Source organism: Streptomyces sennicomposti (assembly GCF_019890635.1).
Lineage (GTDB): Bacteria > Actinomycetota > Actinomycetes > Streptomycetales > Streptomycetaceae > Streptomyces > Streptomyces sennicomposti.
The window spans coordinates 1-44,464 of sequence record NZ_JAIOAB010000062.1 but is presented as its reverse complement, the minus strand read 5'-3'; the positions used below and the strand labels follow the sequence as shown (position 1 = coordinate 44,464).

Here is a 44,464-nt window from a genome sequence, read left to right as displayed (position 1 = left end):
CCGGCGGATCGGCCTCACCGGCGCGGACGCCGCCGAGGGCCGCGCGCGTCGTCTCGGCGTCCGTGCGGCGCGGTGCTCGTCTGTTCCTGCGCATGCGTGCCTCCGTGAGGGGTGGTCAGGCGGCTCCGTGCAGGCCGCGGGCGGTCGCGGAGGCGACGTGGTCGCGGGTGACGCGGCCCACCTCGTGCCAGAACGGCTTGGCGGTCAGATAGGCGCCCAGCACGGACATCACGCCCAGCGAGACATCGACGCTGAGCCGTCCCTGCTTGGCCCAGTACACGTCCTGGAGGTCCAGGAGCAGGGCGAACTCGTCGCAGATCAGCGCGGTTCCGCAGCCGTAGGCGACCGCCACGCCGGGGTGTCCCACGGCCCGCCCGTCACCGCGTACGGCGATCAGGCCCACCGCCGCGAGCGTGGCGATGCCGAGGTTGTAGTGGTGCAGGTGCCGGCCGCCCGCGGAGATGTCGCCCCAGGGCAGCCAGCCGCCCCGGATGCCGTGCGTGATGACGCGTACGGTGCCGAAGGTCGTGCCGAAGGAGATCCAGGTGACGATCAGCGAGCGCTGCACCGGGGTGAGCCGGCGCTCCGCCGCCTCGTGCCACCGGTCCACGAGCCGTGGCCGGGCGGGGTCGCGGCGACGCGGCTTGCTGAGTCTCATCGTCGGCCGGCCTCCTGCGCCGCGGACGCGCCCGGGGACGTGCGGACGCCGTCCGGGCCGCCCGGCTCGGTCCCCCTGCTGGTGTGCGGTTTCGACCGTAAGCGGGCCGCCACCGCCCCGCATCCGCGGTTCACCCGAACGGCTGTGCCACCGTCCGCGGTCCGAAGGAGCCGGGGCCGGATGCGTCAATGAGGTGCGACCAATCCGCGACCGCCGCGGCCTCGGATCACACGGGGACGTCCCGCCAACCGCACCTGGAGAGAGAACCGTCGTGAGAGAAGCCGTGTACATCGGCACGAAACCGGCGCCCGAGCCCGATCTGCAGCGGCTGCTGCACGAGGTGGCCCTCGGCGACCAGGAGGCGTTCGCCGCGGTCTACGACGCCGTGGTGCGCTCCGTGCTCGGGGTGGTCCGGGCGGTGCTGCGCGACCAGGCGCAGTCCGAGGAGGTGGCGCAGGAGGTGCTGGTGGAGGTGTGGCGCACCGCGCCGCGCTACCGGCCCGAGCGGGGCACTGCCCTCAACTGGATCCTGACCCTGGCCCACCGGCGCGCGGTGGACCGGGTCCGGTCGGCGGAGGCCGCCGCCGCCCGCGACCACCGGGCCGCGCTGCTGGACCGGACGCCCGAGTACGACCAGGTGACCGAGCAGGTGGAGACCCGGCTGGAGCAGGAGCAGGTACGGCGCTGTCTGCGCACCCTGACCGATCTGCAGCGCCAGTCGGTCACCCTGGCCTACTACCGCGGCCTGACCTACCGGCAGGTCGCCGAGGCGCTCGCGCTGCCGCTCGGCACCGTCAAGACCCGGCTGCGCGACGGTCTCATCCGGCTCCGTGACTGCCTGGGGGTGACCGCGTGACCACCACCGACCTGCACGCCCTGACCGGCGCGTACGCGCTGCACGCGCTGCCCGACGACGAGCGGGCCGCCTTCGAGCGCCATCTGGCGGGCTGTTCGTCGTGCGCGCGGGAGGTCGCGGAGTTCACGGCCACGGCGGCCCGGCTGGCGCTGGCCGCCTCCGTGCCGCCCCGGCCCGCGCTGCGGGAGCGGGTGCTGCACCGCATCGGAACCGTCCGTCAGCTGCCGCCGGGCGCCGCGCCGCTGCACCGGGTACGGCGCGCCGCGCCGCGCGGGCGTGGCGCGGCCCGGTGGGCGCTGGCCGCGTGCCTGGCCGCGGCGGTGGGCCTCGGCGGTACGGCGGTGTGGCAGTACGAGCGGGCGCGGGACGCCCGGCACGACGCGGCCCGGGCGGAGCGGCAGGCCGAGGAGGTGGCCGGTGTGCTGGCCGCGCCGGACGCGCGCAGCCGCTCGGTCCGGGTGGCCGGCGGCGCGGGGACCCTGGTCGTCTCGGCGAGCCGCGACCGGGCGGTGTTCATGGCCTCGGGGATGGTGCGGCCGCCGAGCGGCAGGGTCTACCAGCTGTGGTTCGACGACGGCGGGACGATGCGCTCGGCGGGCCTGATGGACCCCGGCCGCACCACCCAGGCGGTGCTGATGCGGGGGGCGGTGGACGGCGCTTCCGGTGTCGGGATCACCGTGGAGCCGGCGGGCGGGTCGCGGCAGCCGACGACCACGCCCGTCGCCCTGCTGGGGATGCCCGCCTGACGGCGGACCGGAAGGAGGAGGGGCCCGCCGTCGTCGCGGCGGGCTCCTCCTGTCATGCGCAGTCGTCATGTCCTGCGCAGTCGCCGGTCATTCGACGGTGACGACGACGGAGTGCCATCCGCTCGCGCCGTCGGGGAGGGTGCGGGCGCGTTCCTCGGTCTGGACCCGGCCGGTGCGGTCGGTGGCCCGGACGGTGAGGGTGTGACCGCCCTCGGTCGCCCGCCAGGGCAGCGACCACTGGCGCCAGGTGTCCCGGGTGTCCTCGGCGGCCAGGTGCGCCTGCTGCCAGGGGCCGTCGTCGACCCGTACCTCGACCTTGTCGATGCCCCGGTGCTGCGCCCAGGCGACGCCGGCCACCATCACCGTGCCCGCCCGGGGCCGGGCGAAGGGCTTGGGGGTGTCGATGCGCGACCCGGTCTTGACCGGCGCCCGCCGGGCCCAGCCGCGCTCGACCCAGTAGGGGTCGTAGGAGTCGAAGGTGGTGAGTTCGATGTCCTCGATCCACTTGCAGGCGGAGACGTAGCCGTACAGGCCGGGGACCACCATGCGGACGGGGAAGCCGTGCGCGAAGGGCAGCGGCTCGCCGTTCATGCCGAGCGCGAGCATCGCGTCGCGGCCGTCCAGCACCTCCTCGACCGGGGTGCCGAGGGTCATGCCGTCCACCGAGCGGGCCACCAGCTGGTCGGCCGGTCCGCCCCGGGACGGCGGCCGCACCCCGCACTCGGCGAGCAGTTCGGCCAGCCGTACGCCGGTCCAGCGGGCATTGCCCGCATAGGGGCCGCCGACCTCGTTCGAGACGCACGTCAGGGTGATGTCCCGTTCGATCAGGTCCCGGTGGAGCAGGTCGTCGTAGGAGTAGACGGCCGGGCGGCGCACGCCCTCGCCGTGGATGCGCAGCCGCCACCGGGTCGCGTCGATCTCCGGTACGACCAGTGCGGTGTCGACCCGGTAGAAGTCGCGGTTCGGGGTCGTGAAGGGGCTGAGGCCCGCGATGCGGAGTCCGGCCCGCGCGCGGACCGGGCGGGCCGGGGAGCCGGGGCGCGGGAGGACGACACGGTCGCGGGAGGCGGCCGCGTCCCGGCCGCGCGCGCCGCTCAGCGACCGGCCCGCCAGCCCGACGGCCGCGGAGGCCGCCGCCGCGGTGGTGGCCTTGAGGACGAAGGCCCGGCGGTCCCAGTCCCGGCTGCCTGCGAGATCTCGGTCCCGGTTCCCGGAGCTGCCGCGGTCCCGGGTGCGGGGGCTGCCGTAGTCCCGGGTGCGGGGACTGCCGTGGTCCCGGCTAAGGGGGTCCGGCCAGCGGGGCGCCTTCGGCGGGCCGAGTGGGCCGGTCAGGGCGTACAGGAGCAGCGCACCGGCCAGTGCGCCGGTCAGGGACGGCAGGGCGTCGGCGGGGCCGGGCGAGTCGGGGCGGCCGGTGGCGGCCAGCGCTCCGACGAGTCCGAAGAGGAGGACTCCGGCGGACCCCGCCCGCCGGTACCGCGTCGCCAGCAGGCCCAGGGCCACCGCCAGCAGGGTCAGCACGGCGAGGATGCCGAGCCGCAGGACGAGCTTGTCGTCCGTGCCGAACTGACGGATCGCCCAGTCCTTCACCGCGGCGGGGGTGCGGTCGATGGCCGCGCCGCCCACCGCGACGACCGGCCCGGACTGCGGGCGCACTGCGGCGGCCGCCAGTTCGGCCACCGCCAGCGCGGCGCACCCGGCCAGTACCCCGCTGAACGCGCCCAGTGCCAGGCGCAGCGGGGTTCCTGGTGCGCGCCGGTCCTTCTCCTGATTCCTCACGCGGGGAATCCGGTCCCGCCGCCGGGGCGGATTGGTGGCGCACCCGGTGTTCCTCCGTTCGGGCCGGGCGTGCCCGCTGTTCCTCGCACGGACGCACGGGCGCACGGGTCCGGCGTGGCCGGTGCTCCCCCGCGCGGGCTGGGCGCGTCCGCTGTTCCCCGCACGGGCGCACGGGTCCGGTCCGGCCGGCGTTCCGCCGCGCGGGCCGGGCGCGCCCGGTGTTCTCCGCGGGTCAGGCGTGGCCGGCGCGCGGGCGGACGCCGACCATCCGCCAGATCCTGATCTCGCGCACGATGCCGGGCAGTTCCTTGACCAGCAGGGCGAGCGCCAGCCCGCCGATCACGGCGGCCTCCGCCGTCAGCACCTGTTTGGCTTTCATCCCCGTTCCTTCCTCTGCCTGTTCGCGGACGCCTGTTGCCCGGACGTCTGTCGCCCGGACTCCTGTTGCCCGGGCCTCTGTTCCCGGGACGCCTCTCCCCCGGCCGGATGTCCGTTCCCCGGCCGGGGCGTGTGCGGGCCGTCGGGCCGGGCGGTCAGCCGGGTGAGATGTTCGGCATCGTCTTCGAGATCGCGTTGTGCTTCTTCCAGTGGATGCCGGTGGACCGGCGGGCGTCGGACGTGCCGTCCTCGTGATGCCCCTGCTGCCGGTGGTGGGGGCCCTTGTTGCCCTCGTGCAGTCCCGTGACGTGCCGGGGGGTGTCGGGCTTCACGTCGGGGCGGCCGACTCTGATGCTGCCCATGATCCGCTCCTCGCGCTCGGTGGGTGGGGGAAGGTCCTGTCGTCGCCCGAGCGGCCCACGGTCGGCTCCGGAAGCCGGGGCCGGGGTCGCAGCGGGGGCCGGGGCCGGGGTCAGCGCACCCCGCTCTCCCTCCCGGCGCGCCAGTGCGGGTCGTAACCGCTGGTCAGCTCGTCCCGGTTGTGGCGCCACCTGGGTTCCTTGTTGACGGCCATGCTGGTGATGCCGCGCATCCGCCGGATGAAGGCGCCGTAGGGCCGGATGAGGACCGAGGACAGGCTGCCGCCGGTGGGCTCGTCCATGAACGGCATGAACGCGTCGGGGAAGCCGGGCATGGTGCAGCCGATGCAGATGCCGCCGACGTTGGGGCAGCCGCCGATGCCCGCCATCCAGCCGCGCTTGGGCACGTTGCAGTTGACCACCGGCCCCCAACAGCCGATCTTCACCTGGCACTTGGGCGAGTTGTAGTCGCGGCTGAAGTCGCCCTGCTCGTAGTAGGCGGCCCGGTCGCAGCCCTCGTGCACGGTCCTGCCGAACAGCCACTGCGGGCGCAGCATGTGGTCCAGCGGCGGGGGCGGCGCCGAACCCGCGGCGTGGTAGAGCACCCAGGTGAGGGTCTCCATGAAGTTCTCGGGCTGGATCGGGCAGCCGGGCACGTTCACGATGGGCAGCGCGCCCTGCGAGCGGAAGTCCCAGCCGAGGTAGTCCGCGAGGCCCATCGAGCCGGTGGGGTTGCCGGCCATCGCGTGGATGCCCCCGTACGTCGCGCAGGTGCCGACGGCGACGACGGCCCAGGCCCGGGGGGCGAGCTGGTCGATCCACCAGTTGAGGGTGAGGGGCTCGCCGGTCTCCGGGTCGTTGCCGAAGGAGGTCCAGTAGCCGTCGCCCTCGATGATGTTCTGGTTGGGGACCGAGCCCTCGATGACCAGGATGAAGGGACCCAGGTCGCCGCGGGCCGCAGCGCGGAACGGGACGAGGTAGTCCTCCCCGCCCAGGCTCGGCGAGAGCACCTTGTTGTACAGGTTGACCTTCGGCAGTCCGGGGATCAGCCCGAGCACGACGTCCTCGATCGACGGCTGGTCCGAGGCGGTCATGGAGACGGTGTCGCCGTCGCAGCTCATGCCCTCGGAGATCCACAGGATCGAGATCTCGTCGAAGCCGGGCCGCTCCCCGGCCGCTTCGGGCTCCTGGCTGACGCGGCTGGTTCCGCTGTCGATGGTCATGTGCTCGGCCTTCCCTGGAGACGGTCGCGGAATCGGTCGTAGGCGGCGGCCACCGGGCCGAGCACCGTCAGCGCCGGGGGGTGGTCGGGTGCGTTCGGGTGGGGCCGGGTCGGGGCGCCGCGCCTGGCCCGGTCGATGCGCCGGCCCAGCTCGGCCAGGTGCTGCGGGGTCAGGCGTGCGCGCAGCTCGGGCAGCAGCTCGCCCTCCTGTTCGCGCACGTGCTCCTCGAACTCGCGCCGCAGCTGGGTCATCAGCTCGCCCTCGCGGTCGTCGCCGGGCGGCAGCCGGTCGAGGGCGAGCAGCAGCTTCTTGACGGCCATGTCGTCGCTCAGGCACTCCTCGATCCGGCGCGGGCCGTCCGCGAGGACCTTCCGGGCCGGCGGGTAGAGCGCCATCTCCTCCAGCGCGGCGTGCCGGGACAGTTCGCGGACGGTCAGTTCGACCACCGCGCGCCGCTGGGTCACGGAGGCCGCGGCGCGGTGGTCGCGGAACAGTTGCTCCACTCTGCGGTGGTCGTGCTGCAACAGCTCGATGGCGTCCATCGCACCTTCCTCGTGCGGGGCGGCGGCCGTACGGGTCGGCGACGGGCGCCGTCCGGCGCGGGGCGGGTCGTCCGTCCCGCACCAGGCTCGCACCGCTCGCCGGGCTCCGCGCGCTGTACGGGGTCAGCGGAGTGAGCGGCCCGCCGGAGCGGACTGGGCAGCCCGCCGTGTGCGGGCGCGGTCGCACACCCGCCGCGCCGCCGGGCCGCGGCCGGCACTGCGCCTCTCACGGCACACGCGCCCGCCCCGGGGCACACGTGTGCCCGGACGAGCCGGGGTGCGGAGCCCCGCGGCGCGGTCTCACACCTCGGTGTCCGGCCAGCCGAGCAGGCGGGCGCCGATCACCGCGGTCTGGAGCGTGTAGCGGTGCACGGGGTCGGCCGGGTCCGCGCCGGTCAGCTTGTGGATGCGTTCCAGGCGGTAGGTGAAGGCGCGCACGCTGAGGCTGAGGCGGCGCGCCGCCTCCGCGGCCGTGCAGCCGGCGTCGAAGTACGCGGTGAGGGTGTCCAGGAGCGGCTGCGGCCCGCCGCGGGCGGCCTTCAGCGGGCCGAGGGTGTCCCGTACGAGGTCGGCCATGGCCTGCCGGTCGCGGGTGAGCACGGGGTACACCAGGAGGTCGGCCGCGCGCAGCACGGGTTCCCGGAGGTCGAGGCGGTCGGCGAGTTCGAGGGCGTTGAGCGCTTCCTCGTAGGAGTGGACCACCCCGCCGGCGCCCGGGTGGGGGCGTCCGACGGCGACGCGGCCGCCGTCGGTGGCGGCGTAGGCGTGCTTGGCGAAGAAGGCGAGGACGTCGTCCTGGTCGCCGGGGGCGACGCAGACGAGCCGGCCGTCCTTGGTGGTGAGCAGGATGCGGCGGTCGCCGAACCGGCCGAGCAGCGAGGTCTCGACGTGCCGGGTGGCCGGGTGGGTGTCGTCGACGGGGCGCGTGCCCTCGGCGACCGCGACGGCGTGGGCGCGGGAGAAGAGCAGGCCGTAGCGTTCCGCGCGCTCGGCGAGCCGGCCGAGGTCGCTGCGGCCGTAGAGGAGGTCGTCGATGAACTCCCGGCGGTCGGCCTCCTCCTGGCGCATGGCGAACTTCTGCGCCCTTTCGTGGCCCTCGGCGAAGGCGTCGACGGCCTGTTCGACGGCGGCGAGGACCAGGTCGAGGCCGGCGGCGGCGAGGCTGGGCGCGAACGCGCGGGTCTCGGCCAGGTGGCGGCGGACGAGGGTGCGCAGCCCGTGACCGGCCTCGGCCGCGCGTTCGCCCTGGCCGCGCAGCGCCTCCAGTTCGTCCCGGGTGAGCCGGCGGCCGGTGGCGCACACGTCGGCCAGGATGCGGGTGTAGCCCTCCAGATACGCGTCGGGCCCCTCCGGCCGTGTCACAGCCACTCCCCCAAAGCCTTGATCGGTCGCTGGCGTCTTCTTAACCCACGGCACGGCGCCGTGCCAAACCCCCGGCCGGGCCGCGCCGCGTGCCCGGCCGGGCCGTGCCGGGCGCCCGGCCGGGAAGAGCGGGTCCGGGGCGGCCCGGCTGCGCGCCGGGGGCGTGACTCCGGTCACCGACAGCCCCCGGTGTGATGATCGACTTGTCAGGGCGTTAGCATATGAGCGCTGCCTAGCTCGAAAGAGAAACCTGTGACTGTCAACGACGACTCGTTCACCAACTGGAAGCACCGCGAGGAGATCGCGGAGTCGATGATCCCGATGATCGGGAAGCTGCACCGCGAGCGGGACGTCACCGTCCTGCTGCACAGCCGCTCGCTGGTGAACAAGTCGGTGGTGAGCATCCTCAAGACCCACCGGTTCGCCCGGCAGATCGCCGGCGCGGAACTGTCGGTCACCGAGACGCTGCCGTTCCTCGAGACCCTCACGACGCTCGACCTCGGCCCGTCCCAGATCGACATCGGCATGCTGGCGGCCACCTACAAGGCCGACGACCGCGGCCTGTCGGTGGCGGAGTTCACCGCCGAGGCCGTCGCCGGGGCCACCGGCGGCGACAAGATCGAGCGGCGCGAGGGCCGCGACGTCGTCCTCTACGGCTTCGGCCGCATCGGCCGCCTGGTCGCCCGGCTGCTGATCGAGAAGGCCGGCTCGGGCAACGGTCTGCGGCTGCGCGCGATCGTGGTGCGCGGCGGCGGCGACCAGGACATCGTCAAGCGGGCCTCGCTGCTGCGCCGCGACTCCATCCACGGCCAGTTCCAGGGCACGATCACCATCGACGAGGACAGCAGCACGATCGTCGCCAACGGCAACGCGATCAAGGTGATCTACGCCGACGACCCGGCCTCGGTGGACTACACGGCGTACGGCATCAAGGACGCCATCCTCATCGACAACACCGGCAAGTGGCGCGACCGCGAGGGTCTGTCCAAGCACCTGCGCCCCGGCATCGACAAGGTCGTGCTGACCGCCCCCGGCAAGGGCGACGTGCCGAACATCGTGCACGGCGTCAACCACGACACGATCAAGCCGGACGAGCGGATCCTGTCCTGCGCCTCGTGCACCACCAACGCGATCGTCCCGCCGCTGAAGGCGATGGACGACGAGTTCGGCGTGCGGCGCGGCCACGTGGAGACCGTCCACTCGTTCACCAACGACCAGAACCTGCTGGACAACTACCACAAGTCCGAGCGCCGGGGCCGCTCCGCGCCGCTCAACATGGTGATCACCGAGACCGGCGCCGCCTCCGCCGTCGCCAAGGCGCTGCCCGACCTGAAGGCGCGGATCACCGGCAGCTCCATCCGGGTGCCGGTGCCGGACGTCTCGATCGCGATCCTCAACCTCCAGATGGCCCGCGAGACCACCCGCGAGGAGGTCCTGGACCACCTGCGCGAGGTGTCGCTGACCTCGCCGCTCAAGCGCCAGATCGACTTCACCACCGCCCCCGACGCGGTCTCCAGCGACTTCATCGGCTCGCGGCACGCCTCGATCGTCGACGCCGGCGCGACCAAGGTGGAGGGCGACAACGCGATCCTCTACCTCTGGTACGACAACGAGTTCGGCTACTCCTGCCAGGTCATCCGGGTCGTGCAGCACGTCTCCGGGGTGGAGTACCCGACGTACCCGGCCCCGGCGGTCTGATCCCCGCGGCGGCCCGGTCCGCCGAGCGGCCCGGCGTCCCCCGCGAGGGGCGCCGGGCCGCCGCCGTACCACCGCACCCTCCCCGGGGCCGGCGGGCCGGGCTGTGTGAGACTCGGCGCATGATCCGTACCGCGATCCCCGCCGACGTCCCCGTCATCCACGCCCTGATCCGCGAGCTGGCCGAGTACGAGAAGGCCCTCGACGAGGCCAGGGCGACGCCGGAGCAGCTGACCGAGGCCCTGTTCGGCGAGCGCCCGGCCGCCTACGCGCACGAGGCCGAGGACGCCGGCGGCGAGGTCGTCGGCTTCGCGCTGTGGTTCCTCAACTTCTCCACCTGGCGCGGGGTGCACGGCATCTACCTGGAGGACCTGTACGTCCGCCCGGAGGCGCGCGGCGGCGGCCACGGCAGGGCGCTGCTGACCGAGCTGGCCCGGCTCTGCGTCGAGCGCGGCTACGAGCGCCTGGAGTGGTCGGTCCTGAACTGGAACCGCCCGGCGATCGGCTTCTACGAGGCCCTGGGCGCCCGCCCGCAGGACGAGTGGACGGTGTACCGGCTCACGGACGGGGCGCTGAAGGCCCTGGGCGGCGGGGCCTGAGCCGCCTCTTCGGACCCGTGCACGCGCCGGGCGGCCCGGCCCCTGTCCGGTGAGGGGCCGGGCCGCCCGGACGCTCGGCGTCCGCCGTCAGCCCTGGCGGGCCTTGAAGCGGGGGTCCTTCTTGTTCAGGACGAAGACCACGCCCCGGCGGCGCACCACCTGCGCGCCCGGCCGGGCCTTCAGCGAGCGCAGGGACTTGCGTACCTTCATGGTCAGCGCTCCTCACGGAACAGGACGTGCCGGCCGGCCGCCGGGTCGTACTTGCGCAGGACGAGCCGGTCGGGGTCGTTGAGACGGTTCTTGCGGGTCACATAGGTGACTCCGGTGCCGGCGGTGGACTTCAGCCGGACTACGGGGCGCACGGTGCTGCGTGCCATGGGGGTCCTCCTTTCGGCCGCTCCCGGGATTGACCCAGGCATGCCAGCCGTGGTCGTCAACAGCCGGACGGTCCGGCGCATTCCCCCAGGAAGCGGCAGCCGGAGAAGGGGACGGACCGGGCATACCGGTCGCCCGCCGGTCGAGCCCGGTGTTAGAACTGGGAACATGGTCGGACGTTCCCGCCGGGCCGCTGCCGAAGCGGCGCCGCCGTCCAGCGACCGGCGGGCAGGCGATGCGTCCCGCCGTCCCCGGTCCCGGCACTCTCCGGGACGCCGCTTCTCGCCGTCCTCCTGGAACCTCGGCACGGTGGCCGCACAGGTCTTCCTGCTCCAGGTGATCGTCGTCCTGGTGCTGGTCGCCGCGGCGGCCGGCGCCCTGGTGCTCCAGGGCCGCTACGACGGCGAGGACACCGCCCGGGTGCGCTCGCTGGCGACGGCGGAGGCGTTCGCCCACGCGCCCGGCACGCTGCGCGCGCTCCAGTCGCCCGACCCGACGGCCATGCTCCAGCCCGCGACCGTGCAGGCGCAGGCGGGCTCGGGGGTGGACTTCATCTCGGTGCTGGACAAGGCGGGCATCCGGGTCAGCGACACCGAGCCGCGGCTGATCGGCACGTACGCGCAGGGCGTGGAGCGGGCCGCCGCCGGCGAGACCTTCACCGAGCGGTTCCACGGCGAGCCGTCGGACGCCGTGCGCGCGGTGGTGCCGGTGCTGGACGGCAGCCGGCGCGTGGTCGGCGTGGTCAGCGCCGGAATCCAGGTGGAGAACCTGGGGCATCTGCTGGACCAGCAGGTGCCCATGGTGCTCGGCTCGGCCGCGCTGGCGCTGGTGCTGGCGACGGCGGGCACCGCCCTGGTCACCCGGCGGCTGCGCCGCCAGACCCACGGCCTCGGCCCGGCCGAGATGACCCGGATGTACGAACACCACGACGCGGTGCTGCACGCCGTGCGCGAGGGCGTGCTGATCCTCGACGGCGACGGGCGGCTCCTGCTCGCCAACGACGAGGCGCGCCGGCTGCTGAACCTCCCGGAGGACGCTGACCAGCGGCACGTCACGGAGCTGGGGCTGGGTCCGGAGCTGACCGGGCTGCTGGCCTCGGGCGAGGCCGTCTCCGACGCGGTGTACCCGGTCGGGGACCGGCTGCTCGCGGTCAACTCCCGGCGCACCGCGCCCTACGGCGGCGCGCCGGGCCTGGTGGCCAGCTTCCGCGACACCACGGAGCTGCGCGCGCTGACCGGCCGGGCCGAGGTGGCCCGGGGCCGGCTGACGCTGCTGTACGAGGCGGGCGTGCGGATCGGCACCACGCTCGACGTACGGCGCACCGCGCAGGAGCTGGCCGAGGTGGCGGTCCCGGGACTCGCGGACGTGGTGACGGTGGAGCTGCTGGAGGCGGTGCTGCACGGGGAGGAGCCGACGGGCGCCCTGAACCGGATGCGGCGCACCGCGCTGCGCGGCACGGGGGCCGGGCAGCCGTTGCAGCCGGTGGGCGATCTGATCCAGTTCGTCGTCGCCGACACGCCCATGGTGGCGGCGCTCAGCCAGGGCAAGGCGGTGCTGGTGCCGGACCTGCACGCGGCCCAGGACTGGCGGGCGCAGGACCCCGAGGGCGCCCGGCAGGTGCTGGACTCGGGCGTCCACTCGCTGATCACCGTGCCGCTGCGGGCGCGCGGCGTGGTGCTGGGGATGGTCAACTTCTGGCGCGGGGCCGGCTCGCCCCGGTTCGAGGACGAGGACGTGTCGGTCGCCGAGGAGCTGGGGGCGCGGGCGGCCGTGGCGATCGACAACGCGCGCCGGTACACGCGCGAGCACGCGATGGCCGTGACCCTGCAGCGCAGTCTGCTGCCCCGGGACCTGCCGGAGCAGGACGCGCTGGAGGTGGCGTGGCGCTATCTGCCGGCGCAGTCGGGGGTGGGCGGCGACTGGTTCGACGTGATCCCGCTGCCGGGGTTCCGGGTGGCGCTCGTGGTCGGGGACGTGGTGGGCCACGGGCTGCACGCGGCGGTGACGATGGGCCGGCTGCGGACGGCGGTGCTGAACTTCTCCTCGCTCGACCTGCCCCCGGAGGAGCTGCTGGGCCATCTCGACGAGATGGTGATGCGGCTGGACACCCAGACGGAGAGCGGGGACGGCGAGGGCGCCCAGGTGACCGGGGCCACCTGCCTGTACGCCATCTACGACCCGGTGGGCGGGCGCTGCACCCTCTCGCGCGCCGGGCACGGCGTCCCGGCCGTGGTGGACCCGGGCGGCCGGGTGACCTTCCCGGAGCTGCCGCTGTCGCCGCCGCTGGGCGTGGGCGGCCATCCGTTCGAGTCGGGCGAGCTGGACCTCCCGGAGGGCAGCCGCCTCGTGCTGTTCACCGACGGCCTGGTGGAGGACCGCAGACGGGACATCGACGAGGGGCTGCGGCTGCTGGCGGCGGCCGTCGGGCATCCCGGCCTGACGCCGGAGGACACCTGCCGGTCCCTGATGCGGGCGATGCTGCCGGAGCACCCGAGCGACGACGTCGCCGTGCTGGTCGCCCGGACCCGGCTGCTGGACCCGTCGCGGGTGGCGGTGTGGGAGGTGCCGTTCGACGCGATGGCGGTCTCCCGGGTGCGCACCGAGGTGAGCGAACGGCTGCGCGAGTGGGGCGTCGAGGACGCGTCGTTCGCCATGGAGCTGATCCTGAGCGAGCTGCTGACCAACGCGATCCGCTACGGCGCGCCGCCGGTCCGGGTCAGGATGCTGCTGGGCCGCACCCTGGTCTGCGAGGTCTCCGACGGCAGCAACACCTCGCCCCGGCTGCGTCGCGCCGCCACCACCGACGAGGGCGGGCGCGGTCTGTTCCTGGTCTCGCAGTTCGCCGAGCGGTGGGGCACGCGGTACGTGGCCCGGGGCAAGGTGATCTGGGCCGAGCAGTCCCTGGGACCCCTCCCGGAGCCGGACCCGATGCTGTTGCTGGACGAGATGGCCTGGTGACGGCGGGGACGCCCGGCGGCGGGCGGGAACGGGCGGGGACGGGCCGATGTCCCCGGGGCCGGGGCGACTCCGGGCCCGGGCGCGGGCGCGTTCGGCGGCGGACCGGCTGACGCGCGGTGACGGGAACGGACGCCTTATTAGACGTTGAGTCAAATTACTGAACCGTAACCTGCCGCGAGCTACCGCCGGTAACACACCGCTGGGTAACTTCTCGTCAGCTCACTCCCCGATGACGCGAGGGGGCCGGTGGGACGACCGCGCCGCCTTGCATTGACATGTTCTCGTCCAGGGTGTCCGGTCGTCGGCCGCCGCCCGGGACGAGGCCGCCTCTCCTGCCCGGCCGCATCCCAGGAGGTTCCCCATGCCCCCACGCAGACACCTGATCGCCGCCGCGGTGGCCGCGGCCTCGTGCCTCGGCGTCCAGGCGCTGCCGGCCGCCGCCGCGACGGACTCCGCCCCGGTCGTCTCCCGCGGCGTCACGATCCCCGCGTTCTACACCCCGCCCGCCGAACTGCCCGCCGCCGACGGCGCCCTGATCCGCAGCGAGCCGCTTCCGCTCGCCCTCAGCCTGTCCGGCCTCGACGGCCCGCTGCCCGGCCGGGCCACCCGGCTGATGTACAAGTCGACCGACGCGAACGGCCTCCCGGTGGCCGTCACCGGCGCCTACATCGAGCCGACCGCGCGCTGGAAGGGCGACGGGCCCCGCCCGCTGGTCGTCGTCGCGCCGGGCACCATGGGCCAGGGCGACCAGTGCGCGGCCTCGCTGGGCCTGGAACACCCGATCACGCTCAACGGGCAGACGATGTCGGTCGGTTACGAGGATCTGTCGGTCTACCGGCTGCTGGCCGCGGGCGCCGCGGTCGTGGTCACCGACTACGCGGGCCTGGGCGCCACGGACCGGCTGCACACCTACGTCAACCGGATCGACGAGGCGCACGCCGTCCTGGACGCGGCCCGCGCCGCCCGCTCCGTCGAGGGCGCCTCGATCACCGCCGCCTCCCGCGTCGGCCTGTACGGCTACAGCCAGGGCGGCGGCGCCACCGCCGCCGCCGCCGAACTCCAGCCCGCGTACGCCCCCGACGTCGCCCTCGCCGGCACCTACGCCGGCGCGCCGCCCGCGAACCTGACCGAGGTCACCAAGGGCATCGACGGCACCGAGCTGGCCGGTGCGCTGGGCTGGTCGCTCAACGGGTTCCTGCAGACCGACCCGGAGCTGCGGCCGATCGCCGAGGCGCACCTCAACGCGGCCGGAAAGGCGGCGCTCGCCGATCTGTCCACCATGTGCGTGGGCGACGCGCTCCTCCACTACGGCTACGCGCGCAGCACCAAGTGGACCACCGACGGCACGTCGCTCAGCGACATCATCGCCGCGACTCCCGCCCTCCAGGACTTCCTGGACACCCAGCGCATCGGCCGGCTCAAGCCGGCCGGCCCGGTGCGGGTGGCCACCGGCACCAGTGACAACCTCGTCCCGCACGGCCAGGCCCGGCAGCTCGCCGTGGACTGGTGCCGCAAGGGCGCCGACGTCACGTACAAGCCGGTGGTCCTGCCGAACGTCATCAGTCCGCTGCTCAACCACTTCGGACCGCTGCTCACCGACCAGGGCGCGGCCGTGTCCTGGCTGACCGACCGGCTGGCGGGCAAGCCCGCCGCGTCGAACTGCGCGACGCTGCCGCTCCAGCTCTGATCCGCTTACCCGCGGCACCGCGGGCACGGCGAGGCCGCCCCGTCGGTGACGGGGCGGCCTCTTCGCTCGCACCCGGTCAGGCGGCGGCCCGGCGGCCCCTGCGGCGCAGGCCGAGGTACGCGCCGGCGCCGACGGCGGCCGACAGGGCGGCGGCGACGGTCGGCAGGACCGGCCACCGCGAGGCCGTGGTCGCCGCCGCCGTGTTCTCGAGGGCGGGTCCGGGCGTGATCCGGGTGGCGACCGGCGCCACCTGCCGGATCGGGCCGACCGACTTCACCGACCCGTCGCCGTTCAGCAGCACCTGCCGGTCGTCGGGATGCCGGAAGTCGAACATGCCGGCGAGGGAGCCCGCGCGGGCGTCGAAGGAATGGTCGCCGATGCGGCCGGTGTGCCAGTTGTCCTCGATGAACCGGATGATCGACGTCTGCTCGGTCGGCGTGTGGTCCACCGCGTTGACCCTGGCGTACGGGGAGATCACCAGCAGCGGCTGGCGGGGGCCGGGCCCGCAGCGGTCCTGGTAGCCGCCGGCCGCCCGGGGACCGGCCTGGCAGGCCGGGCTGTCGGTGGGCCTGCCGTTGGATCCGGTCTCGGTGTCGGTGGAGCCGTTGCGCAGCGGCGCGTAGGCGTGGTCGTACCAGCCGTCGGAGTCGTCGTAGGCGATGACGACGGCGGTCGAGCGCCACTGCGGGGCGCTCTGGATCGCGTTGATCTGCTCGATCAGGAAGTGCTGTTCGTCCAGCGGGTCGGAGTATCCGGCGTGGCCGTCCTGGTAGGCGGCGGCCTTGACGAAGCTGACCGCCGGGAGCCGGCCCGCCTTCAGCGCGGCGGAGAAGTCGGTCAGGTCGTAGTTGTGGTTGGCGCGCCCGGCGTGGCCGATCTCGGCGACGCTCGCGGGCGGCAGGTGGTGCGGGTTGGCCGTGGAGCGGTAGTAGGCGAACGGGTTGTGGTGCGGGCTGTAGTCGACCACCTCGGCGCCGCCGACGTTGGCGTGGGCGGCGTCGCAGCGGGCGTACGCGCCCTGCTCGCCGCTCCACGCGGTGGTCGGCCGGAAGCCGCCCTGGAACCAGCCCCAGCTGACGTTCCGGGCGGTCAGCAGGTCGCCGATGGTGCGGCCCTTCATCACGGCCAGGGCGCTGGAGCTGGTGTGGTTCCGGTTGGAGCAGTCGTCGAAGGCCGGGTCCGGGTCGTTGATCATCGTGCCGACGCCGTGCGCGTCGGGCGACTTCACGGTGGCCGGGTCGGGCGTCGGCGTCTGCCGGGGGTGCTCGGTGCCGGAGGCGGGGTCCACGGAGATGACGCCGTGCGTCTGGCCGGAGACCAGGTTGACGGCGCCGGGCGTGGAGGGGCCGTAGGCGGAGCTGAAGGAGCGGTCGCTCAGGGCGTAGTGCTGGGCGTAGTTCCACAGCGCGGTGACGGTGTTGCCGTCGTAGTAGTCCATGACCAGGCCCGGCTCGCCGAACAGGCCGCCGCTGCACTTGCCGACCTCGGTGTTCTCCACGTACCGGTCGGCCCGGCCGCCGTTCGCGGCGTACTGCTCGGGCCCGTAGGAGTGGTTCTGGTCGCAGGTCACGGCCTGGGCGGGGGTGAGCCGCTCGGGCGCGTACTGGTTGGGGTTGTGCGTGAGCAGCCCGGCGTGGGCGAGGGTGTCGATGTCCTTCGGGGTCCCCTTCGCCGCGGTGAACCGGGTGCCGTCGGTGTTGGCGGCCTTCGGGTAGGTGGCGAAGTAGTGGTCGAAGGAGATGTTCTCGTCGAAGAGGACGACGACGTGCTCGATGGGCGTGGCCGGGGGTGCGGGCCGGCCGGCGGCCCGGCCGGGGGCGGCGGGGCCGAGGACGGTGAGGGCGACGGCGCCGGTGAGCGCGCCGAGGCTGCGTAGGGTTGCTCGTCTTCCCCTGCCGGCCATGCTGCTGCCTCGCTTTCCGGGCGGATGCGCGCGCGGGATCGTTTCCGCGCATGCGGCGCGGAAGGCGCCGCCGGGTGGGCGGCGCGGTGGCGGAGCCATGATGACGCCGGGGCCGGGGCGGGTCAGGAAGGCCGGGCCCGAACCGGACGGCGCGCCGGCCGTCCGGGTGAACCGCACGCCGGGCGCGGCGGGTACGGCGAACCGTCAGGTCAGCAGGGCGCGGCCGTACCAGTCGGTCTCGTCCCGGACGCCGGGCAGGGCGTAGAAGTAGCCGCCGCCGAACGGCTTGATGTAGTCGGTCAGCGGCTCGCCGGCCAGGCGTTTCTGGATGGCTTCGAACTGGCGGGCGAGGTCTTGCTGGTAGCAGCAGAAGAGCAGGCCCATGTCGAGGTTGCCGTTGGCGTCCACGCCCCGGTCGTAGTTGTAGGCGCGGCGCAGGATGCGCCGGCCGGCGGTGCCGGCGGTGCGCGGGTCGGCCAGGCGGATGTGGGCGTCCAGCGGGATGACGTCGCCGGTGGGGTCGGCCGCGTAGTGGGGCTCGTCCTGCTCGGCGTCGCCGTCCAGCGGGGCGCCGGACTCGCGGACCCTGCCGATCATGCGTTCCTGCTCGGCGAGGGAGACGCGGTCCCAGAACTCGACCAGCATGCGGATCAGCCGGACGACCTGGTAGCTGCCGCCGGTCGCCCACTCCGGTTCGCCGCTCCCCCGCCCCACCCACACCAGCCGGTCCATCTCCCGGGGGTCGGTGGCGTCCGGGTTGGCGGTGCCGTCCTTGAAGCCGAAGAGGTTGCGCGGGGCGCCGGACGGGCGGGGCGGGCTGGTGAAGCCGTCCATGCGCCAGCGGATCTGGAGTCCGCCGCGGGTGTGCCGGGCGATGTCGCGCAGCGCGTGCAGGACGGTGTCCGGTTCGTCGGCGTGCAGATGCAGGCTGAGGTCGCCGTGGCACCAGTCGGGGCGCAGGTCGTCGTCGGGGAAGGACGGCATGGCCGTCAGCCGGCGCGGGCGCAGCGCGCTCAGCCCGAACCGGTCGTCGAAGAGGGCCGCGCCGACGGCGACGGTCACCGAGAGCGCGCCGGCCGGGAGTTCGCCGCCGAGGACGCCCGAGTCGGCGGGCGGGCCGGTGATGCCGACCGGCTCGGGGGCGCCGCCGGAGGTGAGGAAGCGGGCGCGGGCGGTGAGGGTGCGCAGCAGCTCGGTCAGTCCGGCCCGGTCGTCGGCGGTGACGTCGAAGGCGACGAACGCGGTGGAGCGGCGGGGGGCCGCGAGCAGGGACCGCTGGTGGGGGCCGTGGAAGGGCGGCACCACCGAGACGGCGGCGCGGCCGGGACCGGTGAGATCACCGACGGGGGCGCTGTCACCGACGTCGGTGCTGTCACCGAGGTCGGCGCTGTCGCCCACGGTCGCGGCGGTGGCCGCCCCGGCGGCGGCGAACCCGGCCCCGGCGAGGGCGGCGCCCCGCAGGAAGCGACGGCGCGGGAGGGGAGCGGGGGCGGCGGGGGGTGCGGGCGGTGGAGCGGCGAGCGTGGCGGGGGGGGGGGGGGGGGGGGGGGGGGGGGGGGGCGGGGGGGGGGGGGGGGGGGGGGGGGGGCGGGGGGGGGGGGGGGGGGGGGGTGGCGGCGGGGGGGGGCGAGGTGCCGGGTGGGGGTGAGCCCGCCCGGGGGATCGCGGGAGGGACGAGGCGGACGGTGCCCCCCGGGCGGGGGGCGTGCCCGCCCCGTAGGTCACAGCAGGGACGGGACCTCCGTCGCCGACACCTCCCGTGCCGCCCGCTCCAGCGCGCTGGCCAGCAGGGCCAGGTCCGTCGGCCCGTTGCCCAGCTCCCGCACCGGGCGGCGGGCCGGCGGGTCGCCCATGCGCTGCCACTCCAGCGGGACGACCGTGGGCCGCTGGGTCGCCGTGCGCGGGATGCGGCCCGTGACCCGGCCGCCCTGGAACGGCGTCACCCGGCCGTCCGGCCCGGTCAGCCGGCCGCGCCCGGGCGCCGGCTCGCCCCTCAGCTCCCGGTCCCGGTCCAGCGGGGCGGCGGCGCCGCGCCCGCCGGCCGGGGCGTCCAGCACCACCCGCAGCGTGGCCCGGCGGGCCGGTTCCGTCTCCGCCGTACGGCCGCCGGGCGCGGTCGCCGCCACCAGGTGGACGCCGAGCCGCTCGCCGTCCCGGGCCACCGCCTCCAGCGCGCGTATCACCGAGCCGGCCGCGGGCCGCCCGGGCGAGCCGAGCGCCGGGGACACCAGGAGGTCCAGATCGTCCACGACCACGACCAGCCGGGGCAGCGGCGGCACCACCGCGGCGCGCGCACGGGCGGCGGCGGGCCGCAGCCGCAGGGTGGAACTGGGCGGGGCGTCGAGATCGCCCGCACCGGCGGGCGCCCCCAGATCGGCCGCGCCGGACGGACCGCCGCCCGCCGTCGCACCGCCCGCCGTCGCACCGCCTGCCGTCGCACCGCCCGCCGCCGGGTCCGCCGGCCTCGCCCGGTCCGGGGTGCGGCCCGGCGCCGTACGGCCGGGCGCGGTGCGCTGGGCGACGATCCGGCCGGACACCTCGCGCCGGGTGTGCCACTCGGCGAAGTCGGACAGCCCCAGCAGCTCGGCCCGCCGCTTCAGCTCGGCGCTCAGCGACTGCGCGAACTCCCGCATCCGCACCGGGTCGTTGGCGGTGAGATGCGTCGTGACATGCGGTACGTCCGTACAGACGCGCAGCCCGTCGCCGTGGCCGCCGCCCGCCTCGACGCCGTCCCGGCCGTCCACCAGGACGATGCCGAGCCGGTCCGGGCGCTCCGCCGAGGCCAGCGAGGCGACGGCGGCGCGCAGCAGCTCCGTACGGCCGCTCCCGGCGGGGCCCTCGATCAGCAGGTGGGGCCCGTCGGCCACGAGGTCCGCGCAGACCGGCCCGCGCGGACCGGCCCCGAGTATCAGCACGGCCCGCCCGCCCAGGGCCCGGGTGTCGTCGGCAGCGTCCGCCCAGCGCGCCAGCAGCGAGGCGGGGGTGGCGCGGGCGAGCCCCAGTTCGTCCAGCAGCCGCGCCGACAGCGGCAGCGGCGCGGACACCCGCGCGGGCCGGTCGCCGCCGGCCGCGTCCGCCGTCCGCAGCGGGGCCAGCGCCCGCGCGAACCGCTCCGCCCACGCCGGGGACACGGCGTCCACGACACCGACCGTGCCGGGGGAGACGGGGGTGGGTGACTCCGGGTGCTGGTGCTGGTGCTGGTGCAGGTGCTCTTGCGGGTGCGGGGCCGGGGCCGTACCCGCGCGGTACGCCTCCGTCCCCGTGCGCGCCACGCGCATCAGCCGCAGCGCCGTCGCCACGTCGCCGCTGAGCAGCGCCACGGCGCCGCACTCGCGGAACACCGGCGACACCGCGCACGCCGCGTCGTACGTCTCCGTCACCGGCGACGCGGGCGAGGCGGGGGCCGCCTCGGCCAGGCACAGCACGTGGATCCCGGCCCGCGGCCCCTCGTGCGCCAGCCGCGCCACCGCCTCGCGCACGGAGGCCCCGCCCGGGTCGCCGTCCACGACGACCACGGTGTACGGCCCCGGGAAGTCCGCGGCGGCCGGGTCCTCGTCCCGCACCCAGGAGGGCCGCCTGCCCTCGGCCCGCTCCTGCGGGGCGGCCGGGTCCGGTCCGGGGCGGTGGACGCCGGACAGGTGGTCGTCCAGGCGGCGCAGCAGTTCGTCGGTGCGGGCCGCGGCCTGGTCGCGGTCGTGGGCCAGCAGCAGCCGGCAGTCCTGGCCGTGCCCCGGCCGTACGTGCGGGAGCCAGCCGAGCCACGCCCACTCGGCGGTGCGCTCCTGCGGCGTGCGGGCGCGGTCGGCGCTGATCAGGACGATTTCGAGGGTCTCGGGTGAGTGCAGCGCGGCGAGCTGGGCCAGCACCGCGCGGGCCAGCCCGGACAGCCGCTCGCGCGGCCCGGCCAGCCCCAGCGCGCCCACCTCGCGCAGCCCCACGGTCACCGGCACCGCCGGCAGCAGCCGCCCCGAACCGTCGGGGGCCGGACGGTCGGCCGTGCCCAGCCGGACCGCCAGCGCCTCCGGGTGCCCCGGGCCGCGCTCCCACAGCCGGGGGCCGGGACCCAGCGCGGTCAGCAGCAGCGCCGCCGGGTCCGGCCAGGTATCCGGCAGCTGCGGACCCGCGTACACCGCGGGCGCCTCGCCCCGCGCGGGCGGCGCGGCGTCGTCGTACGTCCCGCCGCGAGCCGCCGCGCTCTCGCCGCGCCCGCCGGTCAGCCGCCGCGCCCACGCCCCGATCCCGCCGCGCCGGCGCAGGCCCTGCGGCACCTCCGTGCCCCGCAGGGGCGTGCCCTTGCGGCCCCGCTCCTCGACGCCCGCCTCGCCTCCGGCGGGGGCGTGCGGGTGGCCGGCGAAGGCGTCGGCCCGGCCGCCGGCGCCGAAGCGGCCCGCGTGGGTGTCGCCGCCGTGGCTCTCGATCCGGGGCGCGCGGCCCTGCGCGGGCAGCGCGGGGGACCCGGCGAAGCCGTGCTCCCGCCCGTCCGCCGAGCCTGTCGTACCCGCCGGGCCCGGTACGCCCGCGCCCGGTGCGCCCCACGCGCCCGCCGCACCCGTCGTCCGGGCCGTGTCCGCGGCGCCGTGGCCGCCGGGCGCCGCTCCCGTACCCGCGGTGAGACCCGGCGCCGTACCGGTGCCCGCGGTCGTCGCCGCGCCCGCGCCGGGACCCGTACCCCCGGCTCCCGCGCCGCCGCCACCGCCCGGCACGCGCGCGTACACGTCACCGGACGCACCCGGAGCCCCGGCGTACGCCCCACCGGACGCACCGGACGCACCGGACGCACCGGACGCACCGGACCCACCGGCCCCCACCGGACCATCGGCACCCATCGGACCACCGGCACCCACCGCGCCCCGAACACCACCGGCACCGGAAGAACCCCCAGCACCCACCGCACCCGAGGAGCCCGCGAAGCCCGCACCCCCCGGAGAACCAGCGGCGCCCGCCGCGCTCCCCGCACCCCCGGAGCCCCCGGCGCCGCTCCCCGCGACCCGCACATGCCCCTCGCCGTCCGGCGCCGTCGCGACGCGCGCCGCCGGGCCCGCCGCCGGGGTCAGCCGCAGGGCCGACTCGCCGAGGCGCAGCAGCGCGCCCGGCGCGAAGCGGACCGGGCGGTCGCCGATCGGGCGGCCGTCCAGCACCGTGCCGTTGGTGGAGCCGAGGTCGGCGACCGAGACCCGGCCGTCCGGGGCGACCGTGACCGCGCAGTGCAGCCGGGACACGTCCGGGTCGTCCAGCGGCACGTCGGCGTCGGCGGAGCGGCCGACGGTGATCCGGCCGCCGTGCAGCAGATGGACCCCGCCCGCGTCCGGGCCCGCGACCACGTGCAGCTGGGTGGGGGCCTCGTCCAGCTCGGGGTGCGGCTCGGCCTCGGCGGGCGCGCCCAGGGACAGCACCGCGCCGTCCAGCAGCGGCGGCTCGCCGAGCGTGCAGCGCTGCGCGTCCAGCCGCTCCGCCCCGGCGTACAGCACGACCGCGCCCGCGCCGGGCTCCCGGCCGCCGCGCTCCGCGCCCGCGCGCTGGCCGCCCCGCTCGGCCGCCGTACCGCTCTCGCCGCCCACCACGGCGGCCAGCGCCGAGGCCACCGCGGCCAGGGCGGTGCCCGCGGGGGCGGTGACCAGGACGTCGCAGCTCGCGGCGCGGCCCAGGGCCGTGGGCGGGCCCAGCGGGTCTACGACGGTCAGCCGGATCTGCATCGCCGTCAGCGGTCCCTTCTGCGCGGGCGCCCGGCGAACGGGGAGGGCGAAGCCGCCCTGCGGTCCCCCCACCGCGGGCCACCCCCCACCGCCGCACGAGCACGTCGGCCAGTAACTGGCAGCATCCTCGCACCTGCCACTGACACCGCGCCCGCCGCCCGCCGCCAAGTGATCTTGATTGGTCGGCTCTGACCCCAAAAGTGCCTGACCCGTGCCCGGCGAATGTCTGCTTGATACCGCCTTGAGATCGCTCACGTTCGCGTGCGGGCAACCAACGGCCCCGAGTAGGGCGTCTTTCCTTCGAACATGTACGGCGTCCCCCGCGTACGTCGTCCACAAGAGCCTGAGCGATGACGAGGAGCGGCACTACAGTGGGGCGGAAACCCGCGGGGCCCCACCGGGCGCGGGGGACAGGCAAGCAAGCAGCAGGGAGCACATGACGTGCGGCCGGTAGGCAGCAAGTACCTCCTGGAGGAACCGCTCGGACGCGGCGCCACCGGGACCGTCTGGCGGGCCCGCCAGCGTGAGACCGCGGGCGCCGAGGCGGCGGTGCCCGGCCAGCCCGGCGAGACCGTCGCGATCAAGGTCCTCAAGGAGGAGCTGGCGAACGACGCCGATGTCGTGATGCGGTTCCTGCGGGAGCGCTCCGTGCTGCTCCGGCTCACCCATCCCAACATCGTCCGGGTCCGCGACCTGGTCGTCGAGGGCGATCTGCTGGCGCTGGTCATGGACCTCGTCGACGGCCCCGACCTCCACCGCCACCTGCGCGAGAACGGCCCCTTCACCCCCGTCGCCGCCGCCCTGCTCACCGCCCAGATCTGCGACGCGCTGGCCGCCAGCCACGCCGACGGGGTGGTCCACCGGGATCTGAAACCGGCCAACGTGCTGCTGAAGCAGGACGGCGGGCAGCTGCACCCGATGCTGACCGACTTCGGCATCGCCCGCCTCGCCGACTCGCCCGGCCTCACCCGCACCCACGAGTTCGTCGGCACGCCCGCGTACGTCGCCCCCGAGTCCGCCGAGGGCCGCCCGCAGACGTCCGCCGTCGACGTCTACGGCGCCGGCATCCTGCTGTACGAGCTGGTCACCGGCCGGCCGCCGTTCGCCGGCGGTTCCGCCCTGGAGGTGCTGCACCAGCACCTGAGCGCCGAGCCGCGCCGCCCCTCCACCGTCCCCGACCCGCTGTGGACGGTGATGGAGCGCTGCCTGCGCAAGAACCCCGACGAGCGGCCCAGCGCCGAGAACCTCGCCCGCGCCCTGCGCGTCGTCGCCGAGGGCATCGGCGTGCACGCGAACGCCGCGCAGATCGCCGCCGCCGAGGGCGTGGGCGCCCTGCTCGCCCCCGACCCGGCCCCGGCGACCGTGCCCGCCCCGGACGGCGTGCCCGGCGCCGCCGACCCCACCCAGGTGCTGCCGCACGGCCAGGGCGCACCGGCGTACGACCCGGACGGCGCGACCAGCGTCCTGCCGCACACCGGCGGACCGGCCGGCGCCGCCGACCCGACCAGCGTCCTGCCGCACACCGGCGCGCCCGACCCGACGCGCATGATGCCGCCCGTGCCGCCGGGACAGCCCGGCCAGCAGGGGCAGCCGGGCCAGCAGCCCGACCAGCCGCACCCCTGGCAGTCCCAGCTGCGCGCGGCCCGCGACCGCAACGAGCAGACCCAGTACCTCGACCCCGGCGAGGACCCGCTGCGCCGCCGCCCCCAGCGGCAGGTCGCCCGCCCCCAGCCCCAGCAGCGCCCCCAGCCCCAGCAGCAGCCCGGCTACGGCTACGGCCACCCGCAACAGCAGCAGCCGCAGCAGTACGCCCCCGCCCCGCAGCGCCGCCAGACCCCGCAGCCGCAGCCCCAGGCACAGCCCCAGCGGTACGCGCCGCCGCCCGCCCCCGAGCCCCAGCGGCCCGCGCGCGAGCCGCGGCCGCCGCGTCAGCGCGGCGCCAACCCGATGAAGATCCCCGGACTCGGCTGCCTTAAGGGCTGCCTGTTCACGGTCGTCATCCTGTTCGTCGCCGGCTGGCTGGTCTGGGAGCTGAGCCCGCTGCAGAGCTGGATCGGCACCGGCCGCGGTTACTGGTCGGAGCTGAGCCACTGGTTCAGCCAGGCCACCGACTGGGCCAAGGACCTGAGCGGCAACTGAGGCCACCGGGCGACCGAACCCACCGGGCAGCCGTACCCACCGGGCAGCCGAGGCCGCCACCCGCCGGACGCCGTCCTCGCGCGGTCCGCACGCGCCCCCGCGCGCCCTCCGCATCGCGAGTCGGGAGATTTGTCGACATCCGACGGGTGATTTCGGTCTCCGCGGTGAAGGTTGCCGTTCCGGACGCGTAGCCTCAGCCGCAACACGCGTCTGTAGGAGCAGTCTTGGCACGGAAGATCGGCAGCCGGTACACCGCGAACCAGATCCTGGGCCGGGGCAGCGCCGGCACGGTGTGGCTCGGGGAGGGCCCCGACGGGCCCGTCGCCATCAAGCTGCTGCGCGAGGACCTGGCCTCCGACCAGGAACTCGTGGGCCGCTTCGTGCAGGAGCGCACCGCCCTGCTCGGCCTGGAGCACCCGAACGTCGTCTCCGTGCGCGACCTCGTGGTCGACGGCAACGACCTCGCCCTCGTCATGGACCTGGTCCGCGGCACCGACCTGCGCACCCGGCTGGAGCGCGAGCGGCGGCTGTCGCCCGAGGCCGCGGTGGCGATCACCGCCGACGTGGCCGACGGCCTCGCCGCCGCCCACGCCGCCGGCGTCGTGCACCGCGACGTCAAGCCGGAGAACATCCTGCTCGACATGCAGGGACCGCTCGGCCCCGGCGGCGCCCACCCCGCGCTGCTCACCGACTTCGGCGTGGCGAAACTCATCGACTCGCCCAAGCGCACCCGCGCCACGAAGATCATCGGCACCCCCGACTACCTCGCCCCCGAGATCGTGGAGGGCCTGCCCCCGCGCGCCGCGGTGGACATCTACGCCCTCGCCACCGTCCTGTACGAGCTGCTGGCCGGCTTCACCCCCTTCGGCGGCGGCCACCCCGGCGCCGTGCTGCGCCGCCACGTCACCGAGACCGTGGTCCCGCTGCCCGGCATCCCCGACGAGCTGTGGCAGCTGATCGTCCAGTGCCTGGCCAAGGGCCCGGCGTCCCGGCTGCGCGCCTCCGAGCTGGCCGCCCGGCTGCGGGAGCTGCTGCCGCTGCTGGCCGGGATGCCGCCCCTGGACGTGGACGAGCCCGGCGCGGACGCGGCCGAGGAGGAGCGGGACGAGGCCGTGCCCGCCGAGCCCGCGCCCGCCGGGGACCGGGCCCGCCGCCGCGGAGCCGTGCCGCTGGTGCCGGGCGCCAAGCCCGACTCCAACCGCGACACGCACACCTCCATGCGGGTGCCCGCCCCCGACGAGCTGGCCGGCCCGGCCCACGGCACCGCCCGCGCCCCGCGCACGCCGGGCGCGCCCCGCCCCGGCTCGGCCCGCCACCGCACCGCCGCCCGGCGCCGCCGGATCACCCTGAGCGTGGCCGGCGCGCTGCTCGCGGCGGCCGTGGGCGCGGGAGCCTGGTGGGCCGCCTCGGGCGACGATCCCGCCGCGCCCCAGGACACCCGGCACTCCGCGCCCCAGTCGCCCTGACCCCGCCGCCCGGCGTTCTACGCCCGGCGGAGCCGTTACGCTGGAGGGCGTGGCAGTCGTCGACGTATCCGAAGAGCTCAAGTCCCTCTCCTCGACCATGGAGTCGATCGAGGCCGTTCTGGACCTCGACAAGCTGAGGGCAGACATCGCCGTGCTCGAGGAGCAGGCGGCCGCGCCGTCCCTGTGGGACAACCCGGACGAGGCGCAGAAGATCACCAGCAAGCTCTCCCACCTCCAGGCCGAGGTCAGGAAGGCGGAGGCGCTGCGCGGACGGATCGACGATCTCGCCGTGCTCTTCGAGATGGCCGAGGAGGAGGACGACCCGGACACCCGCGCCGAGGCCGAGTCCGAGCTGACGGCCGTCAGGAAGGCGCTGGACGAGATGGAGGTCCGCACCCTCCTGTCCGGCGAGTACGACGCCCGTGAGGCCCTGGTCAACATCCGCGCCGAGGCCGGCGGCGTCGACGCCGCCGACTTCGCCGAGAAGCTCCAGCGCATGTACCTGCGGTGGGCCGAGCAGCGCGGCTACAAGACCGAGGTCTACGAGACGTCGTACGCCGAGGAGGCCGGCATCAAGTCGACCACCTTCGCCGTCCAGGCGCCCTACGCCTACGGCACCCTCTCCGTCGAGCAGGGCACGCACCGCCTGGTGCGCATCTCCCCCTTCGACAACCAGGGCCGGCGCCAGACCTCCTTCGCGGGCGTGGAGATCCTGCCCGTGGTCGAGCAGACCGACCACATCGAGATCGACGAGTCCGAGCTGCGGGTGGACGTGTACCGCTCCTCCGGCCCCGGCGGCCAGGGCGTGAACACCACCGACTCCGCGGTGCGCCTCACCCACCTGCCCACCGGCATCGTCGTCTCCTGCCAGAACGAGCGGTCCCAGATCCAGAACAAGGCCACGGCGATGAACGTCCTCCAGGCCAAGCTGCTGGAGCGGCGCCGCCAGGAGGAGCAGGCCAAGATGGACGCCCTCAAGGGCGACGGCGGCAACTCCTGGGGCAACCAGATGCGCTCCTACGTCCTGCACCCGTACCAGATGGTGAAGGACCTGCGCACGGACTTCGAGGTCGGCAACCCCGAGGCCGTGTTCAACGGCGAGATCGACGGTTTCCTGGAGGCCGGCATTCGCTGGCGCAAGCAGCAGGAACAGCAGAGCAAGTAAGAACAGAACGCTTTGTCGACAAGGCAACTGCCGTGCTCAGCGCGGCGGTTGCCTTTTTCGCGCCCGGGTGTCCGGGTTTTGCGTCACCTTCATATCCCAATTCCTCCGGCAAAGAACGCGTACCAGGACATCGCGTACGCAACGACCTTGACGTTGCTTTGAATTATGGGAAGGGTTAAGCGCGGCATGCGTATCTGCGGGGCGCATGTGAACCGGGGGGCTCCATTCGCACAGCTACCTCCGTCGATCACGGCCCCGAGCGCGGCCTCATCGACGATCAGCTACTGGGGGTAGCAACTACATGACAAAGAAGACGCGGATCCGTGTCGCGCGCATAGCGGCGGGCGCGATCGTCGCCGCGGGTGCTTCGCTGATGGTCGCGGGCGTCGCCTCGGCCGACCCGGGCCCGGGCAGCGAGCCGACGCCGTGCGACATCGTGATCGACCCCACCTGCGACGACTCGGGTGGCACCCCGTCCGAGCCCGGTGACGGCGGCACGCCGTCCGAGCCGGGCGACGGCGGTACTCCGTCCGAGCCCGGTGACGGCGGCACCCCGAGCGAGCCGGGCGACGGCGGCACTCCGTCCGAGCCGGGCGACGGCGGCACCCCGACCCAGCCGGGCGACGGCGGCAGCACCCCGACCCAGCCGGGCAACGGCAACGGCGGCAACGGCAACGGCGGCGACCAGGGCGGCAACGGCGGCGACCAGGGCACCGGCGGCAACCAGGGCGGCAACGGTGGCGGCAACGGCACCGGCGGCAACCAGGGCGGCACCGGCGGCGGCAACGGCACCGGCGGTTCCGGCACCACCGGCGGCACCACCCCGGACGGCGGCGGCGCCGCCCCGCAGGAGCAGGGCACCTCGGCCCTCACCGACACCGGCGAGAGCACGAACACCGCGCCGCAGGGCAACGGCAACGGCAAGGAGCTGGCCGAGACCGGCGCCGGCGAGACCACGTTCCTGCTGATCGGCGCCGCGACGATGATCGCCGGCGGCATCGGCTTCCGGGTGCTGCCGCGCGTCATGGCCGGCCGCGACGGCGCCGCCGCCTGAGCGTGACCACCGCCCCACGGGGCGTGTGCGGCGACTGACGCCGAGGGGCCCGGAGCACACCGCTCCGGGCCCCTCGCTCGCTTGCCGCCCCGCTACGCCGTCTGGTGCGCCAGCAGCGCCACCGCGGCGATCAGCACCGCCAGCAGCGCGATCAGCGCCATCGGGTTCAGTCCCGCGAGGAAGTTGTTCTCCTGCTGCAGCCGCTCGCGGTTCGCACGGCACACCGGGCACCGGCCCTCGCTCACGGGCGCCGCGCAGTTCGCGCACACCAACCGGTCGTACGTCATGCGCTCGCCCTCCTTGCACCGCCGGTCACACCTGGACAACGCCCGCGGACGCGCGAACGTTCCCCTCTCCACAATGCCAGGTTCCCCGGCTTTCAGCGCGGGGTCCCCGAAAGCCCCGTGCTCCCCGCGTACCCGTACGCGTCCGAGGCCCCGGACAAACCGTACAACTGTCCCGCAACCCGTACCGGCGACTGCGCGGGCGCACCTGACTCGCGTATGGTCACGCTCATCTACCCCCGGCGACCCGTGGTGCATCCGTGATCCGATTCGACAACGTGTCCAAGGTCTACCCCAAGCAGACCCGCCCCGCCCTCAGGGATGTCTCCCTGGAGGTCGAGAAGGGCGAGTTCGTCTTCCTCGTGGGATCCTCCGGCTCCGGAAAGTCCACCTTCCTGCGGCTCATCCTCCGCGAGGAGCGGTGCAGCCACGGCCAGGTGCACGTCCTGGGCAAGGACCTCGCGCGCCTGTCCAACTGGAAGGTGCCGCAGATGCGCCGCCAGTTGGGCACGGTGTTCCAGGACTTCCGCCTGCTGCCCAACAAGACGGTGGCGGAGAACGTCGCCTTCGCGCAGGAGGTCATCGGCAAGTCGCAGGGCGAGATCCGCAAGTCCGTGCCACAGGTGCTCGACCTCGTCGGGCTCGGCGGCAAGGAGGACCGGATGCCGGGCGAGCTGTCCGGTGGTGAGCAGCAGCGCGTCGCCATCGCCCGGGCCTTCGTCAACCGGCCCAAGCTGCTGATCGCCGACGAGCCCACCGGCAACCTCGACCCGCAGACCTCCGTCGGCATCATGAAGCTGCTCGACCGGATCAACCGGACGGGCACCACCGTGGTGATGGCCACCCACGACCAGAACATCGTGGACCAGATGCGCAAACGCGTCATCGAGCTGGAGAAGGGCCGCCTCGTCCGCGACCAGGCACGCGGCGTCTACGGCTACCAGCACTGAAGAGTCCACTCGGAAAGGCTTGACCAGACGCCATGCGCGCCCAGTTCGTCCTGTCGGAGATCGGTGTCGGTCTCCGCCGCAACCTGACGATGACGTTCGCCGTCATCGTCTCCGTCGCCCTGTCGCTCGCCCTGTTCGGCGGGTCGCTCCTGCTGAGCGACCAGGTCGGCAAGATGAAGGGCTACTGGTACGACAAGATCAACGTGTCCATCTACCTCTGCAACAAGAGCAACGCGGAGTCCGACCCCAACTGCGCCAAGGGCGCGGTCACCGAGGACCAGAAGAAGTCGATCCTCGCGGACCTGCAGAAGATGACGGTGGTGGACAAGGTCACCTACGAGTCCCAGGACGAGGCGTACAAGCACTACAAGGAGCAGTTCGGCAACTCCCCGCTGGCCGCCTCCATCACGCCGGACCAGATGCAGGAGTCGTACCGCGTCAAGCTGAAGAACCCCGAGCAGTACCAGGTCATCGCCAGCGCCTTCAACGGCCGTGACGGCGTGCAGTCCGTGCAGGACCAGAAGAGCATCCTGGACAACCTCTTCACCCTGCTCGGCTATCTGAACCTGGCCGCGCGGGGCGTGATGGCGGTGATGCTCACCGTGGCGATGCTGCTGATCGTCAACACCGTGCGCGTCTCCGCGTTCAGCCGGCGACGGGAGACGGGCATCATGCGCCTGGTGGGCGCCTCCGGCTTCTACATCCAGGCGCCGTTCATCATGGAGGCCGCCGTCGCCGGGCTCATCGGCGGCATACTCGCCTCCTCCTTCCTGGTGGTCGTGCAGTACTTCGTGATCGACCACGGAGTGTCGCTGTCCACGAAGCTGCCGCTCATCAACTTCGTCGGCTGGGACGCCGTCATCACCAAGATCCCGCTCATCCTCGCGGTGAGCTTCCTGATCCCGGCCCTTGCCGGTCTTCTGGCGCTGCGCAAGTACCTGAAGGTGTGACGGATGCCAACGGGGCCGTACGGGTCAACCCGGCGTACGGCCCCGGGGCGTTGTCCTACACTCACCGGCATGCCCGGCCGTGACCTCTTCTGTCAGCCCCGCCGCCCCCGCGCCGGGGCGACCCTGACCCTGGTCTTCGCCGGAGTGCTCGTGGCCGGCGCGGCGACCGGGTCGCTGCCCGGCGCGCGGTCCGCCGCCGGCGAGCGCAAGTCCTCGACGGAGACGGTCCGTTCGGCCCCCGCCGCCGCCCAGGAACAGGTGACGCGGGCCGCCGCCGAGGCGATGGCCGCCGGCAAGTCCCCCATGGAGGCCGCCGAACGGGCCGTCAGCCGCAGCGGCGACCGCTGGGGCGCCGTCTACTCCCCGGGCGACTACCAGGAGTTCCAGGAGGCGCTGGACGGCCGGTACACCGGCGTCGGCCTGTGGGCGCGGCGCGAGCGCGACGGCCGCATCGACGTCACCAAGGTGCAGACCGGCTCGCCCGCCGCCGACGCCGGGATCCGCGCGGGCGACCGGCTGAGCAGCGTGGACGGCGAGAAGACCGACGGGCTGCCCGTCACCGAGGTCGTCTCCTTACTGCGCGGCGACGCCGACGACGCGCCCGCCGGGACCCCCGTCACCCTCGGCCTCCAGCGCGGCGACCGCCAGTGGACCCGGACCCTGCGCCGCGCCCGCCTGTCCACCGACTCGGTCACCGTACGGCGGCTCGCCGGCGGCGTGACCGTCATCAGGATCTCCGCCTTCACCAAGGGCGCCGGCGACCAGGTCCGCGCCGCGGTGCGCCGCTCACCGGCCGGCCAGGGCGTCATCCTGGACCTGCGCGGCAACTCCGGCGGCCTGGTCACCGAGGCCGTCGGCGCCGCCTCCGCCTTCCTCGACGGCGGCCTCGTCGCCACCTACGACGTCGACGGCGAGCAGCGCGCCCTGCACGCCGAGCCCGGCGGCGACACCACCAAACCCCTGGTCACGCTGGTCGACGGCGGCACGATGAGCGCCGCCGAACTGCTCACCGGCGCCCTCCAGGACCGCGGGCGGGCCGTCGTCGTGGGCTCGCGCACCTTCGGCAAGGGCTCCGTGCAGATGCCGAGCCGGCTGCCCGACGGGTCCGTCGCCGAGCTGACCGTGGGCCACTACCGCACCCCGGCGGGGCGCGCCGTGGACGGCCGGGGCATCACCCCGGACCTGCCCGCGGACGGCGACGCGGTGAAACGGGCCGAGACGGTCCTCACGGGCCTCGGCGACCCGTCGTAGCCTGCGCGCGCCCCGCCCGGCCCGCGCCGAATACCCTTTCCGCGCGGCGGCCCCGTAGTGCAAAAATGGGCGCACTATGGCTAAGGAAAAAGGGCGCAAGCTGATCGCGCAGAACAAGAAGGCGCGGCACGACTACCTCATCCTCGACACCTACGAGGCCGGACTGGTCCTCACCGGCACCGAGGTGAAGTCGCTGCGCCAGGGACGGGCCTCGCTGGTGGACGGCTTCGTCCAGCTGGACGGCCACGAGGCGTGGCTGCACAACGTGCACGTGCCCGAGTACAGCCAGGGCACCTGGACCAACCACAGCGCCCGCCGCAAGCGCAAGCTGCTGCTGCACCGGCTGGAGATCGACAAGCTGGAGGCCAAGTCCCAGGAGACGGGTCACACGATCGTGCCCCTCGCCCTGTACTTCAAGGACGGCCGCGCCAAGGTCGAGATCGCGCTGGCGAAGGGCAAGAAGGAGTACGACAAGCGGCAGACCCTGCGCGAGAAGCAGGACCGCCGGGAGGCGGAGCGCGCGATGTCGGCGGTCCGGCGCAAGCAGCGCGCGTAGGGCCCGCCGGCAGATCCCGCCCCGGGAATGTCCCGGCGGCCCATGGCGTTGACCTGGATGCCACGGCGGGGTGACCGCCACGGGCGGGCGCCGGGAATAAGCTGGCAAGGACCCGCGTTGGTCACGTACGATGGCACAAGCACCGCGAGGCCGGTGCGAGCCCCCTCTCCGGAGGGGCCCTCCTCGGAGGGTTTTGAAAAAACAACATGGGGATGATCGGTTTCGACAGCGGCTGTCGAAGCAGGGGAAGCGTGTCGAGGAAGCGGCCATGATCTCGTAAACCACAGGCCGAAAAAAATAATCGCCAACACCAAGCGCGATTCCTCCCAGCAGGCCTTCGCCCTCGCTGCCTGATCTCAGGTAGCGATCGCGAGCCTCCTACTCAAGGGAGTGTCAGCCCGGGGATGTTCCCGACCCGGATCCTGGCATCGACTAGGGGACTAAACCTTGATCCCGGTCACGGGGTGAAGAGGGAAACCACACAGTGACTGAGCCCGTCGGAGACTTGTCCGCGTGATCTCCGGGGCCGAGAAAAGCGAAGCGGACTGCACACGGAGAAGCCCTGATTCCGCACCGTTGGACGCGGGTTCGATTCCCGCCATCTCCACTCACCCACACCGGGTACCCCATGTGGACAAAGGCCCCGTCGCTTCCGAGCGCCGGGGCCTTTGTCGTGCGCGCGGCCTTGTCGTGCGTGCGGCCGGTATGCCTGATGCGTCGTCACTGGGGCCACCGAAAAGGTTGTACGCCTCCCTGTTGCACTTCTGTCGCACTTCCGTCCCGCTTCCGTCCCGCTTCGGTACAGGGCGCGGAAATCCGGTTGGCATGTAAACGACACCTGCGAGGATCAAGGTGCATCTGCGGGTCGTGCCGGCCGCACCCGGCCGCACGGCCCCTCCTCATGACCCAATGGAGGACCCTCGTGGTCAAAAGCTCCGGCCTGAAGGCGCGCCGCGCGGTGGCGCGCGGCACCGTGGCGGTGCTCGCCGCCGCGCTGGTCGCGACCGGTACGTCCGCCGCGTCGGCGGCGGACGCGCCCAGCCGCACCGCTGCCCAGGCCACCACGCACGCCCAGCCGTCGGGCGTGTCGAAGTTCGGCGTCACCGGGCTCAAGGTCGCCCAGGTCAACGCCCTGTACGGCGTGGACGGCAACGGCGAGCTGTGGGGATACCCGCCCAACGGCAAGGGCGGCCTGAGCTCCCGTATGGATTCCGGCTCGGGCTGGAAGGCCTCCCGCTTCATCACGCAGGCGGACCAGGACGCGGACGGCTCCGCGGACGGCCTGTGGGACGTCACCGACGGCCAGCTGTACTGGACGGCATGGGACGGCACCCCCGCGCTCATCGGCAACGGCTGGAACATCTACAACCGTCTGCTCTCGGCCGGCAACCTCGGCGGCGCCGCCGCCGACGACCTGCTGGCCCGCGACAGCTCCGGCACGCTGTACCTGTACCTCGGCTACGGCACCGGCAAGCTGGCCTCGCGCTACAAGGTCGGCGGCGGCTGGAACATCTACACCGACATCACCGGCAAGGGCGACCTGACCGGTGACGGCAAGGACGACATCGTCGCCAAGGACAGCTCCGGCGTCCTGTGGCTGTACAAGGGCACCGGCAACTACAAGGCACCCTTCGCTCCGCGCACCAAGATCGGTGGCGGCTGGAACACCTACAACAGCATCGTCTCCGTCGGCGACATCAACCTGGACGGCATCACCGACCTGGTCGCCCGCGACAAGACCGGCGCGCTGTACCTGTACAAGGGCACGGGCAACGCCTCCGCCCCGTACGCCTCCCGGGTGAAGATCGGCACCAGCGGCTGGAACACCTACCGTCTGCTGTTCTGACCGACCCTCCTGCCTTTCGGGCAGGCACGAGGACGGGCCGCTCCCACACCGGGGGCGGCCCGTCCCGTTGCCCCCCACACACCAGGGGGCGGCCCGTTCCCTTCCGCTCCGCGCCGGGGAAGCGGTCCCCTTCCGCCGCGTCCCCGTGGTCACCCGGTGCGCCGGGCGACGCTGATCACCAGCGCCACCGCCGCCGCCGTCACCGGCACCCCGTACCCGGCCGTCGGCGACAGGTGCTCCGCCCCCCAGCCGCCCGTCGCGCTGCCGCAGGCGATGCCGCCGAGCAGGCCCGTCACCGCCAGGGTCATGCCCTCGTTGAGGCGGCCCGCGGGGGTGCGCTGCTGGACCAGGGCCATGTTGGTGACCATGGTCGGCGCCGTCGCCGTACCGGCGACGAGCAGCGCGCCGGACAGCGCGAGCATCGAGCCGGTCAGGGCGGCGGCCAGCAGCGGCAGGGTCATCAGCGCCGTCATCGCGGCCACGCACCACGGCAGCCGCCGCGCGGCCGGACCGCCGGGCCGCAGCGCCCCGTACACCAGCCCGGCCAGGCACGACCCGGCCGCCTGCAGCCCCAGCGCCACGCCCGCCGCCGACCGGTGCCCCCGGTCGTCGGCGAAGGCCACCGTGACGACCTCCATCGCGCCGAACACCGCGCCCAGGGCCAGGCACACGGCGAGCTGGGCCGGCATGCCCGGGGCGCGCAGCGGCGCCCTGCCGGTGCTGCCGCCCCCGGCCGGCGGTTCGGTGGCGCGCTGCGCGGTGAACAGCAGCGTGCCGGTCAACAGCAGCACCGCCCCGGTCAGCGTGCCCGCCTCCGGGAAGAACGTGCCGGTGAGGAAGGCCGCGAGGACCGGGCCCAGCATGAAGCACAGCTCGTCGGCCGCCTGCTCGAAGGAGTTCGCGGTGTGCAGGGCGGCGGGGTCGCCGCGCAGCAGGTGCGCCCAGCGGGCCCGGGACATGCCGCCGGTGTTGGGGGTGGTCGCGGTGGCGGCGTAGGCGGCGAAGAGCGTCCAGTCGGGCGCGCCGCAGCGTACGCACACCAACAGCGCCAGGCTGCCCAGCACCGCGCAGACCGTGGCCGGCACCGCGACGCGGGCCTGGCCGTGGCGGTCCACCAGACGGGCGATCCAGGGCGCGGTCACCGCCGTCGCCGCCAGGCCGGTGGCCGTGACGGCCCCGGCGAGGGCGTACGAGCCGCGTGCCCCCGCGATCATCACCACCGCGCTCACCCCGAACATGCCCGACGGCAGCCGGGCCACCAGGTTCCCGACGGTGAAGGCACGGGCGCCGGGGAGGGCGAAGAGGCGACGGTAGGAGGGGGCGGGCGGGGCGGAGGGGGGTTCGGCCGGCGTACCGGCGGTGGGTTCGATCGAGCCGGTGGGGCCGGTGGGGCCGGTGGGGCCGGTGGGGTCGGGGCTGTCGGTGCGTTCGGGGGCTTCGGGCGTCCTCGGTGGCATGGGCTCACCGTCGCCCGGGGCGGGACGCGGGGTCCAACACCTGTTCGGGGCCGATTGACGCACCCGCGTTGTAAGTTCGCCGCATGTCCGTCCCCCATCTGGACCCGCGGCTGCTGCGGGCCTTCGTCACCGTGGCCGAGGAACTGCACTTCACGCGCGCCGCCGTCCGGCTGTACGTCGCCCAGCAGGCCCTCAGCCGGGACGTACGGCGGCTGGAACGGGAGCTGGGGGCCGAGCTGTTCGTGCGCACCACCCGGCAGGTGACCCTGACCGCCGACGGCGAGCGGCTGCTGCCGTACGCGCGCCGGGTGCTGGCCGCCCAGGACGAGCTGCTGGCCGCCTTCGGACAGGCCCGCCCGCTCTTCCTCGACCTCAACTCGCCGGGCCTGGCCACCGGCCACCGCGTGCTGCGGCGGGCGCGCGAACTCGCCCCCGAGCACGAGATCATGGCCCGCTTCGAGAGCGGTCTCACCGGCGCGGCCACGGAGCTGCTGGCGGGCCGCCTCGACGCGTCCTTCGGCCGGTACGCGGGCCTGGACCCGGCGCTGCGGGCCGGCCTCGCCCACCAGCCCGTCCGCTACGAGCCGATGGCGATCGCGCTGCCCGAGGCCCACCGGCTGGCCGCGCTGCCCGAGGTGCCGCTGGCCGCGCTGGCCGGCGAGACGGTGTACGCGGGCGCCGGCAACCCCCGTACCCCGGAGTGGACCGACCTCGCGCACCGCCTCTTCGCCGGGCGCGGCATCGCGGTGGCGCCGCCCGCGCCGCTGGCCGTCGGGGTGGAGGAGTTCGAACGGCTGATGGCGAAGACCGGCCATCCGGTGCTCGCGGTGGTCGGCTTCCCGCCCCTGCCGCGCACCGTCGTACGGCCCCTCGTCGACCCCGTGCCGCTGTCCCCGGTGTCGCTGGTGTGGCGCAGGGGACTGGCGCATCCGGCGCTGGACGCGGTGCGGCGCGCGGCGGCGGAACTGGCGGCGGAGGAGGGCTGGCTACGGCGACCCGAAAACGGATGGATTCCAGCCATCGACGTATCGGTCAATTCCGTTCAAGATTGATCTTTCCGCTTTTCTCCCCCCTTGCGCACACTACGTTCGTGACCGCCGAGCACGTGGGACAAGGGGGGCGCTCGGGCAGGTGGGGGCCTGTTCCGGCGACGGGAGCTCGGGGTCGTATGCGCACCCGCAACACTCCCGTGGGGGACTTACGTGCGCGTGAAAAAGGGGCTGGAACAAGCCCAACTCGAATGGCCCGTGGCCGCTTCGGCGACCGGAGCCGCACCCGCTCTCGGCACCGGTGACGCCGGCGGCGAGGCCCAGCGGTTCCCGGAGACCGCCGCCGTACCGGCGCTGCGGGTCGAGGACCCGTGGGAGCGGTCCGGACCCGACGCCGCCGACCCGGCCGAACTGACCGTGCGGCTCGACCGCGCGGAGGCCGGAGCGGACGGGGCGGACGCCGCCCGCGGCTCCGACGGCCCGCCCGGCGGCTCCGACGGGCCGGTCTTCGTGGACGAGTCCGGCCGCCGCAGCCGCCGCTTCCGGCGGATCGGCATGGCCGTCGGACTCTCCTGCGGGGCCTACGCCGTCGTCATCGCCGTCACCCTCGTCTCCGGCAACTCCAACGCGCCCTGGCTGCCGGTGCCGGGCCAGGCCGACGACAAACCGGCGAGCAAGGTCGAGACCTCGCCCGAGCCCTCGGAGTCGGCCCTGCCGCCCGGCATGGGCGACGGCGCCGTACCCGGCGCCCCGGTACTGCCCGGGGCGCCCGGGATATCCGCGCCCGGCGCCGGCAAGGGCACCGGCAGCGCCAAGCCCAGCACCGGAGCCGGGACACCGGCGCCCTCCACCTCCGCCGGGCCGCACAAGCCCGGCGCCACACCCGGCGCCAAGCCGACCGCCACGGCGACCGGCAGGACCAAACCGCCGGCCGGCGGCGTGGCCGGTCCGACGACCGCCCCGACGCCCCCTCCGGCCACCACACCGCCCGACCCGACCCCGAGCGGCGGGGGCGGCTCGACCGCGCCCGACCCGACGACGACCCCGGGCGGCGGCAGCGGTGACGGCGGCAGCACCTCGGGCGGGAGCGGCGGCGCCGTGACCAACGCGCCCGGCACGGTCGCGGACGGCCCGAGCAGCCCGGTACCGGTCAGCAGCGAACCGGCGGCCACCGGCGCCCCCGGCCCGACGACGGCCCCCGGCCCGGCCTCCCCGCCCGGCCCCACCGGCTCCCCGGCCGACGGCGCCGGCACCGGGTCCGGCGCCCAGTCCTCCGGTACGGCCTCCCGGACCGTGGCCTGATGGCGGGCCACGTCCGGCGCACCCGGACCGGAAACCCCCAGACCGGAAACACCCGGACGGGAAACCCCCGGACGGGAGACCCCCGGACCGGAAACCCCCGGACGGGAAACCCCCGGACGGGAAACCCCCAGACCGACGGCACACCGGACGCGGCGGGACACGCGTCGGACGCGCGGCCTGCCCCGGACGCGGCCGCCCCGAACACCCGCCGCCACGGCGGCCGTTCACCGCGCCGCACCGGCACCTCCGCCGGCACCGCCCCCGGCCCCCGGGCCGGCGCCCGGGGCAGGGCCGGTGCCCGCACCCGCGCCCGCTCCCGCCGGCGGCTGCGCCCGCCCCTGCGGCTGCTCCTGCCCCTGCTCGTGCTGGCCGTGCTGATGGCGATGCTGATGCTGCGCGGCTATGTGCACAGCGAGATCCTGGCCGACCACCGCATCCGGCCCGAGGCCGCCACCGACAAGGTGCCGCAGAGCATCCTCGACGGCGGCCCGGTCATCGACACCCGGCACGGGCAGACCACCAGCCTGCGCGTGCCCGACCACCGGCTCGTCCTCACCTTCGACGACGGCCCCGACCCGACGTGGACGCCGAGGGTGCTGGACGTGCTCAAGAAGCACCACGCGCACGCCGTCTTCTTCGTCACCGGCACCATGGCCTCCCGCTACCCCGACCTGGTCCGGCGGATGGTCGCCGAGGGCCACGAGGTGGGCGTGCACACCTTCAACCACCCCGACCTCTCCTACCAGTCCAAGAGCCGCATCGACTGGGAGCTGTCCCAGACCCAGCTCGCCATCACCGGCGCCGCCGGCGTGCGCACCTCGCTGTTCCGGCCGCCGTACTCCTCCTTCGCCGACGCCATGGACAACCGTTCCTGGCCGGTGACCCGGTACATCGGCAGCCGCGGCTACATCACCGTCGTCAACACCGCCGACAGCGAGGACTGGCAGAAGCCCGGCATCGCGCGGATCATCCGCAACGCCACCCCGAAGGACGGCGAGGGCGCGGTCGTCCTCATGCACGACTCCGGCGGCGACCGCCACCAGACGGTCCAGGCCCTCGACCGCTACCTGCCCGAACTCCAGGCGAAGGGCTACCGGTTCGACAACCTCACCGAGGCGCTCGGCGCGCCCAGCGCGCTCACCCCGGTCACCGGCGTCGGCCTGTGGAAGGGCAAGGCGTGGATCTTCCTGGTCCAAGCCGCCGACGGCCTCACCGACGGCCTCGGCGTCTGCCTCGCCCTGGTCGGCGGCCTGGTCATCGCCCGGTTCGCGCTGATGCTGCTGCTCTCCGGGGCGCACGCCCGCCGGGTGCGCCGCCGCGGCTTCCGCTGGGGAGCGCCGGTCACCGAACCCGTCTCGGTGCTGGTGCCGGCGTACAACGAGGCCAAGTGCATCGAGAACACGGTCCGTTCCCTGATGGCGAGCGAGCATCCCGTCGAGGTGCTGGTCATCGACGACGGCTCGGCCGACGGCACGGCGGACATCGTCGAGGCCCTGGACCTGCCCGGCGTACGGGTGGTGCGCCAGCGCAACGCGGGCAAGCCGGCCGCCCTCAACCGGGGCATCGCCCACGCCTCGCACGACCTGATCGTGATGATGGACGGCGACACCGTCTTCGAACCCTCCACCGTCCGCGAACTCGTCCAGCCCTTCGGCGACCCGCGGGTCGGCGCGGTCGCCGGCAACGCCAAGGTGGGCAACCGCGATTCGCTCATCGGCGCCTGGCAGCACATCGAGTACGTGATGGGCTTCAACCTCGACCGCCGGATGTACGACGTGCTGCGCTGCATGCCGACGATCCCCGGCGCGGTCGGCGCGTTCCGGCGCTCCGCCCTCCAGGAGGTCGGCGGCATGAGCGAGGACACCCTCGCCGAGGACACCGACATCACCATGGCGATGCACCGCGCCGGCTGGCGCGTCGTCTACGCGGAGAACGCCCGCGCCTGGACCGAGGCCCCCGAATCCGTCCAGCAGCTGTGGTCCCAGCGCTACCGCTGGTCCTACGGCACCATGCAGGCGATCTGGAAGCACCGCGGCGCCCTGCTGGACCGCGGCCCCTCCGGCCGCTTCGGCCGGGTCGGCCTGCCGCTGGTCTCCCTGTTCATGGTGGTGGCCCCGCTGCTCGCCCCGCTGATCGACATCTTCCTGCTCTACGGCGTCGTGTTCGGCCCGACGCAGAAGACGATCGTGGCGTGGCTGGGCGTCCTCGCGATCCAGGCGGTCTGCGCGGCGTACGCCTTCCGGCTGGACCGGGAACGCATGACGCACCTGATCTCACTGCCGTTGCAGCAGATCCTCTACCGCCAGCTCATGTACGTCGTGCTGCTCCAGTCCTGGATCACCGCACTGACCGGCGGCCGGCTGCGCTGGCAGAAGCTGCGCCGCACGGGCGTGGTGGAGGCGCCCGGCGGTCCGGTACCGCGCGAACGCGCGGGCGCGGCGGCGAAGTCGGCCACCGGGACCGACGGTACGGCCATCGGGACCGACGGTACGGCTGCCGGGACCGACGGTACGACCATCGGGATCGACCGTACGGGTGCCGGGACCGACCGTACGGGTGCCGCGGCCGACCGGGCGGCGGACGTCGTGACCGGCCGGGCGGGCGACGGGAGGCCGGTGGCATGACCCAGGCACTGACCCCCGAGACCACCGCCGACCACCCCCGCGAACCGGCCCCCGGCCGCGACCGCTACCTGGACCTGCTGCGCGCCTTGGCCCTGCTCCGCGTGGTGGCCTACCACCTCTTCGGCTGGGGCTGGCTGACGGTGCTGTTCCCGTCCATGGGCGTGATGTTCGCCCTGGCCGGCTCCCTGATGGCCCGCTCCCTGAAACGCCCGGCCGTCGGCGTGATCAAGGGCAGGCTGCGGCGGCTGCTGCCTCCGCTGTGGGCGTTCGCCGCGGTCCTCCTGCCCCTGATGCTGTACGCCGGCTGGAACCCGGCGCGGGACCCGGACCTCGGGGGCGTACGCGGCCTGCCGAAACTCCTGGAGTACGTCGTCCCGGTGGGCGCCCCGCCCTACCCCGCGAGCCTGGGCTCCGACTCGGGGCTGCTGGACGTGACGTGGCCCGACGACGCCGCGGGACCGCTCTGGTACCTGCGCGCCTACCTGTGGTTCGTGCTGGCCTCGCCGCTGCTGCTGCGGGCGTTCCGCCGCGCGCCGTGGCCGACGCTGCTCGCGCCGCTGGCCCTGACGGCGGTGGTCGGCACGGGCTTCGTGACGATCCCCGGCGAGACGGGCGACGCGGTGACGGACTTCGCCGTCTACGGCGGCTGCTGGATCCTCGGCTTCGCCCATCACGAGGGCATGCTGCGCCGCATCCCGCGCTACGCGGCGGTATCGTGCGCGGTGCTGGTGATGGCCTTCGGCCTGTGGTGGGCCTCGGGCCACCTCGGCCCGGAGGGCTGGGACCTCAACGACATCCCGCTCGCGCAGGCCACCTGGTCCTTCGGAGTGGTGGTGATCCTGCTCCAGTACTCCCCGTCCTGGCGCGAACTCCCGCCCCGCCTGCGCCGCTGGGACAAGCCGATCACCCTCGCCAACAACCGCGCGGTCACGATCTACCTCTGGCACAACGCCCTGATCGCGGCCACGGTCCCGCTGCTCGACCTGGCCTACCGCCTGCCCTTCCTCCAGGGCGACGCGGCGACGTCGGTACTGGACTCCACGTACTCGGTGTGGATGTTCCTCCTGGTCTGGCCGCTGATAGCGCTGACGATCCTGGCCTTCGGCTGGATCGAGGACGCGGCAGCGAAACGGAAGCCCCGGCTGTGGCCGAACGGGGGTGGGAAGTGAGGGTGGGGTGAGGGGGCGGGGGAGTGGCCTTTGGGTGGAGTGACCTTTGGGTGGGTTGGTGGGTGGGGGTGGGATGGAGTGGGGTGCGGGTGGGACGCGGGTGCGGGTGGGGGAGTGGCCCTTGGGTGGGGTGTGGGGTGGACCGGGGGTTGGGGATGGGGAGTGGCCCTTGGGTGGGTTGGTGGGTGGGCGTGGGGCCGCCCGCTTCCGGGAGGAGTGTCGTGCTTCCGCGGGCCGCGTCAAGGGCGCTGCGCGTCGGCTGCGCCGATGGCCCTCCGGGCCACCCTTGACCCGGCCCGCTCCAGCACGGGAGGGAAGCGAGCGGGCGGCCGGGGGAGGAGCGGGGGGGCCGAGGTGGGTCGGGCCCTTGGGCGAGTTGCGGGGGTGCCCGGCGGTGGGGGCGCGTTGGCGGGGTGGGGGCACGCCGGGCTGGCTAAGCGGGTGGCGGGTGGGCGGTGGGTGGGCGGTACAGGCCGCACCGGCGTCCCGGCGGCACGCCGGGTCGGCATAGCGGCGCAAGCGGGGTGGGTGGGGGCGCGGGTGCAGGCCGCACCGGCAAGGCGGCGGCACGCCGGGGCGGCTCAGCGACTGGCGGCCGGTGGGGGCGCGGGCACAGACCGCACCGGCAAGGCGGCGGCACGCCGGGTCGGTTCGGCGACAGCCGGCCCATGCGGTGCGGGCGCAGGCCGCATCAGCAGAGGCAGCAGGGCACGGCGGTCGGTTCGGCGGCATCCGGCCGATGGCGATGGGCGAAGGAGCACAGGCCGCGGGGCACAAGCCCCGTTGGCGGCCCGGCGGCAGGCCGTCTCGGCTTGGCGCTACCGGCTGGCGGCTCGGTGCCGCCTGACTTGTGGCTTGATGGCACCTGGCCGGAGGAGGCTTTCTCCGATCCGGGAATTGTGGGCGTGCTCTAATCGCCGGATGACGAAGATCGAGGCAGGGCTGATAGGACGTTGGCTGGACGGCTGGACCGTCGCGCGCTCGCTGCCCGAGGCCGAGCCCGTCGAGCCCGCCGGGGACGGCCTGCGGTCCAAGTGCGACCAACCCGGCCGCGAGGTCGAGGTGTTCGCGCTGCGTGCGGACGAGGAGCCCGAGTCCGTGGCGCGGCTGGCGGCAGCCGTGGCCACCGCGCGTCAGGTCACTTGGCTGACGGTACCGACGCTGCGCCCGGACACCGTCGAAGCCGTTGTCGGCGCCGCCGGACTGGAGTTGGTCCAGCGGTCCGAGTGGTTGATGACGACCGATCTGACCGAGCACCCGCAACACGAGCCTGCCGCGCCGTACGAGCGAGAGGTGCGCACGGAGGGGCCGGTCACGGTTGTCTCCCTCCACGCCCCCTCCGGAGAGATGGCGGCGCGCGGCACCATTGCCGTGGTCGGCGGCGACGCGATCGCCGATCGCATCGAGACGGACGCGGCGCACCGCCGACGCGGCCTGGGCCGCGCGGTGATGAGCGCTCTGGCGGAGGCCGCAGTGTCCCAGGGCGCCCGCACCGGTCTCCTGATCGCCAGCCAGGAAGGCCAGCGCCTCTACTCCACCCTCGGCTGGCGCCACGAGGCCGACGTCCTGATCGCCCGGGGCCCCGTCGAGTAATCACTGACTGCAGGCTGAGCCATGAATGGTGGATTCGGGCCACGGCGAGGACCCAGTTCGCACCGCCCCCTCAGCTGTGGCCCACATCCACCATTCGTCTCCTCAACACGCCCCCACCCCCCGCGAAAGCGGCCTGCGCCCGCACCTCATCGGCTGGCTGCCGCCGAACCGGCCAGGCGTGCCACCGCTCTGCCGGTGCGGCCTGTGCCCGCGCCCCGTCGGCCGGCTGTCGCCGAACCGACCGGCGTGCCGCCGCTCTGCGGGTGCGGTCTGCGCCCCGCACCGCATGGGCCGGCTGTCGCCGAACCGGCCCGGCGTGCCGCCGCTCTGCGGGTGCGGTCTGCGCCCCGTACCCCATCGGCCGGCTGCTGCCGAACCGACCCGGCGTGCCGCCGCTCTGCGGGTGCGGTCTGTGCCCGCGCCCCGGCCCACCCCGCCTGCCGCTATGCCGACCCGGCGTGCCGCCGGGACGCCGGTGCGGCCTGCACCGCCCACCCGTCACCCGCTTAGCCAGCCCGGCGTGCCGCCACCCCCGCCGATGCGGCCTGAACCCGCACCCCATCCATCCGTCAGACGCTTAGCCAGCCCGGCGTGCCCCCACCCCGCGAGCGCGCCCCCTTCTCCGGGCGCCCCCGCAACTCACGCGAGGGCCCGACCCACCTGGGCACCCCGCTCCTCCCCCGGCCGCCCGCTCGCTTCCCTCCCGTGCTGGAGCGGGCCGGGTCAAGGGTGGCCCGGAGGGCCATCGGCGCAGCCGACGCGCAGCGCAGCGGAGCGCCCTTGACGCGGCCCGCGGAAGCACGACACTCGTCCGGAAGCGGGCGGCCCCACGCCCACCCACCAACCCACCCAAGGG

General features: G+C 74.5%; 34 protein-coding genes and 1 other RNA gene. 21 read left to right on the top strand and 14 right to left on the bottom strand.

The features are described 5' to 3' along the window. Positions 1 to 115: 115 nt before the first annotated feature. The gene (locus K7787_RS26350) at positions 116 to 658 is read right to left on the bottom strand and encodes a hypothetical protein (protein WP_019983628.1); all 543 of its coding nucleotides are present in this window, start codon (positions 656 to 658) and stop codon (positions 116 to 118) included. A gap of 271 nt (positions 659 to 929) precedes the next feature. Between K7787_RS26350 and K7787_RS26345 the strand changes: the two genes are divergently transcribed. Then, the gene (locus K7787_RS26345; RefSeq protein ID WP_164388929.1) at positions 930 to 1,514 is read left to right on the top strand and encodes a sigma-70 family RNA polymerase sigma factor; all 585 of its coding nucleotides are present in this window, start codon (positions 930 to 932) and stop codon (positions 1,512 to 1,514) included. After that, positions 1,511 to 2,260 (top strand): anti-sigma factor, encoded by a 750-nt coding sequence (locus K7787_RS26340; RefSeq protein ID WP_223003172.1) that lies wholly within the window; start codon positions 1,511 to 1,513, stop codon positions 2,258 to 2,260. Before K7787_RS26345 ends, K7787_RS26340 begins: the two co-directional genes overlap by 4 nt. An 87-nt stretch (positions 2,261 to 2,347) precedes the next feature. Here the strand turns inward: K7787_RS26340 and K7787_RS26335 are convergent, their stop codons facing one another. The 6 genes from K7787_RS26335 to K7787_RS26310 all read right to left on the bottom strand — a co-directional run bounded on the left by K7787_RS26335 (position 2,348) and on the right by K7787_RS26310 (position 7,903). After that, the gene (locus tag K7787_RS26335) at positions 2,348 to 4,039 is read right to left on the bottom strand and encodes a sulfite oxidase (RefSeq protein ID WP_223003171.1); all 1,692 of its coding nucleotides are present in this window, start codon (positions 4,037 to 4,039) and stop codon (positions 2,348 to 2,350) included. Between the two features lie 232 nt (positions 4,040 to 4,271). Continuing rightward, complete coding sequence (locus tag K7787_RS26330; RefSeq protein WP_009193049.1) at positions 4,272 to 4,418, bottom strand: hypothetical protein; 147 nt, start codon at positions 4,416 to 4,418, stop codon at positions 4,272 to 4,274. Between the two features lie 154 nt (positions 4,419 to 4,572). Next, positions 4,573 to 4,779: a hypothetical protein gene (locus K7787_RS26325; protein ID WP_009193048.1), complete on the bottom strand. Its 207-nt coding sequence runs from the start codon at positions 4,777 to 4,779 to the stop codon at positions 4,573 to 4,575. A 110-nt stretch (positions 4,780 to 4,889) separates the two neighbouring features. Next, positions 4,890 to 5,999 (bottom strand): NADH-quinone oxidoreductase subunit B family protein, encoded by a 1,110-nt coding sequence (locus K7787_RS26320; protein ID WP_009193047.1) that lies wholly within the window; start codon positions 5,997 to 5,999, stop codon positions 4,890 to 4,892. Further along, complete coding sequence (locus K7787_RS26315; protein ID WP_164393278.1) at positions 5,996 to 6,541, bottom strand: hemerythrin domain-containing protein; 546 nt, start codon at positions 6,539 to 6,541, stop codon at positions 5,996 to 5,998. The genes K7787_RS26320 and K7787_RS26315 overlap by 4 nt, the downstream gene beginning before the upstream one ends. Positions 6,542 to 6,841: 300 nt before the next feature. Continuing rightward, positions 6,842 to 7,903 (bottom strand): PucR family transcriptional regulator, encoded by a 1,062-nt coding sequence (locus tag K7787_RS26310; protein WP_043262446.1) that lies wholly within the window; start codon positions 7,901 to 7,903, stop codon positions 6,842 to 6,844. Positions 7,904 to 8,155: 252 nt separating this feature from the next. On the opposite strand from K7787_RS26310, the gene K7787_RS26305 reads away from it, so the two are divergent. Next, positions 8,156 to 9,601, top strand: coding sequence for a glyceraldehyde-3-phosphate dehydrogenase (locus K7787_RS26305; RefSeq protein ID WP_223003170.1), 1,446 nt, complete (start codon positions 8,156 to 8,158; stop codon positions 9,599 to 9,601). A gap of 119 nt (positions 9,602 to 9,720) precedes the next feature. Next, the gene (locus tag K7787_RS26300) at positions 9,721 to 10,197 is read left to right on the top strand and encodes a GNAT family N-acetyltransferase (RefSeq protein WP_223003169.1); all 477 of its coding nucleotides are present in this window, start codon (positions 9,721 to 9,723) and stop codon (positions 10,195 to 10,197) included. 87 nt (positions 10,198 to 10,284) lie between these two features. Here the strand turns inward: K7787_RS26300 and ykgO are convergent, their stop codons facing one another. Both ykgO and rpmG read right to left on the bottom strand, forming a co-directional pair. After that, the gene (ykgO, locus tag K7787_RS26295; RefSeq protein ID WP_009193042.1) at positions 10,285 to 10,407 is read right to left on the bottom strand and encodes a type B 50S ribosomal protein L36; all 123 of its coding nucleotides are present in this window, start codon (positions 10,405 to 10,407) and stop codon (positions 10,285 to 10,287) included. 2 nt (positions 10,408 to 10,409) lie between these two features. Continuing rightward, positions 10,410 to 10,574: a 50S ribosomal protein L33 gene (gene rpmG / locus K7787_RS26290; RefSeq protein ID WP_009193041.1), complete on the bottom strand. Its 165-nt coding sequence runs from the start codon at positions 10,572 to 10,574 to the stop codon at positions 10,410 to 10,412. A 166-nt stretch (positions 10,575 to 10,740) separates the two neighbouring features. On the opposite strand from rpmG, the gene K7787_RS26285 reads away from it, so the two are divergent. Then, the gene (locus K7787_RS26285) at positions 10,741 to 13,530 is read left to right on the top strand and encodes a SpoIIE family protein phosphatase (protein WP_247721302.1); all 2,790 of its coding nucleotides are present in this window, start codon (positions 10,741 to 10,743) and stop codon (positions 13,528 to 13,530) included. Positions 13,531 to 13,891: 361 nt separating this feature from the next. Continuing rightward, positions 13,892 to 15,217 (top strand): lipase family protein, encoded by a 1,326-nt coding sequence (locus K7787_RS26280; protein WP_223003168.1) that lies wholly within the window; start codon positions 13,892 to 13,894, stop codon positions 15,215 to 15,217. A 76-nt stretch (positions 15,218 to 15,293) separates the two neighbouring features. On the opposite strand, the gene K7787_RS26275 is transcribed toward K7787_RS26280, so the two are convergent. The 3 genes from K7787_RS26275 to K7787_RS26265 form a co-directional block, all read right to left on the bottom strand. After that, a complete protein-coding gene (locus tag K7787_RS26275) occupies positions 15,294 to 17,120 on the bottom strand; it encodes a phospholipase C (protein WP_223003167.1) in 1,827 nt (608 codons plus the stop codon). Positions 17,121 to 17,324: 204 nt separating this feature from the next. Next, complete coding sequence (efeB, locus tag K7787_RS26270; RefSeq protein ID WP_372456691.1) at positions 17,325 to 18,845, bottom strand: iron uptake transporter deferrochelatase/peroxidase subunit; 1,521 nt, start codon at positions 18,843 to 18,845, stop codon at positions 17,325 to 17,327. Next, positions 18,842 to 22,813, bottom strand: a complete 3,972-nt coding sequence (locus K7787_RS26265; protein WP_223003175.1) for an FHA domain-containing protein — start codon at positions 22,811 to 22,813, stop codon at positions 18,842 to 18,844. Before K7787_RS26265 ends, efeB begins: the two co-directional genes overlap by 4 nt. 441 nt (positions 22,814 to 23,254) lie before the next feature. Between K7787_RS26265 and K7787_RS26260 the strand changes: the two genes are divergently transcribed. The 4 genes from K7787_RS26260 to K7787_RS26245 all read left to right on the top strand — a co-directional run bounded on the left by K7787_RS26260 (position 23,255) and on the right by K7787_RS26245 (position 28,637). After that, positions 23,255 to 24,952, top strand: a complete 1,698-nt coding sequence (locus K7787_RS26260) for a serine/threonine-protein kinase (RefSeq protein ID WP_223003166.1) — start codon at positions 23,255 to 23,257, stop codon at positions 24,950 to 24,952. 224 nt (positions 24,953 to 25,176) lie between these two features. Then, a complete protein-coding gene (locus K7787_RS26255; RefSeq protein WP_009188907.1) occupies positions 25,177 to 26,418 on the top strand; it encodes a serine/threonine-protein kinase in 1,242 nt (413 codons plus the stop codon). Positions 26,419 to 26,467: 49 nt separating this feature from the next. After that, positions 26,468 to 27,583 (top strand): peptide chain release factor 2, encoded by a 1,116-nt coding sequence (prfB, locus tag K7787_RS26250; protein ID WP_009188906.1) that lies wholly within the window; start codon positions 26,468 to 26,470, stop codon positions 27,581 to 27,583. A gap of 301 nt (positions 27,584 to 27,884) precedes the next feature. Next, on the top strand, positions 27,885 to 28,637 hold the full coding sequence (locus K7787_RS26245) for an LPXTG cell wall anchor domain-containing protein (protein ID WP_223003165.1): 753 nt from the start codon (positions 27,885 to 27,887) through the stop codon (positions 28,635 to 28,637). Positions 28,638 to 28,729: 92 nt separating this feature from the next. Here the strand turns inward: K7787_RS26245 and K7787_RS26240 are convergent, their stop codons facing one another. After that, on the bottom strand, positions 28,730 to 28,924 hold the full coding sequence (locus tag K7787_RS26240; protein ID WP_009188904.1) for a hypothetical protein: 195 nt from the start codon (positions 28,922 to 28,924) through the stop codon (positions 28,730 to 28,732). Between the two features lie 257 nt (positions 28,925 to 29,181). Between K7787_RS26240 and ftsE the strand changes: the two genes are divergently transcribed. The 6 genes from ftsE (at position 29,182) to K7787_RS26210 (ending at position 34,474) form a co-directional block, all read left to right on the top strand. After that, on the top strand, positions 29,182 to 29,871 hold the full coding sequence (gene ftsE, locus K7787_RS26235) for a cell division ATP-binding protein FtsE (RefSeq protein ID WP_009188903.1): 690 nt from the start codon (positions 29,182 to 29,184) through the stop codon (positions 29,869 to 29,871). 32 nt (positions 29,872 to 29,903) lie between these two features. Further along, complete coding sequence (ftsX, locus tag K7787_RS26230) at positions 29,904 to 30,821, top strand: permease-like cell division protein FtsX (protein WP_009188902.1); 918 nt, start codon at positions 29,904 to 29,906, stop codon at positions 30,819 to 30,821. A gap of 69 nt (positions 30,822 to 30,890) precedes the next feature. Then, positions 30,891 to 32,072, top strand: a complete 1,182-nt coding sequence (locus K7787_RS26225; protein ID WP_223003164.1) for a S41 family peptidase — start codon at positions 30,891 to 30,893, stop codon at positions 32,070 to 32,072. A gap of 76 nt (positions 32,073 to 32,148) precedes the next feature. Beyond that, on the top strand, positions 32,149 to 32,628 hold the full coding sequence (gene smpB / locus K7787_RS26220) for an SsrA-binding protein SmpB (protein ID WP_009188900.1): 480 nt from the start codon (positions 32,149 to 32,151) through the stop codon (positions 32,626 to 32,628). Between the two features lie 208 nt (positions 32,629 to 32,836). Further along, positions 32,837 to 33,238, top strand: a transfer-messenger RNA (tmRNA) gene (gene ssrA, locus K7787_RS26215). Positions 33,239 to 33,529: 291 nt separating this feature from the next. Beyond that, the gene (locus K7787_RS26210; protein WP_247721301.1) at positions 33,530 to 34,474 is read left to right on the top strand and encodes an FG-GAP repeat domain-containing protein; all 945 of its coding nucleotides are present in this window, start codon (positions 33,530 to 33,532) and stop codon (positions 34,472 to 34,474) included. Positions 34,475 to 34,623: 149 nt separating this feature from the next. Here the strand turns inward: K7787_RS26210 and K7787_RS26205 are convergent, their stop codons facing one another. Continuing rightward, positions 34,624 to 35,931, bottom strand: a complete 1,308-nt coding sequence (locus K7787_RS26205; RefSeq protein ID WP_223003163.1) for an MFS transporter — start codon at positions 35,929 to 35,931, stop codon at positions 34,624 to 34,626. A gap of 83 nt (positions 35,932 to 36,014) precedes the next feature. On the opposite strand from K7787_RS26205, the gene K7787_RS26200 reads away from it, so the two are divergent. From K7787_RS26200 to K7787_RS26180, 5 genes are all read left to right on the top strand, one after another. Then, the gene (locus K7787_RS26200) at positions 36,015 to 36,983 is read left to right on the top strand and encodes a LysR family transcriptional regulator (RefSeq protein ID WP_223003162.1); all 969 of its coding nucleotides are present in this window, start codon (positions 36,015 to 36,017) and stop codon (positions 36,981 to 36,983) included. Positions 36,984 to 37,139: 156 nt separating this feature from the next. Beyond that, positions 37,140 to 38,222, top strand: coding sequence for a translation initiation factor IF-2 (locus K7787_RS26195; protein ID WP_247721308.1), 1,083 nt, complete (start codon positions 37,140 to 37,142; stop codon positions 38,220 to 38,222). 338 nt (positions 38,223 to 38,560) lie between these two features. Further along, positions 38,561 to 40,846 carry a bifunctional polysaccharide deacetylase/glycosyltransferase family 2 protein gene (locus tag K7787_RS26190; protein ID WP_282107289.1) on the top strand — a complete coding sequence of 762 codons (2,286 nt, stop codon included), beginning with the start codon at positions 38,561 to 38,563 and terminating at the stop codon, positions 40,844 to 40,846. Further along, positions 40,843 to 42,015: an acyltransferase family protein gene (locus tag K7787_RS26185; protein ID WP_223003161.1), complete on the top strand. Its 1,173-nt coding sequence runs from the start codon at positions 40,843 to 40,845 to the stop codon at positions 42,013 to 42,015. Before K7787_RS26190 ends, K7787_RS26185 begins: the two co-directional genes overlap by 4 nt. A 921-nt stretch (positions 42,016 to 42,936) precedes the next feature. Then, a complete protein-coding gene (locus K7787_RS26180; RefSeq protein ID WP_247721300.1) occupies positions 42,937 to 43,608 on the top strand; it encodes a GNAT family N-acetyltransferase in 672 nt (223 codons plus the stop codon). Positions 43,609 to 44,464: the final 856 nt, after the last annotated feature.

Bases quoted from the DNA above. Each gene is read 5' to 3' on its own strand.
- K7787_RS26210 (WP_247721301.1), top strand. From the start codon at position 33,530: ATGACCCAATGGAGGACCCTCGTGGTCAAAAGCTCCGGCCTGAAGGCG.
- K7787_RS26245 (WP_223003165.1), top strand. From the start codon at position 27,885: ATGACAAAGAAGACGCGGATCCGTGTCGCGCGCATAGCGGCGGGCGCG.
- K7787_RS26205 (WP_223003163.1), bottom strand. From the start codon at position 35,931: ATGCCACCGAGGACGCCCGAAGCCCCCGAACGCACCGACAGCCCCGAC.
- K7787_RS26320 (WP_009193047.1), bottom strand. From the start codon at position 5,999: ATGACCATCGACAGCGGAACCAGCCGCGTCAGCCAGGAGCCCGAAGCG.
- smpB (WP_009188900.1), top strand. From the start codon at position 32,149: ATGGCTAAGGAAAAAGGGCGCAAGCTGATCGCGCAGAACAAGAAGGCG.
- K7787_RS26265 (WP_223003175.1), bottom strand. From the start codon at position 22,813: ATGCAGATCCGGCTGACCGTCGTAGACCCGCTGGGCCCGCCCACGGCC.
- K7787_RS26185 (WP_223003161.1), top strand. From the start codon at position 40,843: ATGACCCAGGCACTGACCCCCGAGACCACCGCCGACCACCCCCGCGAA.
- rpmG (WP_009193041.1), bottom strand. From the start codon at position 10,574: ATGGCACGCAGCACCGTGCGCCCCGTAGTCCGGCTGAAGTCCACCGCC.
- K7787_RS26330 (WP_009193049.1), bottom strand. From the start codon at position 4,418: ATGAAAGCCAAACAGGTGCTGACGGCGGAGGCCGCCGTGATCGGCGGG.
- K7787_RS26325 (WP_009193048.1), bottom strand. From the start codon at position 4,779: ATGGGCAGCATCAGAGTCGGCCGCCCCGACGTGAAGCCCGACACCCCC.
- K7787_RS26350 (WP_019983628.1), bottom strand. From the start codon at position 658: ATGAGACTCAGCAAGCCGCGTCGCCGCGACCCCGCCCGGCCACGGCTC.
- K7787_RS26285 (WP_247721302.1), top strand. From the start codon at position 10,741: ATGGTCGGACGTTCCCGCCGGGCCGCTGCCGAAGCGGCGCCGCCGTCC.
- K7787_RS26240 (WP_009188904.1), bottom strand. From the start codon at position 28,924: ATGACGTACGACCGGTTGGTGTGCGCGAACTGCGCGGCGCCCGTGAGC.
- K7787_RS26180 (WP_247721300.1), top strand. From the start codon at position 42,937: ATGACGAAGATCGAGGCAGGGCTGATAGGACGTTGGCTGGACGGCTGG.
- K7787_RS26280 (WP_223003168.1), top strand. From the start codon at position 13,892: ATGCCCCCACGCAGACACCTGATCGCCGCCGCGGTGGCCGCGGCCTCG.
- ykgO (WP_009193042.1), bottom strand. From the start codon at position 10,407: ATGAAGGTACGCAAGTCCCTGCGCTCGCTGAAGGCCCGGCCGGGCGCG.
- K7787_RS26315 (WP_164393278.1), bottom strand. From the start codon at position 6,541: ATGGACGCCATCGAGCTGTTGCAGCACGACCACCGCAGAGTGGAGCAA.
- K7787_RS26225 (WP_223003164.1), top strand. From the start codon at position 30,891: ATGCCCGGCCGTGACCTCTTCTGTCAGCCCCGCCGCCCCCGCGCCGGG.
- K7787_RS26300 (WP_223003169.1), top strand. From the start codon at position 9,721: ATGATCCGTACCGCGATCCCCGCCGACGTCCCCGTCATCCACGCCCTG.
- K7787_RS26200 (WP_223003162.1), top strand. From the start codon at position 36,015: ATGTCCGTCCCCCATCTGGACCCGCGGCTGCTGCGGGCCTTCGTCACC.
- ftsX (WP_009188902.1), top strand. From the start codon at position 29,904: ATGCGCGCCCAGTTCGTCCTGTCGGAGATCGGTGTCGGTCTCCGCCGC.
- K7787_RS26275 (WP_223003167.1), bottom strand. From the start codon at position 17,120: ATGGCCGGCAGGGGAAGACGAGCAACCCTACGCAGCCTCGGCGCGCTC.